Source organism: Micromonospora sp. CNZ299, from assembly GCF_002754415.1.
Window position 1 is genome coordinate 6,458,470 of sequence record NZ_PEFG01000001.1, and the last position, 57,144, is coordinate 6,515,613.

General features: G+C 71.3%; 52 protein-coding genes (2 of these 52 cut by a window edge). 16 read left to right on the plus strand and 36 right to left on the minus strand.

Features of this window, described 5'->3' with window-relative positions; translation table 11 throughout:
- Positions 1–325: the 3' portion of a KPN_02809 family neutral zinc metallopeptidase gene (gene ypfJ / locus CLT68_RS29120; protein ID WP_088949229.1), read on the plus strand. It extends 596 nt beyond the left edge of the window; the window shows 325 of its 921 coding nt (coding positions 597–921); its start codon lies beyond the left edge, outside the window; it ends in the stop codon at positions 323–325.
- A 130-nt stretch (positions 326–455) separates the two neighbouring features.
- On the opposite strand, the gene CLT68_RS29125 is transcribed toward ypfJ, so the two are convergent.
- The 11 genes from CLT68_RS29125 to CLT68_RS29180 all read right to left on the minus strand — a co-directional run bounded on the left by CLT68_RS29125 (position 456) and on the right by CLT68_RS29180 (position 9,536).
- On the minus strand, positions 456–815 hold the full coding sequence (locus tag CLT68_RS29125; protein WP_099855769.1) for an SgcJ/EcaC family oxidoreductase: 360 nt from the start codon (positions 813–815) through the stop codon (positions 456–458).
- A 114-nt stretch (positions 816–929) separates the two neighbouring features.
- On the minus strand, positions 930–1,583 hold the full coding sequence (locus CLT68_RS29130; protein WP_099857783.1) for an acVLRF1 family peptidyl-tRNA hydrolase: 654 nt from the start codon (positions 1,581–1,583) through the stop codon (positions 930–932).
- Positions 1,584–1,633: 50 nt separating this feature from the next.
- Complete coding sequence (locus CLT68_RS29135; RefSeq protein WP_099855771.1) at positions 1,634–2,266, minus strand: LysE family transporter; 633 nt, start codon at positions 2,264–2,266, stop codon at positions 1,634–1,636.
- Positions 2,267–2,759: 493 nt separating this feature from the next.
- The gene (locus CLT68_RS29145) at positions 2,760–3,215 is read right to left on the minus strand and encodes a metal-sulfur cluster assembly factor (RefSeq protein ID WP_088949232.1); all 456 of its coding nucleotides are present in this window, start codon (positions 3,213–3,215) and stop codon (positions 2,760–2,762) included.
- A 76-nt stretch (positions 3,216–3,291) separates the two neighbouring features.
- Positions 3,292–3,765 carry a Fe-S cluster assembly sulfur transfer protein SufU gene (sufU, locus tag CLT68_RS29150; protein ID WP_099855775.1) on the minus strand — a complete coding sequence of 158 codons (474 nt, stop codon included), beginning with the start codon at positions 3,763–3,765 and terminating at the stop codon, positions 3,292–3,294.
- Entirely contained in the window at positions 3,765–5,069 is a 1,305-nt protein-coding gene (locus tag CLT68_RS29155) for a cysteine desulfurase (protein WP_099855777.1), read from the minus strand. The genes sufU and CLT68_RS29155 overlap by 1 nt, the downstream gene beginning before the upstream one ends.
- Positions 5,070–5,089: 20 nt before the next feature.
- Positions 5,090–5,863, minus strand: coding sequence for a Fe-S cluster assembly ATPase SufC (gene sufC / locus CLT68_RS29160; RefSeq protein WP_088949235.1), 774 nt, complete (start codon positions 5,861–5,863; stop codon positions 5,090–5,092).
- Positions 5,863–6,189 carry a non-heme iron oxygenase ferredoxin subunit gene (locus tag CLT68_RS29165; RefSeq protein WP_099855780.1) on the minus strand — a complete coding sequence of 109 codons (327 nt, stop codon included), beginning with the start codon at positions 6,187–6,189 and terminating at the stop codon, positions 5,863–5,865. The genes sufC and CLT68_RS29165 overlap by 1 nt, the downstream gene beginning before the upstream one ends.
- Complete coding sequence (sufD, locus tag CLT68_RS29170) at positions 6,189–7,337, minus strand: Fe-S cluster assembly protein SufD (protein WP_099855782.1); 1,149 nt, start codon at positions 7,335–7,337, stop codon at positions 6,189–6,191. Before sufD ends, CLT68_RS29165 begins: the two co-directional genes overlap by 1 nt.
- A gap of 91 nt (positions 7,338–7,428) precedes the next feature.
- Positions 7,429–8,859, minus strand: coding sequence for a Fe-S cluster assembly protein SufB (gene sufB, locus CLT68_RS29175; protein ID WP_088949238.1), 1,431 nt, complete (start codon positions 8,857–8,859; stop codon positions 7,429–7,431).
- Entirely contained in the window at positions 8,856–9,536 is a 681-nt protein-coding gene (locus CLT68_RS29180; protein ID WP_406085493.1) for a helix-turn-helix transcriptional regulator, read from the minus strand. Before CLT68_RS29180 ends, sufB begins: the two co-directional genes overlap by 4 nt.
- 218 nt (positions 9,537–9,754) lie before the next feature.
- Here CLT68_RS29180 and CLT68_RS29185 point away from each other — a divergent pair, with 218 nt between their 5' ends.
- A complete protein-coding gene (locus tag CLT68_RS29185) occupies positions 9,755–10,720 on the plus strand; it encodes a COX15/CtaA family protein (protein WP_185755374.1) in 966 nt (321 codons plus the stop codon).
- 276 nt (positions 10,721–10,996) lie between these two features.
- Here the strand turns inward: CLT68_RS29185 and CLT68_RS29190 are convergent, their stop codons facing one another.
- The 3 genes from CLT68_RS29190 to CLT68_RS29200 all read right to left on the minus strand — a co-directional run bounded on the left by CLT68_RS29190 (position 10,997) and on the right by CLT68_RS29200 (position 13,533).
- Positions 10,997–11,917 (minus strand): hypothetical protein, encoded by a 921-nt coding sequence (locus CLT68_RS29190; RefSeq protein WP_099855789.1) that lies wholly within the window; start codon positions 11,915–11,917, stop codon positions 10,997–10,999.
- 13 nt (positions 11,918–11,930) lie between these two features.
- Positions 11,931–12,266, minus strand: coding sequence for a hypothetical protein (locus CLT68_RS29195; RefSeq protein WP_088949242.1), 336 nt, complete (start codon positions 12,264–12,266; stop codon positions 11,931–11,933).
- 313 nt (positions 12,267–12,579) lie between these two features.
- Positions 12,580–13,533: a heme o synthase gene (locus CLT68_RS29200; RefSeq protein ID WP_099855791.1), complete on the minus strand. Its 954-nt coding sequence runs from the start codon at positions 13,531–13,533 to the stop codon at positions 12,580–12,582.
- A gap of 266 nt (positions 13,534–13,799) precedes the next feature.
- Here CLT68_RS29200 and tkt point away from each other — a divergent pair, with 266 nt between their 5' ends.
- The 6 genes from tkt (at position 13,800) to pgl (ending at position 22,429) form a co-directional block, all read left to right on the plus strand.
- Positions 13,800–15,938, plus strand: a complete 2,139-nt coding sequence (gene tkt, locus CLT68_RS29205; protein WP_088949244.1) for a transketolase — start codon at positions 13,800–13,802, stop codon at positions 15,936–15,938.
- A 15-nt stretch (positions 15,939–15,953) separates the two neighbouring features.
- Positions 15,954–17,129, plus strand: coding sequence for a transaldolase (tal, locus tag CLT68_RS29210; protein WP_088949245.1), 1,176 nt, complete (start codon positions 15,954–15,956; stop codon positions 17,127–17,129).
- Between the two features lie 156 nt (positions 17,130–17,285).
- Positions 17,286–18,935: a hypothetical protein gene (locus CLT68_RS29215; protein ID WP_088949246.1), complete on the plus strand. Its 1,650-nt coding sequence runs from the start codon at positions 17,286–17,288 to the stop codon at positions 18,933–18,935.
- A 2-nt stretch (positions 18,936–18,937) separates the two neighbouring features.
- Positions 18,938–20,491 (plus strand): glucose-6-phosphate dehydrogenase, encoded by a 1,554-nt coding sequence (gene zwf, locus CLT68_RS29220; protein WP_099855793.1) that lies wholly within the window; start codon positions 18,938–18,940, stop codon positions 20,489–20,491.
- Positions 20,488–21,504, plus strand: a complete 1,017-nt coding sequence (locus CLT68_RS29225) for a glucose-6-phosphate dehydrogenase assembly protein OpcA (RefSeq protein WP_099855796.1) — start codon at positions 20,488–20,490, stop codon at positions 21,502–21,504. Before zwf ends, CLT68_RS29225 begins: the two co-directional genes overlap by 4 nt.
- Before the next feature lie 154 nt (positions 21,505–21,658).
- Positions 21,659–22,429 (plus strand): 6-phosphogluconolactonase, encoded by a 771-nt coding sequence (gene pgl, locus CLT68_RS29230; RefSeq protein ID WP_088949249.1) that lies wholly within the window; start codon positions 21,659–21,661, stop codon positions 22,427–22,429.
- A gap of 37 nt (positions 22,430–22,466) precedes the next feature.
- On the opposite strand, the gene CLT68_RS29235 is transcribed toward pgl, so the two are convergent.
- The 8 genes from CLT68_RS29235 to rapZ all read right to left on the minus strand — a co-directional run bounded on the left by CLT68_RS29235 (position 22,467) and on the right by rapZ (position 29,628).
- Positions 22,467–22,808, minus strand: a complete 342-nt coding sequence (locus tag CLT68_RS29235) for an RNA polymerase-binding protein RbpA (RefSeq protein ID WP_088949250.1) — start codon at positions 22,806–22,808, stop codon at positions 22,467–22,469.
- Positions 22,809–22,951: 143 nt separating this feature from the next.
- Complete coding sequence (gene secG, locus CLT68_RS29240) at positions 22,952–23,212, minus strand: preprotein translocase subunit SecG (protein WP_030337344.1); 261 nt, start codon at positions 23,210–23,212, stop codon at positions 22,952–22,954.
- A 96-nt stretch (positions 23,213–23,308) separates the two neighbouring features.
- Positions 23,309–24,100 carry a triose-phosphate isomerase gene (tpiA, locus tag CLT68_RS29245; protein WP_099855798.1) on the minus strand — a complete coding sequence of 264 codons (792 nt, stop codon included), beginning with the start codon at positions 24,098–24,100 and terminating at the stop codon, positions 23,309–23,311.
- Positions 24,101–25,300, minus strand: coding sequence for a phosphoglycerate kinase (locus tag CLT68_RS29250; RefSeq protein ID WP_099855800.1), 1,200 nt, complete (start codon positions 25,298–25,300; stop codon positions 24,101–24,103).
- Positions 25,297–26,301 (minus strand): type I glyceraldehyde-3-phosphate dehydrogenase, encoded by a 1,005-nt coding sequence (gene gap, locus CLT68_RS29255; protein ID WP_088949253.1) that lies wholly within the window; start codon positions 26,299–26,301, stop codon positions 25,297–25,299. The genes CLT68_RS29250 and gap overlap by 4 nt, the downstream gene beginning before the upstream one ends.
- A 262-nt stretch (positions 26,302–26,563) precedes the next feature.
- Positions 26,564–27,544: a DNA-binding protein WhiA gene (gene whiA, locus CLT68_RS29260; protein WP_030337350.1), complete on the minus strand. Its 981-nt coding sequence runs from the start codon at positions 27,542–27,544 to the stop codon at positions 26,564–26,566.
- Between the two features lie 54 nt (positions 27,545–27,598).
- Positions 27,599–28,699 carry a 2-phospho-L-lactate transferase CofD family protein gene (locus CLT68_RS29265; protein ID WP_099855802.1) on the minus strand — a complete coding sequence of 367 codons (1,101 nt, stop codon included), beginning with the start codon at positions 28,697–28,699 and terminating at the stop codon, positions 27,599–27,601.
- Positions 28,696–29,628, minus strand: coding sequence for an RNase adapter RapZ (gene rapZ, locus CLT68_RS29270; protein WP_371409434.1), 933 nt, complete (start codon positions 29,626–29,628; stop codon positions 28,696–28,698). The genes CLT68_RS29265 and rapZ overlap by 4 nt, the downstream gene beginning before the upstream one ends.
- A gap of 171 nt (positions 29,629–29,799) precedes the next feature.
- On the opposite strand from rapZ, the gene recQ reads away from it, so the two are divergent.
- Positions 29,800–31,641, plus strand: a complete 1,842-nt coding sequence (gene recQ, locus CLT68_RS29275) for a DNA helicase RecQ (protein WP_099855805.1) — start codon at positions 29,800–29,802, stop codon at positions 31,639–31,641.
- Positions 31,642–31,705: 64 nt separating this feature from the next.
- On the opposite strand, the gene CLT68_RS29280 is transcribed toward recQ, so the two are convergent.
- The 5 genes from CLT68_RS29280 to rsgA all read right to left on the minus strand — a co-directional run bounded on the left by CLT68_RS29280 (position 31,706) and on the right by rsgA (position 40,356).
- Positions 31,706–32,365, minus strand: coding sequence for a C39 family peptidase (locus CLT68_RS29280; RefSeq protein WP_099855807.1), 660 nt, complete (start codon positions 32,363–32,365; stop codon positions 31,706–31,708).
- Positions 32,366–33,184: 819 nt separating this feature from the next.
- Positions 33,185–35,173 carry an excinuclease ABC subunit UvrC gene (gene uvrC, locus CLT68_RS29285; RefSeq protein ID WP_099855809.1) on the minus strand — a complete coding sequence of 663 codons (1,989 nt, stop codon included), beginning with the start codon at positions 35,171–35,173 and terminating at the stop codon, positions 33,185–33,187.
- Positions 35,174–35,345: 172 nt separating this feature from the next.
- Positions 35,346–35,840 (minus strand): Rieske (2Fe-2S) protein, encoded by a 495-nt coding sequence (locus CLT68_RS29290; RefSeq protein WP_099855812.1) that lies wholly within the window; start codon positions 35,838–35,840, stop codon positions 35,346–35,348.
- A 227-nt stretch (positions 35,841–36,067) separates the two neighbouring features.
- Positions 36,068–39,013, minus strand: coding sequence for an excinuclease ABC subunit UvrA (uvrA, locus tag CLT68_RS29295; RefSeq protein ID WP_088949259.1), 2,946 nt, complete (start codon positions 39,011–39,013; stop codon positions 36,068–36,070).
- Between the two features lie 272 nt (positions 39,014–39,285).
- A complete protein-coding gene (gene rsgA / locus CLT68_RS29300) occupies positions 39,286–40,356 on the minus strand; it encodes a ribosome small subunit-dependent GTPase A (protein ID WP_099855814.1) in 1,071 nt (356 codons plus the stop codon).
- Positions 40,357–40,535: 179 nt separating this feature from the next.
- Between rsgA and CLT68_RS29305 the strand changes: the two genes are divergently transcribed.
- Complete coding sequence (locus CLT68_RS29305; protein ID WP_099855816.1) at positions 40,536–41,252, plus strand: maleylpyruvate isomerase family mycothiol-dependent enzyme; 717 nt, start codon at positions 40,536–40,538, stop codon at positions 41,250–41,252.
- Between the two features lie 7 nt (positions 41,253–41,259).
- Entirely contained in the window at positions 41,260–41,913 is a 654-nt protein-coding gene (locus tag CLT68_RS29310) for an MBL fold metallo-hydrolase (RefSeq protein WP_099855818.1), read from the plus strand.
- 190 nt (positions 41,914–42,103) lie between these two features.
- On the opposite strand, the gene CLT68_RS29315 is transcribed toward CLT68_RS29310, so the two are convergent.
- On the minus strand, positions 42,104–42,712 hold the full coding sequence (locus CLT68_RS29315) for a DedA family protein (RefSeq protein ID WP_099855820.1): 609 nt from the start codon (positions 42,710–42,712) through the stop codon (positions 42,104–42,106).
- Between the two features lie 102 nt (positions 42,713–42,814).
- Positions 42,815–43,498 carry a class I SAM-dependent methyltransferase gene (locus CLT68_RS29320; RefSeq protein ID WP_406083423.1) on the minus strand — a complete coding sequence of 228 codons (684 nt, stop codon included), beginning with the start codon at positions 43,496–43,498 and terminating at the stop codon, positions 42,815–42,817.
- A 193-nt stretch (positions 43,499–43,691) separates the two neighbouring features.
- Here CLT68_RS29320 and CLT68_RS29325 point away from each other — a divergent pair, with 193 nt between their 5' ends.
- Positions 43,692–43,895, plus strand: a complete 204-nt coding sequence (locus CLT68_RS29325) for a cold-shock protein (protein WP_007462771.1) — start codon at positions 43,692–43,694, stop codon at positions 43,893–43,895.
- A 48-nt stretch (positions 43,896–43,943) separates the two neighbouring features.
- Here CLT68_RS29325 and CLT68_RS29330 read toward each other — a convergent pair whose 3' ends face one another.
- The 5 genes from CLT68_RS29330 to CLT68_RS29350 form a co-directional block, all read right to left on the minus strand.
- Positions 43,944–45,224 (minus strand): MFS transporter, encoded by a 1,281-nt coding sequence (locus CLT68_RS29330; protein WP_099855822.1) that lies wholly within the window; start codon positions 45,222–45,224, stop codon positions 43,944–43,946.
- On the minus strand, positions 45,221–45,796 hold the full coding sequence (locus tag CLT68_RS29335) for an ArsR/SmtB family transcription factor (RefSeq protein ID WP_099855824.1): 576 nt from the start codon (positions 45,794–45,796) through the stop codon (positions 45,221–45,223). Before CLT68_RS29335 ends, CLT68_RS29330 begins: the two co-directional genes overlap by 4 nt.
- A 108-nt stretch (positions 45,797–45,904) precedes the next feature.
- Complete coding sequence (locus CLT68_RS29340; protein WP_099855827.1) at positions 45,905–46,774, minus strand: hypothetical protein; 870 nt, start codon at positions 46,772–46,774, stop codon at positions 45,905–45,907.
- A 159-nt stretch (positions 46,775–46,933) separates the two neighbouring features.
- Complete coding sequence (locus CLT68_RS29345; RefSeq protein ID WP_099855829.1) at positions 46,934–48,610, minus strand: CocE/NonD family hydrolase; 1,677 nt, start codon at positions 48,608–48,610, stop codon at positions 46,934–46,936.
- A gap of 3 nt (positions 48,611–48,613) precedes the next feature.
- Entirely contained in the window at positions 48,614–49,129 is a 516-nt protein-coding gene (locus tag CLT68_RS29350) for a MarR family transcriptional regulator (protein WP_099855832.1), read from the minus strand.
- 124 nt (positions 49,130–49,253) lie between these two features.
- On the opposite strand from CLT68_RS29350, the gene CLT68_RS29355 reads away from it, so the two are divergent.
- Positions 49,254–51,377, plus strand: coding sequence for an efflux RND transporter permease subunit (locus CLT68_RS29355; protein WP_099855834.1), 2,124 nt, complete (start codon positions 49,254–49,256; stop codon positions 51,375–51,377).
- Positions 51,378–51,420: 43 nt separating this feature from the next.
- Here CLT68_RS29355 and CLT68_RS29360 read toward each other — a convergent pair whose 3' ends face one another.
- Both CLT68_RS29360 and CLT68_RS29365 read right to left on the minus strand, forming a co-directional pair.
- Positions 51,421–52,302, minus strand: a complete 882-nt coding sequence (locus CLT68_RS29360) for a lytic transglycosylase domain-containing protein (protein ID WP_099855837.1) — start codon at positions 52,300–52,302, stop codon at positions 51,421–51,423.
- Positions 52,303–52,337: 35 nt separating this feature from the next.
- Positions 52,338–53,756, minus strand: a complete 1,419-nt coding sequence (locus CLT68_RS29365) for a DedA family protein (protein WP_099855839.1) — start codon at positions 53,754–53,756, stop codon at positions 52,338–52,340.
- A 133-nt stretch (positions 53,757–53,889) separates the two neighbouring features.
- Here CLT68_RS29365 and typA point away from each other — a divergent pair, with 133 nt between their 5' ends.
- The 3 genes from typA to CLT68_RS29380 all read left to right on the plus strand — a co-directional run.
- Positions 53,890–55,758 (plus strand): translational GTPase TypA, encoded by a 1,869-nt coding sequence (typA, locus tag CLT68_RS29370; protein ID WP_088949273.1) that lies wholly within the window; start codon positions 53,890–53,892, stop codon positions 55,756–55,758.
- A 119-nt stretch (positions 55,759–55,877) separates the two neighbouring features.
- Complete coding sequence (locus tag CLT68_RS29375; protein ID WP_099855842.1) at positions 55,878–56,735, plus strand: serine hydrolase; 858 nt, start codon at positions 55,878–55,880, stop codon at positions 56,733–56,735.
- A gap of 53 nt (positions 56,736–56,788) precedes the next feature.
- Positions 56,789–57,144, plus strand: the 5' portion of a protein-coding gene (locus CLT68_RS29380) for a lysoplasmalogenase (protein WP_099855845.1). 346 nt of this gene lie beyond the right edge of the window; the window shows 356 of its 702 coding nt (coding positions 1–356); the start codon lies at positions 56,789–56,791; the stop codon falls past the right edge of the window.

The window sequence follows — 57,144 nt, forward strand, 5'->3', positions numbered from 1 at the left end:
CCAGAGCGGCCCCCGCTCCGCCTCGGTACGGCTGGAGTTGCAGGCCGACTGCTACGCCGGTGCCTGGGCCAAGCACGCCACCGAGACCAAGGACAAGACCGGCCAGGAACCGCTGTTCAAGTCGATCACCCCGGGCGACATCACTGAGGCGCTGAAGGCCGCCGAGGCGATCGGCGACGACAGCATCCAGGAACGCTCCGGTGGGCAGGTCAACCCGGACTCGTTCACCCACGGCACCTCGCAGCAGCGGCAGCGCTGGTTCCAGCAGGGCCACGACAGCGGCGACCCGAAGACCTGCGACACCTTCGGCACCGACCAGCTCTGAGACTGACCCCGGTCGCCGTTCGCGTCGATCATGGAGTTGTGGTGCCCGATATGGGCGGACGAGCGACCTTCGTCCACCACCACAACTCCATGATCGACGCGCGGGGGGCGCGGAGCGGGGCGGGACTGGGTCAGTTCAGCCTTGAGACCTGGTAGTGAGCGATGAGCCAGTCGTTTCCGGCTCGGCTCAGCAGCACGCCCAGGTGGACCGTCAGCGCCGGACGGTCAGTGAAGCCGAACTCCACCTCCAGGTAGCCGAGGACCAGGTCGTCGGCGAGACGCCGGGTCTCCCGGATCTCATAGGCGGCGGTCAGGCCGAGCGGTTGGGCGGCGTAGTACGCGGCAACCCCGGCACGGCCAACGGTGTACGGGTGCAGCCCCTGGAAGATCGCGTCTTCGGTGAAGCACGACGCGACCCGGTCCGGTTCGTGGGCGTCGACCGCCGACTTCCACCGGTCGAGGACCGTCCGCAGGATCTGCGCGTCGGACATGATGATCTCCCTGAGGTGTTGCGGCCACGGGTTACCGGGGCGATGCGCCCATCCTCGGACCGTCAGCACATCAGCAGACCAGGAACGCCGGTTTCCCTCCGTCGAGCGCCGAGGTCAGTCGGGTGCCGGGTCGCGCAACCTGATCCGCACCGCACGAGCCGCGGCCACCGCTGCGACGAGCACCGCGTGCCGAGGCTCCGGCACGTCGAGCAACCGCTCGGCCCGCAGCGGCACGAGCGGGGCCAACCGCCGATCGGCCAGCACCGTGTCCACCGCTTTCCGGTCGCCGCCGCAGACCATCGCCGTCAGCGCCGCCGCCTCCGGCAACAGCAGGCGTACGGCCAGGTCCGCCGCATCACCCAGCGCCGCCTTGGCCTGGTTGTCGCGACGCCGGGCGAACCGGTGCTGGGACCATCCCCCAGCCGCGGTGCGCCCCTGCACGTAGCGGGTGTCCACCTTGGAGACGACAAGGTCGGCGCCCTCGGCCACGCCGACGGCCACCGCGCCCTTGCGGGCCAGCAGCAGGCCGATCCGGCGGGGCGTCACGGCGGCGGCCACGAACCCGGGAACGTCACCGCTGACCGGCGCGCCGGGTGGGGCGTACAGCTCGGCGGTGGCCCCGTCCTCGGCGGTGAGTAGCAGGCCGTACTCCCGCTCGGTCGTGGTGTGCGGGCCGTGCCGGTCGGCGAAGCCCTCGACCCAGCGCCCGACGCGGGCCGGGTCGACCTCCACCCACCGGCCTCCCCCGGCTGCGGGTCGACTGGTCACCGCCCGACCGTACGGCACGACAACGCGGATCGGGCGGTCGGGCGCGGCGCTCAGCCCGGCAGCAGCGCGACCACCGCCAGCGCGGTGATGAGCGCGCTGGAGACCAGCCCGGTGACCAGCCGCCCGCGCGGCCCGGTCAGCGCCCGCCCGACCATCGTGCCGCCGCCCGCGACGAACAGCTGCCAGCTCGCCGACGCCAGGAACACACCGGCCACGAAGAGCGCCGCCGCGCCCGGACCCGCGTCGGCGGTGTCCCGCCGACCGAGCACCAGCGCACTGAAGTAGAGCACCGTCATCGGGTTCAGCAGGGTCAACCCGAGCAGCGCCGCGTAGGCCCGCCCGGGCGTGCTCAGACCCCGCCCGACGGGTGCCGTCGGCTTCTGCCGCGACCGGTGGGTGGACCAGGTCCGCCACAGACCGTGCGCGGCGAGACCGAGCAGGACGACGGCGGCGACCACCCGCAACGGCCCGGCGATCGGCGCGATGATGCCGGCCAGGCTGGCACCCCCGAGCGTTGCGGCCGCCGCGTAGAGCCCGTCGGCCGTCGCCACGGCGAGCGCCGCGGCCGCACCGACCCGAAACGAGGTACGCGCACTCAGGCCCAGAATCAGGATCGCGATCGCGCCGACGGGGATGGCGACGCCGTAGCCGGCCACCAGACCGGCCAGGAACGCCCCGCTCACGGACGTCGGTGTCGGGTCGAGGCCCGTCCCCGGACCGGCCGCTGTCGACGCACGGCGGTGGCCGCACGGACAGGGACCTGCATCGGGTACGCCTCAATCACACGCGCATCCTGCGCGCCGAACCCACGCCTCCGCCACCAGATTTCCGCGCCCCCGCACCCTGCCGCCCCCGCCGCCCCCGCGCCCTGCGGCCCCCGCGCCCTGCCGCCCCCGCCGCACCCCGCGCCCTGCCGCCCCACGTCCCCGCGCCGTGCACCCCGCCGCCGTACGCCGTGCCGGCGCTGTCCCAGGCCCATCCCGCGGGCGACGACCAAGATTCGTGCAACTTCGGGGATGTTGCTGCCTCCGAGACGCCGGAGGCAGCACTATCGCTGATGTTGCGCGGACCTTGCCGGGTGGAACGGTGCGGCGCACGCACGGCAGGGGCGGAACGCGTCGAGCGCGACGCCCCTGGGGGCATCGCGCTCGACGGGCAGAGCCGACCGGAGTCGGCTCAGACGTTGAAGCCGAGGGAACGGAGCTGGTCCCGACCCTCGTCAGTGATCTTGTCGGGGCCCCACGGCGGGAGCCACACCCAGTTGATCCGGATGTCGTTGACCAGGCCGCCGCCCGGGCCGGTGGTCAGCGCCTGCCGGGTCTGGTCCTCGATCACGTCGGTCAACGGGCAGGCCGCCGAGGTGAGCGTCATGTCCAGGGTGGCGACGTTCTCGTCGTCGACATGCACGCCGTATACCAGACCCAGGTCGACGACGTTGATCCCGAGTTCCGGGTCGACGACGTCCTTCATGGCCTCTTCGATGTCGGCGATCATGGCCTTGCTGACGCCGGCCGTCGGTGCGTCGCCGGCCTCCGGCGTCGCGGTGGCGTCGGTCGTCACGGAGTCGACCTGCGACGCCGCGACGGCGTCACCGGCCTCCGGCGTCGCTTCGGTAGCCGTGTTCTCGCTCATGCCGTCCCTCCGCTTCGCTCCGTGACGCCGACAGGCGCCACGGTGCTGCAATAATGATTGGCTCGCTGACGCTCGATCACGCCTTCACCTCCGGGCTCGCGCCCACACCCGCGCGTGCCGCGGCGTCCTTGAACGCCATCCACGGCAGCAGTGCGCACTTGACCCGGGCGGGATAACGGGCCACACCCGCGAAGGCCACCCCGTCACCCAGCACGTCCTCGTCCGGCGTGACCTGACCACGTCCGGACATCAACTCCACGAACGCCTCGTGCACCTCGAATGCTTCCCGGGCACCCCGACCGCGCAGCAACTCGTGCAGGACGCTCGCCGAGGCCTGGCTGATCGAGCAACCCATGCCGTCGTACGAGATGTCGTGCAGCACACTGCCGTCGGTGGCCACCCGGACGGTGACCTCGTCGCCGCAGGTCGGGTTGACGTGGTGCGCCTCCTCGACCCGGTCGCCCGAGTCTTCGGCGTCGCGCAGACCACGCCCGTGTGGGCGCTTGTAGTGGTCCAGGATGATCTCCTGGTAGAGCTGGTCGAGCTGCATCAGTCGAACACCTTCCGCACCTGCTCCAGACCGGCCACCAGAGCGTCGATCTCCTCGGTGGTGGTGTAGAGGTAGAACGAGGCCCGGGTCATGGCCGGGACGCCGAACCGGCTGCACACCGGCTTGGCACAGTGGTGACCCACCCGCACCTGCACGCCGAGCGAGTCGAGCACCTGACCCACGTCGTGCGGGTGTACGTCGCCGAGCGCGAACGAGATGGTGCCGCCCCGACCGACCGGCACGGTCGGGCCGAAGATCCGGAGGTCCGGCACCGAGCCGAAGGCGTCCAGCGCGTACGCCGTCAGCTCCTTCTCGTGCCACTGGATGGCCCGCATCCCGACACCGGTCAGGTAGTCGACGGCAGCGCCGAGCGCGACCGCCTCGGCGATCGGCGGGGTGCCGGCCTCGAACCGGGCCGGCGGGGCGGCGAACGTCGATCGGGCCATGGTGACCGTCTCGATCATCGAGCCGCCGCCGAAGACCGGTGGCATGGCCGCGAGCAGCTCACCCCGGCCCCAGAGCACCCCGATGCCGGTCGGGCCGCACATCTTGTGGCCGGTGAACACGATGTAGTCGGCGTCCAGGTCGACCACGTCGATGGGCAGGTGCGGCACCGACTGCGAGCAGTCCAGCAACAGCAGCGCGCCCACCTCGCGGACCCGCGCGGTGATGCGGGAGGTCGCGTTGACAGTGCCGAGGATGTTCGACACGTGCACCAGCGAGACGATCTTCGTCCGTTCGGTGACCAGGTCCTCCAGGCCCGACTCGTCCAGTCGGCCCTGGTCGGTGACGGGGAACCAGCGCAGGGTCGCGCCGGTCCGTTCGCAGAGCAACTGCCACGGGACGATGTTCGAGTGGTGCTCCATCTCGGAGATCACCACCTCGTCGCCGGGGCCCAGGCGGAACCGCGGGTCCGCGTCCGGGCGCAGCGAGGCGTTCGAGAAGGCGTACGCCACGATGTTGATCGCCTCGGTGGAGTTCTTGGTGAACACCACCTCGTCGACGCTGGGCGCGTTGATGAACGCGGCGACCTTCGCCCGCGCCCCCTCGTACGCCTCGGTGGCCTCGGTGCCCAGGGTGTGCACCGACCGCGAGACGTTGGCGTTGTGCCGCGCGTAGTGCTCGTCGAGAACGTCGAGCACCTGGCGGGGTTTGTGCGAGGTGTTGGCGCTGTCGAGGTAGACCAGTGGGTGCCCGTTGACCTCGCGATCCAGGATCGGGAAGTCGGCGCGTACCCGGGCCACGTCGAAACGCGGCACGTCGTCGTACTGCGGCATCCCCTCGGGGATCGCGATGCTGGTCATCTCGGCAGCGCCTCTCCCGCTCAGGCCTTGGCCGTGCCGGCCCCGGCGGCGTACCGCTCGTAGCCCTCGGCCTCGAGCTTGTCGGCCAGCTCCGGGCCGCCCTGCTCGACGATCCGGCCGGCGATGAACACGTGCACGAAGTCCGGCTTGATGTAGCGCAGGATCCGCGTGTAGTGGGTGATCAGCAGCACGCCGGTGTCGCCGTCGTCGCGGACCCGGTTGACGCCCTCGCTGACCACGCGCAGCGCGTCCACGTCGAGGCCCGAGTCGGTCTCGTCGAGGATGGCGATCTTCGGCTTGAGCAGCTCCAGCTGGACGATCTCGTGCCGCTTCTTCTCACCACCGGAGAAGCCCTCGTTGACGTTGCGCTGGGCGAACGCCGGGTCCATCTGCAGGCGCTCCATCGCGCCGCGCAGCTCGCCACCCCAGGTGCGCAGCTTCGGTGCCTCGCCGTCGATGGCGGTCTTCGCGGTGCGCAGGAAGTTGGCCACCGAGACGCCGGGCACCTCGACCGGGTACTGCATGGCCAGGAAGAGGCCGGCGCGGGCCCGCTCGTCGACAGTCATGGCGAGCACGTCCTCGCCGTCGAGGGTCACCGTGCCGCCGGTGATCTCGTACTTGGGGTGACCGGCGATCGAGTACGCCAGGGTGGACTTGCCGGAGCCGTTCGGGCCCATGATCGCGTGGGTCTCGCCGGACTTCACGGTCAGGTCGACGCCGGACAGGATCGGCTTGAGCTCACCCTCGGGCAGCTTGACCGACACCTTCAGGTCGCGGATCTCCAGGGTGCTCATTATCGGGTCACTCCATTACTCGGCGTCAGGCTGAGGTAGATGTCGCCGTCGCGGACTTCGACGGGGTAGACGGGGACGGGTTCGGTGGCGGGCAGCCCGGTCGGCTCACCGGTGCGCAGGTCGAAACGCGAGCCGTGCAACCAGCACTCCAGCGTGCAGCCGTCGACCTCGCCCTCGGAGAGGGCGACCGCGGCGTGCGAGCACTCGTCGTACACGGCGTAGAAGTTGCCGTCCTCGCCGTGCACCAGGGCGATCGACGTACCGTCGACGTCCGCGCTGATGGCGGTGCCCTTCGGTACGTCCTCGGTGGAGCAGATCCGGATCATCAGGCGCCCGCCTTGGTCAGCCGGGCCTCGATCGCGTCGCCCAGGCGCTCGCGCAGGGACTCCACCGGGATCTTGTTGATCAGCTCGGCGAAGAAGCCGCGGACCACCAGGCGGCGGGCCTCGCTCTCCGGGATACCCCGGGCCATCAGGTAGAAGAGCTGCTCGTCGTCGAAGCGGCCGGTCGCGCTGGCGTGGCCGGCGCCGGCGATCTCGCCGGTCTCGATCTCCAGATTGGGTACGGAGTCCGCCCGAGCGCCTTCGGTGAGCAGCAGGTTCCGGTTGATCTCGTACGTGTCGGTGCCGGTCGCCTCGGCGCGGATCAGCACGTCGCCCACCCAGACGGTGTGCGCGTCCTCGCCCTGCAGGGCGCCCCGGTAGCCGACGTAGCTGCGGCAGTCCGGCACGGAGTGGTCGACCAGCTGCCGGTGCTCCAGGTGCTGACCGGAGTCGGCGAAGTAGACGCCGTACAGCTCGGCCTCGCCACCCCGACCGGTGTATTCCACGCTGGTGAACTGCCGGACCAGGTCACCACCGAGGGTGACCTGGATGTGCACGACCCGGGCGTCGCGGCCCAGCTTCACCTGGATGTGCTGCGCCTGGACCGCGTCGGAGGCCCAGTCGGCGATCGTGACCAGGGTCAGCTTCGCGCCGTCGGCGACGAACACCTCGACGTTGTCGGCAAGCGTGGCCGAGCCCTCCTGGGAGAACACGACAGTGGCCTCCGCGAACCGACCCACCTGGACCTGGGTCCGGGCGAAGGCCAGCTCCTCGGGGTACGCGCCCAGCAGTCGGACGATCACCGCGTCGGACACCACCGCGTCGGCGGCCACCTCGACCAGCGCGACCCGCGCGGCACCGCCGTGCGCCAGTGCGCTGATCCGGTCGGTCGGCACCGGCGCGGACGCGACGCTGGCGTCACTCGGCTCGACGAGCCGCACCGACACCCCGGCCGGCAGGTCCGGGTGCTCGATGGTGACGCCCCGGCCGGTGGCGGCGGAGGTGTCCGCCGTGGCCAGGCCGCGGAGGCGCTTGAGCGGGGTGAAACGCCACTCCTCCTCCAGGCCGGTGAGGGCCGGGAAGTCGGCGACGTCGTACGAGCGCAGCGCCTGCGACTTGGTGCTGGGTGGCGCGGAAGCCTGGGTAGTCATTTCTTCCTTGGTCTGTCTGTTCCGTGGCGACGAGGTGGGGTCCTGGTGTGGCGGGCCGAGGTTCCCGGCCCGCCACGCGGGAGCGGCGGCGTCAGCCGACCGCGCCCTCCATCTGAAGCTCGATCAGGCGGTTGAGCTCCAGGGCGTACTCCATCGGAAGCTCCTTGGCGATCGGCTCGATGAAGCCACGCACGATCATGGCCATCGCCTCGTCCTCGCTCAGGCCCCGGCTCATCAGGTAGAAGAGCTGGTCGTCGCTGATCTTGGACACGGTCGCCTCGTGACCCATCGACACGTCGTCCTCACGGATGTCGACGTACGGGTAGGTGTCCGAGCGGGAGATGGTGTCGACCAGCAGCGCGTCGCACTTGACCGTGCTCCGGCTGTGGTGCGAACCCTCCAGCACCTGCACCAGACCCCGGTACGAGGTGCGGCCGCCGCCCCGGGCGATCGACTTGGAGATGATGGTCGAGGAGGTGTGCGGCGCGGCGTGCACCATCTTGGCGCCGGCGTCCTGGTGCTGACCCTCGCCAGCCATCGCCACCGAGAGCACCTCGCCCTTGGCGTGCTCGCCGGTCATGTAGACCGCCGGGTACTTCATCGTCACCTTGGAGCCGATGTTGCCGTCGACCCACTCCATGGTCGCGCCCTCGTGGCAGACGGCGCGCTTGGTGACCAGGTTGTAGACGTTGTTCGACCAGTTCTGGATGGTCGTGTAACGGCAGCGCGCGTTCTTCTTGACGATGATCTCCACGACCGCGCTGTGCAGCGAGTCGGAGGAGTAGAGCGGCGCGGTGCAGCCCTCGACGTAGTGCACGTACGCACCCTCGTCGACGATGATCAGCGTCCGCTCGAACTGGCCCATGTTCTCCGTGTTGATCCGGAAGTAGGCCTGCAGCGGGATCTCCACCTGCACACCCTTCGGCACGTAGATGAACGAGCCACCGGACCACACGGAGGTGTTCAGGGCGGCGAACTTGTTGTCGCCGACCGGGATCACCGTGCCGAAGTACTCCTTGAAGACGTCCTCGTGCTCGCGCAGGGCCGTGTCCGTGTCCAGGAAGAGAACTCCCTGCTCCTCAAGGTCCTCACGGATCTTGTGGTAGACGACCTCGGACTCGTACTGCGCCGCGACACCCGCGACCAGCCGCTGCTTCTCCGCCTCCGGGATGCCCAGCCGGTCGTACGTGTTCTTGATGTCCTCCGGCAGGTCCTCCCAGCTGGTGGCCTGCTTCTCGGTGGACCGCACGAAGTACTTGATGTTGTCGAAGTCGATCCCGCTGAGGTCCGCGCCCCAGGCCGGCATCGGCTTGCGGCCGAACAGCCGCAGGCCCTTCAGCCGCAGGTCGAGCATCCACGCCGGCTCGCTCTTCTTGGCCGAGATGTCCCGCACCACCGCCTCGTTGATGCCGCGCTGGGCAACCGCCCCGGCGGCGTCCGGGTCGGACCAGCCGTACTCGTACCGACCCAGGGCCGCGAGCTGCTCTTCCTGGGTCAGGGGCTGGACGATCTGCTCGGTCATCTATCTGTCCTCACAGTGGTGACGGGATTACCGGATTGAACACGGCCCGGCTGGGTCGGAATGTGCGTGGTGCACACCCCGTCGCCGTGCGCGATGGTGGCCAGGCGCTGCACGTGGGTGCCGACCAGACGGGAGATCACCGCGGTCTCGGCCTCGCACAGCTGGGGAAACTCGGCGGCCACGTGCGCCACCGGGCAGTGGTGCTGGCAGAGCTGACCGCCGGAGGCGATCGTGGTCGCATTGGCAGCGTAACCCTCGGCGGTGAGCGCCGAGGCGAGTGCCTCGGCACGCGCGAGAGGGTCCTCGCCGGCGTCTTCCATGGCCGCTTGACAGCGGGATTCCAGGGCCGACACCTGCTCGGTGGCGAACGCCTCGACCGCATCCGAACCGCCGCTGCGGGCGATCCAGCGCAACGCGGCGGTGGCCATGTTGTCGTAGTGGTGTGTGCCACAGCGCACCCGGGCGGCCTCGGTCAGCATGAACACCTTGGCCGGACGCCCTCGCCCGCGGCTGCCCTGCACGGTCTGCTCGCGGGCGTAGACGTCACCGTCGGCGAGCATCGCGTCCAGGTGGCGCCGGATCGCCGCCGGGCTGAGCCCCAGGGCCGCGCCAAGCTGAGCGGCGGTGGTCGCACCCCGCTCCAGCAGCAACTGGGTGACCCGGTCCCGGGTGGAGATCTCGGTCGCCGCGCCGGCGCCGAGGGCGGTCGAGGTGGTCGTGACGAGCGCGGACGCGGACGCGCCGACGGCCGGAACAGCCGCCGACTGGTGCCCGGAGAGCGCCGCCGCGTTTTTCACAACGCCAACGTTACGTAATTACCCGGAGGGTCGCAAACCCGGGCCCCGGTGATCCGAACCACCGAGCCGACGGAGTCGGACGAACCTCGATCACTACAGTGCGTAGGATTTGCGCCGTGAACCGAATCGTCCGTCCGGTCTCCGGCATCCTGCTGCGCCGCCTCGCGCTCGCCTCGATCATCGCGAACGTGGGCATCGTCGTCACCGGCGGGGCCGTCCGGTTGACCGCCTCGGGCCTGGGCTGCCCCACCTGGCCCCGGTGCACCGACGATTCCTACGTCACCACGCCCGAGATGGGCGTGTACGGGGTGATCGAGTTCGGCAACCGCATGCTGACGTTCGCGGTGGGCCTCATCGCGCTGGCCACCGTGCTGGCCGTACTCCTGCACCGACCCCGCCGACCCGGGCTCCTCGCCCTGGCCGTGGCGGTCTTCCTGGGCATCCCCGCCCAGGCGGTGATCGGTGGCATCACCGTGCTGACCAACCTCAACCCGTGGGTGGTCGGGCTGCACTTCCTCGCCTCGATGGCGGTGATCGCCGCCGCGTACGCCCTCTGGCGGCGCATCGGCGACCCCGACGGCCCGCCCGTGGCCGTGGTGCCCGCACCGCTGCGCGCGCTGGCCCGGGTCACCACCGGCGTCACCGTCGCCGTGCTGGTCGTCGGCACCTGGGTCACCGGCAGCGGCCCGCACGCCGGCGACCACGGCGCCGCCCGCAACGGGCTCGACCCGGAGACGATCTCGCAGGTGCACGCGGACGGGGTCTTCCTGCTGATCGGGCTGTCGGTGGCGCTGATCTTCGCGTTCCGCGCCGTCGGCGCCCAGCGGGCCACCCGCGCCGCGATCGTGCTGGTCGCCGTGGAGCTGGGTCAGGGCCTGATCGGGTTCGTGCAGTACTTCACCCACGTGCCGGCGATCCTGGTCGGCGCACACATGCTCGGCTCCTGCCTGGTGCTGCTGGCCGCGCTGTCGGTGCAGTGGTCGACCCGCGAACGCCGCCCGGTCACCCCGGCAGCAGATGTCGCAGCGACCCACGCCGAGGAATCCGTCCCGGTCACCGCCTGACCCCCAGGGCGCGGCCCCGCGTCCCGCGCCGCCGGTCCGAGCCCTCCCGCGTCGGGCGTCCGGTTCTGCGCTTCCGCAAGGATCGGCCGGACGACGCCTGCCGCCCCGCGCCCCGCCCCCCGCGCACCCAGGCCAAGATCCGCGCAACTTCGGGGAAAGTGCTGTGTCCCGGCGCCCTGAGACACCAACTTCACCGAAGTTGCGCGGATCTTGGCAGTGGCGCGGTGCGCGGTGGCGCGGTGCGCGGTGGCACGGCGGGCGTCGCGCCGGGGGCGGTCAGGCGCGGCGGGTTAGGTGGGTGGCGATCGCGGCGGCGAGGCGGTCGGGGGCCCCGTCGGCGTACCCGATGAAGAGCGACGGCTCGGTCAGCTCCAGCTCGACCAGGACCGGCTCGCCGTCGGGGCCGGGGATCAGGTCGACCCGGGCGTAGAGCAGCTGCCGCGTGCCGCCGGGCACCGTGGCGAGGGTCTTCTCGGCCACCGCGAGCTGTTCGGGTCGGGCGGTACGGGAGGTGATCTCCTCGGCCTTGTAGAGCCCGTCCGGGCCGAGGTCCGGGCCGGTCAGCATCGGCCCCTTGCGGATCGCGTGGCTGAACGTGAGCCCGTCCGGCCCGGCCAGGAAGAGCAGTGCCGTCTCGCCCTCGGTGTCGACGGCGCGCAGGTAGGGCTGGACCATGGTCACCCGGCCGGCGTCGGAGAGCCGGCGGACATGTGCGGCGGCCAGGTCCCGGTGCTCCGGGTCGGCCAGGTCGTAGCGGCCGGTGTCCTGGCTGCCGGCGCTGACCGAGGGCTTGAGCACGTACTCGCCGGTCTCGGCGGGCGGTTGCCAGCTCTCCCCCGGCTCGACCCAGGACGTCGGAACGGTCGGCACCCCGGCGGCGGTCAGCTCGGCCAGGTAACGCTTGTCGGTGTTCCAGCGGACCACGTCGGCCGGGTTGACCAGTGTTGGGACGGTTGCCGCCCAGGCGACGAACTCGTCGCGGCGCAGCGCGTAGTCCCAGGGTGAGCGGAGCACGACCAGGTCGTACGAGGACCAGTCGACATCGGGGTCGTCCCACACCGCGGTGTCGACGGCGATGCCATGGGCGCTGAGCGGGGCGAGGACCAGCCGGTCGTCCGGGTCGAGGTCGGCGAGGTCGGCGCAGGTGACGAGAGCGACCCGGGGTTCCCCCCGGGTCGACTGGTGATCGGTGGTCAATTCAGGTGTCTATTCAGCGGGCCATCGTGCGCCGGGCCATCGACCGCCACAGGTCGTTGCTCGGACGCATCTGGTCCATCAGTTCACGCTCCCAGGCGTTCTCGACGGTGACTCCCGCCTTGGCGCACGCCTCCCGGGCGGTGACGGTGTCGTCGGCGAACTGGTCGCCCCACTCACCGTCGGACCCGACCAGGACGATTCGCGCGCCACGCTTGCCGACGTACTCGATGACCGCCTTCGCGCCGCCGTGCCCGGCGGCGAACGCCTTGAGGCCCGCAACCAGGCCCTGGGGCGTCTGCTCGCCGGCGGTCTGCTCGGCCGTCAGCGTCGTATCGGAACCATCTGCCATGACGCGAAGCCTAAGCAGACTCGCACCCTCTCGGGCGAGAACCATGAACCTTTTGTGATGCCAATTACCTACAGGTTTAAGGCTGACCACAGGCAAGCTGTCCGTTTATATATGGACTTTTCATCGCAAAACTTCGCGGCAAACCCTCGCTCATCCACCACAGGTTGAGCCCATCCGGCTCATGCCGAAAGTTACCCTGATGTGACGTTAAACCGGACAACTCATCCATGGGCATGATTAGTCGGACGTCGAGCGCCACCCACCGGATCGGCGGGGCGGAACCGCGAGGCGGGCGTCAGACGCGACGCGGACGTCAGATCAGCGCGTCGAGCGCGACGGCCACGAACACGATCGTCAGGTACGTGGTCGACCAGTGGAACAGCCGCATCGGCTTGACCGCCTCGCCCCGCGTCGCGCGCCGGCAGAGTCGGTGTGCCTCGACGACGAAGATGGCACCCACCACCAGGGTCGGCACGCCGTAGATCGCGCTGAGCCCCAGCGGCCAGACAGCCAGGGAGGTGAGCACGGTGAGCCACGCGAAGATCAGGATCTCGGCGTTCACCCGTCGGGTCGACGCCACCACCGGCAGCATCGGGATGCCGGCCCGCGCGTAGTCGTCCTTGTATTTCATGGCGAGCGGGTAGAAGTGCGGCATCTGCCAGAAGAAGACCACCGCGAACAGCCCCCAGGCCGCCGGGGCCAGCCCGCCGGTGACCGCTGCCCATCCGATGAGCACCGGAGCGGCCCCGCACGCGCCACCCCAGAAGGTGTTCGTCGGGGTGGAGCGCTTGAGCCACAGCGTGTAGACGACGTCGTAGTAGACGATCGCGGCAAGGGTCAGCCCGGCGGCGAGCAGGTTGGTGAACGCCGCCATCAGGACGATCGAGATCGCCGCCAGCACCAGACCGAAGACCAGCGCGCTGCGTGGCGACACGGTGTGCGCCGGCAGTGGCCGACGCTTGGTACGCCGCATCAACTGGTCGATGTCCCGGTCGATGTAGCAGTTGAGCACGCTGGCCGCGCCGGCGGCGAGCGAGCCACCGATCAGCACGATGGCCATCAACCACAGCGACGGGAGCCCGCCCTCGGCGAGCATCATCGCCGGGATGGTGGTGACCAACAGCAGCTCGACGATCCGCGGCTTGGTGAGCGCCACGTACGCCGAGAGGACCGCGCGTACGTCCCGCCGGGCCACCGGGCCCTCGGCCGCCCGCGCCGGGTGCTGCCCGGCCGGGTTGCTCGCGGGGCGCTCGGTGATCATGCTCACGGATTGCCACCTTCCGGCATCGGGCACGGGGAGATCGGATTGGTCGGGACCGCTCGGGTCCGCATACCGACCCACACACTACGCGTTGTCGTTTTGGCTGCCCGGCCGACCCGACAACGGTGCGGACGGTCACACCACCGGGTTGACCGGCGCGACGGGTTCGTCACGTAGCGCACACCATGCGGAGATCCCCGGGCGCGCGTTTAGGGACGCTCGATAGGGTCATCAGTGAGGGTTCCGCCCATCTGCCGAGGAGCACAACCATCGTGGCTGCCAAACGACCCGAGCACTCCGCACTGAACTGGTCCGACCTCGATCGCCGGGCCGTCGATACCGTCCGCGTGCTGGCCATGGATGCCGTGGAGAAATCCGGCAACGGCCACCCGGGCACCGCGATGAGCCTTGCGCCCGCGGCGTACCTCCTCTTCAACCGGGTCATGCGGCACAACCCGGCCGACCCGAACTGGCCCGGCCGGGACCGGTTCGTCCTCTCCGCCGGGCACTCCAGCCTGACTCTCTACATCCAGCTGTTCCTGTCCGGTTACCCGCTGGCCCTGGACGACCTCAAGTCGCTGCGGCAGTGGGGCTCACTCACGCCGGGTCACCCCGAGCACGGGCACACCCCGGGCGTCGAGACCACCACCGGCCCCCTCGGGCAGGGTCTGGGCAACGCGGTCGGCATGGCCATGGCGGCCCGTCGCGAGCGCGGCCTGTTCGACCCGGAGGCCGAGCCGGGCGCGTCGGTCTTCGACCACAACATCTGGTGCATCGTCTCCGACGGCGACATCGAGGAGGGCATCAGCCACGAGGCCAGTGCCCTCGCCGGGCACCAGCAGCTGGGCAACCTCACGGTGATCTACGACGACAACGAGATCTCGATCGAGGACGACACCCGCATCGCCAAGAGCGAGGACGTGGCAGCCCGCTACGAGGCGTACGGCTGGCACGTGCAGACCGTCGACTGGCGTAGCGGCGACGCCGACCAGGGCGACTACCACGAGGACGCCGAGGCCCTGCACGCCGCGCTGCTGGCCGCCAAGGCGGAGACCGGCCGTCCCTCCTTCATCGCCCTGCGCACCATCATCGGCTGGCCCGCTCCCAACAAGCAGAACACCGGCAAGATCCACGGCTCGGCGCTCGGCGCCGACGAGGTGAAGGCCACCAAGCAGATCCTCGGCTTCGACCCGGAGCAGACCTTCCAGGTCGACGAGGAGGTGCTCGCCCACGCCCGCACGGTGATGGGTCGCGGCTCCGACGCCGAGCAGGCATGGACCGGCGAGTTCGACGCCTGGAAGAAGGCCAACCCGGAGCGCACCGCGCTCTACGAGCGGATGGCCGGGCGGGTGCTCCCCGACGGCTGGGCCGACGCGCTGCCGGTCTTCCCCGCCGACGCCAAAGGCGTGGCCACCCGTGCCGCGTCCGGCAAGGTGCTGGAGGCGCTCGCGCCGGTGCTGCCGGAGCTGTGGGGCGGCTCGGCCGACCTGGCGGAGAGCAACAACACCACCATGAAGGGCGAGCCGTCGTTCATCCCGGCCTCGCACGCCACCAAGGACTTCCCCGGCCACGAGTACGGCCGCACGCTGCACTTCGGCATCCGCGAGCACGCCATGGGAGCGATCCTCAACGGCATCGCCCTGCACGGCGGCACCCGCCCGTACGGCGGCACGTTCCTGGTGTTCAGCGACTACATGCGCCCATCGGTGCGGCTGGCCGCGCTGATGAAGCTGCCGGTGACCTACGTCTGGACGCACGACTCGATCGGCCTGGGCGAGGACGGCCCGACCCACCAGCCGGTGGAGCACCTGACCGCGCTGCGCGCCATCCCCGGTCTGGACGTGGTCCGCCCGGCGGACGCCAACGAGACGGCCTGGGCCTGGCGGATGGCGCTGGAGCACACCGACCGGCCGACCGCCATGGCGCTGAGCCGCCAGCCGCTGCCAACCCTGGACCGGGACGTCCTGGGCAGCGCGGAGGGGGTCGCCAAGGGCGGCTACGTGCTGGCCGAGGCGTCCAACGGCAAGCCTCAGGTGATCATCGTCGGCACCGGTTCCGAGGTGCAGCTCTGCCTGACCGCGCGGGAGCGCCTGGAGGCCGACGGCACCCCCACCCGGGTGGTTTCGATGCCCTGCCAGGAGTGGTTCTACGAGCAGGATGAGGCGTACCGGGAGTCGGTGCTCCCACGCGGGGTAAAGGCACGGGTGAGCGTGGAAGCGGGCATCGCGATGTCCTGGCGCGGCGTCGTCGGCGACCTCGGCGAGAGCGTCAGCCTGGAGCACTACGGAGCGAGCGCCCCGCACACCGTGCTCTTCGAGCAGTTCGGCTTCACCGGCGACCGGATCGTGGCGGCGGCGCACGCCTCGCTGGCCCGGGTGGGCGACATCACCGGTTTCACGACCGGCAACTGAGGGAGCGTGGACGGCATGACGGACAAGCTGAATGAGCTCACCGCCGCAGGCGTGGCGGTGTGGCTCGACGATCTTTCCCGGGTACGACTGAGCTCCGGCGGGCTGGACCAGCTCCGCCGTGAGAAGCACGTGGCCGGCGTCACCACCAACCCGACGATCTTCGCAAAGGCGCTGAGCGACGCCGACGAGTACAACTGGCAGCTGCGCGACCTCGCCACCCGTGGCATTGAGGTCGAGGAGTCGGTGCGGATGCTCACCACGTACGACGTGCGGTGGGCCTGCGACGTGATGCGCCCGTCCTACGACGGCAGTGCGGGCGTCGACGGCCGGGTCTCCATCGAGGTGGACCCCCGGGTGGCGCACGACAGCGACCGGACGGTTGCCGAGGCCAAGGCCCTGTGGTGGCTGGTCGACCGCCCCAACCTCTTCATCAAGATCCCGGCCACCGAGGAGGGCCTGTCGGCGATCACCGACACGCTGGCCGAGGGGATCAGCGTCAACGTGACGCTGATCTTCGGCCTGGACCGCTACTCGGCGGTGATGGAGGCGTTCCTCGCCGGCCTGGAGAAGGCCAAGGCCAACGGCCACGACCTGTCCACCATCGGCTCGGTCGCGTCGTTCTTCGTCTCCCGGGTGGATGCCGAGGTGGACAAGAGGCTGGAAAAGATCGGCTCCGAGCAGGCCAAGTCGCTCCGGGGCAAGGCCGCCGTCGCGAACGCCCAGCTGGCGTACGAGCGCTACACCGAGGTGTTCTCCTCCGACCGCTGGAAGGCGCTCGCCGACGCGGGGGCGCACCCGCAGCGGCCGCTGTGGGCGTCCACCTCGACGAAGAACCCGGATTACCGCGACGTCATCTACGTCGAGGAGCTGATCGCCCCCGGCACTGTCAACACCATGCCGGAGTCGGTCATCCACGCGTACGCCGATCACGGCGAGACCCGCGGCGACACCATCACCGGCGCCTACGACGCGGCCCGCAAGGTCTTCGCGGACCTGGAGTCGGTCGGGGTGGACATGGCCGACGTGATCGCCACCCTGGAGCGCGAGGGCGTGGAGAAGTTCGAGGCCAGCTGGCAGGAGCTGCTCGACGGCGTCCGCAAGTCGCTGGAGGCGGCGGCGAAGGGTAAGGGTTCTCCGAACAAGGCCGCCAAGGGCAACGCCAAGGGCGCCGAGAAGGCCGGTGGCGCATGAGCGAGAGCATCGAGCGAATCAGCAAGCTCAGTGCGCTGGTGCCTCATGACGGCACGCAGCGAAGCGGAGTGACGGCATGAGCGAGAGCATCGAGCGAATCAGCAGGCTCAGTGCGCTGGTGCCTCATGACGGCACGCAGCGAAGCGGAGTGACGGCATGAGCGACCTGTTGGCAGGGAAGGTGGAGGCCGCCGCCGGGCTGGCCGTGTACGGCGCGGACGCGGTCGACAAGTCCGCTCCCGCCTCGACCCGGGACGCGCTGGTCAAGGCCGGCGTCCCGGGCAAGCTGGCCGGCAAGGACGCGAGCCTGTGGGGTCCGGACGCCGAGGCCGAGGCGAAGGTCCGGCTCGGCTGGGTGGACACCCACCAGCGCAGCCGGGAGCTGCTGGCGCAGCTGGCCGAGCTGACCGCGGAGCTGGCCGACCTGGACCACGTGGTGCTCGCCGGGATGGGTGGCTCGTCACTGGCCCCCGAGGTGATCACGCGGACCCTGGGCCGCCCGCTGACCGTGCTGGACACCACCGACCCGGGCCAGGTCCGTGCGGCGCTCGGTGACCGGCTGGAGCGCACCGTCGTCGTGGTGGCGAGCAAGTCCGGTTCGACGGTGGAGACCGACAGCCACCGGCGCGCCTACTGGCAGGCTTTCCTGGACGCCGGGATGACGGAGGCGGAGGCCGGCCGGCACTTCGTCATCGTCACCGACCCGGGCTCGCCGCTGGAGGCCACCGCGACCGAGATGGGCGCGTTCACCGTGCTCGCCGACCCGAACGTGGGCGGCCGGTACTCGGCGCTGACCGCGTTCGGCCTGGTGCCCTCGGCGCTGGCCGGGGTCGAGGTCGCGGAACTGCTCGACCAGGCCGACGCGCTGGCCGCGTCGCTCGGCGCCGACCGGGACAACCCGGCGCTCGCCCTGGGTGCCGCCCTGGGCGCGGCGGCGACGCTGGCCCGGGACAAGATCGCGCTGGTCTCCGACGGCACCGGCATCGACGGGCTCGGCGACTGGGCCGAGCAGCTGATCGCCGAGTCGACCGGCAAGGCCGGGGTGGGCATCCTGCCGGTGGTCGTGGAGTCTCCGCAGAGCCCCGGCGCCAGCGGTGCGGACGTGCTGACCGTCAGCTACGGCGGCGCGCTGGCACCCGGTGACATGCCGGGCGGCGGCGCGGCCCCGGACGTGGCCGTCAACGGCCCGCTGGGCGCGCAGTTCCTGGCCTGGGAGTACGCGACCGCGGTGGCCGGTGTGGTGCTCGGCATCGACCCGTTCAACCAGCCGAACGTCACCGAGTCCAAGGAGAACACCAACAAGATCCTGGCCTCGGGCCTGCCGGCGGAGACGCCGTCGTTCACCGAGGGCGCGATCGAGGTGTACGCCCCGCAGGGCGCTCCCGGCGACCTGGCCGGGGTGCTGCGCTGGCTGCTCGACGGCCTGGGCGACGACGGTTACCTCGCGGTGATGGCGTACCTCGACCGGTTCGCCGACGCCGACATGGCCAAGCTGCGGCCGCTGCTGGCCCAGGCGGGCGGCCGGCCGGTCACCTTCGGTTGGGGACCGCGGTTCCTGCACTCGACGGGTCAGTACCACAAGGGCGGCCCGCAGGTGGGCAGCTACCTCCAGGTGACCGGCGCGGTCGCGGAGGACCTGGCGGTGCCGGGCAAGCCGTACACCTTCGGTGAGTTGCAGGCGGCGCAGGCTGCCGGGGACCGGCAGGCGCTCGCCGGCCGGGAGCGCCCGGTGCTGCGGCTGCATCTGACCGACCGTGCCGCCGGTGTCGCCCAACTGCTCGACGCGGCCGGTGATCTGCGGGCGTGAGGATGGACGACGTGACTGAGGCGGAGCGAGGAGGTGGCTCGGTGAACCCGCTGCGCGACCCGCAGGACCGCCGGTTGCCCCGGATCCCGGAGCCCTGCGCTCTGGTGATCTTCGGGGTGACCGGCGACCTGGCCCGCAAGAAGCTGCTCCCTGCCGTCTACGACCTGGCCAACCGAGGGCTGTTGCCGCCGGGTTTCGTGGTGCTCGGTTTCGCGCGCCGCGACTGGGGAGACGGCGACTTCGAGACGCTGGCCTGCGAGGCTGCCCGCAAGCACGCTCGTACTCCGTGGCGGGACGAGGTGTGGGCACGGCTGGCCGGCAACATCAAGTTCGTCGGCGGGTCGTTCGACGACGACGCGGCCTTCGACCAGCTCGCCTCGACGCTGGACGACCTGCGCCAGACCCACGGCATCACCGGCAACGCGGCGTTCTACTTCTCCATCCCCCCGGCCGCGTTCCCCGTCGTGCTCAAGCAGCTGGCCCGCACCGGGATGGCCGACAACGAGAAGTCCGGCGGTTGGCGTCGGGTCGTCGTGGAGAAGCCGTTCGGCAACGACCTGCCGTCGGCGAAGTCGCTCAACGACCTCGTCGACGACGTGTTCACCCGGGAGGACGTCTTCCGGATCGACCACTACCTGGGCAAGGAGACGGTCCAGAACATCCTGGCCCTGCGGTTCGCCAACAACCTGTTCGAGCCGCTGTGGAACTCCAAGTACGTCGACTCGGTGCAGATCACCATGGCCGAGGATGTCGGGATCGGCACCCGCGCCGGCTTCTACGACACCGTCGGCACCGCCCGTGACGTGCTCCAGAACCACCTCCTGCAACTGCTCGCCCTGGTGGCGATGGAGGAGCCGACCAGCTTCGACGCCGACGAGATCCGGGCCGAGAAGCTGAAGGTGCTCAAGGCCATCACCCTGCCCAAGGACGTCGCCCGGGACACCGTTCGCGGTCAGTACCTGCCCGGCTGGGTGGGCGGCGAGCGCGCTGTCGGTTACCTGGAGGAGCAGGACGTTCCGAGCGACTCCACCACGGAGACGTACGTGGCGGTGCGGCTGGGCATCCAGAACCGCCGCTGGGCCGAGGTGCCGTTCTACATCCGGGCCGGCAAGCGGCTGCCCCGGCGGGTCACCGAGGTCGCCATCATGTTCAAGAAGGCACCGCACCTGCCGTTCAACGACGCGGACATGGAGTCGCTGGGCAACAACCAGCTCGTGATCCGGGTCCAGCCGGACGAGGGTGTGGTGCTCAAGTTCGGCTCGAAGGTGCCGGGCACCACGATGGAGGTCCGCGACATCGCGATGGACTTCCAGTACGGCGAGGCGTTCACCGAGTCCAGCCCAGAGGCGTACGAGCGGCTGGTCCTGGACGTGCTGATCGGCGACCGCACCCTGTTCCCGGACGCGTCCGAGGTCGAGCAGAGCTGGCAGGTGATCGACCCGCTGGAGCACGCCTGGGCTGGCACCACGCCGGAGCCGTACCGGGCCGGCGAGTGGGGTCCACGCGCCTCCGACGAGATGCTGGCCCGCGAGGGCCGCGCTTGGAGACGAGCATGATCGGGCTGTGGGACACCACCGGCAACGAGGTGGTCAAGGCGCTCGCCGCCGAGCGGCGCAGTGCCGGCGGGGTGGCAAGCGGCATGGCGCTCACCCTCATCGTGGTGGTGGACGAGAAGCGGGTCCGGGAGGCGGAGGCGGCGGCGACGATCGCCGCCGCCGCCCACCCGTGCCGGCTGCTGGTGGTGGTTCGCTCCGAGATCGAGCGGGACCGCAACCGGCTGGACGCGGAGATCGTCGTCGGTGGCCGGCTCGGCCCGTGCGAGGCCGTGGTCACCCGGATGTACGGGCGGCTGGCCCTGCACGCCGAGTCGGTCGTGATGCCGCTGCTCGTCCCCGACGTGCCGGTGGTCACCTGGTGGCACGGCGAGCCACCGGCGGAGATCGCCACCGACTTCCTCGGGGTGGTCGCCGACCGGCGGATCACCGACTCGGCGCAGGCCGCCGACCCGGTGGAGGCGCTGCACCAGCGTGCCCGGGACTACGCCCCGGGCGACACCGACCTGGCGTGGACCCGGATCACCCCGTGGCGGACCCTGGTCGCCGGGGCGTTCGACACCACCAGCGAGCGGGTCACCGAGGCGACAGTCGTCGCGCCGCCCAGCGACCCGACGGCGGCGCTGATGGTCGGTTGGCTGTCCAGCCGGCTCGGCATCACCCCGCGCCGGGTGGACACCAACGAGTTCCCCCGGATGCGGGAGGTGCAGTTGAGCTGCGCCAACGGCGATCAGCTCACACTGACCCGCGAGGAGAGCATGGCCGTTTTCCGGCGGACCGGCCAGGATGACCGGGCTCTGCCGTTGGTCCGCCGCCCGCTCGGTGACGAACTCGCCGAGGAGCTGCGCCGACTGGACGCCGACCAGGTGTACGCGGAGGCGCTGGGTGCGACGGTCGGTCTGCGGGGGTTGGAGCAGCGTCCCCCGCAGCGGGTGCACGTCTGGAAGGATCCGGCCACCGCTCGGCGCGCCGAGGCCGGGGTCACCGCACACGCCGGCACCAGCGGCGAGGGCTGAGCCCGACCGGGGCACGACAACGTCGGGGCAGGGCCGGGTCACCCACCGGGCCCTGCCCCGGAACCTCCGGGGCACTCGCCCCGCCACCTCGGGCCTCCAGCCCGGGTACGACGCGACAGCGACCGCACGCGGTCGGGAAACGAAGGCGCAACCCATGAGTGAGGCGAGTGTCGCGGTCCACGCCGACGCCGATCTGCTGGCGCAGGCCGTGGCCGCCCGGTTGCTGGTGAAGATGCTCGACGCCCAGGCCGACCGGGGTGAGGCGTCGGTGGTGCTCACCGGCGGTCGGATCGCCGCCGCCGTGTACCGGGCGGTGGCGACGCTGCCCGCCCGCGACGCCGTGGACTGGTCCCGGGTCGACGTGTGGTGGGGTGACGAGCGGTTCCTGCCCGCCGGCGACCCGGACCGCAACGAGACCCAGGCCCGGGCCGCCCTGTTGGACGTGGTGCCGCTCGACCCGGCCCGGGTGCACCCGATGCCGGCCTCCGACGGCCCCGCCGGCAACGACCCCGAGGCCGCCGCGGCCTGGTACGGGGAGGAGTTGGCCCGCGCCGCCGGACCCGGGCACGGCACGCTGCCGCACTTCGACGTGCTGATGCTGGGCGTCGGCGAGGACGGGCACGTGGCGTCGATCTTCCCCGAGCACCCGGTGCACTACGACACCCGCCCGTGCAGCGCCGTGCGGGGCAGCCCCAAGCCGCCGGCTGTGCGGACCACCCTCACCCTGCCGGCGATCAACACCGCCGAGGAGGTCTGGCTGGTGGCCGGCGGCGCCGACAAGGCCCGCGCGGTGGGTATGGCGCTGGCCGGGGCCGGGCCGGTGCAGTTGCCGGCCGCCGGGGTGCACGGTGTGGGTCGCACCCGCTGGCTGCTGGATCGGGCCGCCGCAGCCGACGTACCCGCCCGGCTGCGCAGCCTCCGCTGACCGACAGGAAGGGCCCCTCGACGGGGGCCCTTCCTTCTTATTCGCCGCGGCGGCGGCGAAGCGCTGCGAGCGCCTCGGCCAGCAACGCCTCGCCTTCCTCGGCGGTACGCCGCTCCTTCACGTACGCCAGATGGCTCTTGTACGGCTCGGCGCGGACCCGGCCGGGCGGGTTCTGCGCGTCCCGCCCGGCGGGCAGGCCGCAGCGGGGGCAGTCCCACAGGGCCGGCGCCTCGGCGTCCGCGGCGATCCGGATGTCGATCCGGTGGTCGTTGCGGCACCAGTAGGTGACGTCCTGTCGGGGGGCGGGTTGGTGCCGCTCGTCGGGCCGCATGGGTGCGGACCCGACTCGGGCGCCGCGGATGACGTTGCCACTTGGCACGGCTGCTCGCTCCTGTCGTCGGAGGGGACCCGCCGTCTTTTTCTCAGGATGGGCGGCGGGCGACGCGGTGCAGCGGAGAAAAGCCTGCGCGCGGCCCGTCGAGTGACGGACCGCGCGCAGATTGTACGACTTGACGAGCCTGCTCAGGCGCCGCTGTTCATCTGGAGGCGGAGCCAGAGCCCGAGCCCGACGATGGCGGCGAACCAGACGACGCTCACCAGGACGGTGTAACGGTCCAGGTTTTTCTCCGCGACCGAAGAGCCGGCGAGGCTGGAGCTGACGCCACCGCCGAACATGCTCGACAGACCGCCGCCCTTGCCGCGGTGCAGCAGGATCAGCAGGGTGAGCAGAATGCTCGTGATGACCAGCAACACGATCAACGTGTATGCGAACCAGATCGGCATGGCTGGGGTCAGTTCCTCTCGTAGCGATCCTCGCCCGGTCTGATCGGGCACGGTGGCACCGACCGGTGGACGGGCGGTGTCAAGGATACCGAGCGATCAGCGAGCGAGGTGCTCCGGGAAGCGGCAGATCTGAGCGAATTCCTCCGCGTCCAGGCTGGCACCCCCCACCAGGCCCCCGTCCACGTCCGGCTGGGCCATGATCGAGGCGACGTTTGACGCCTTGACCGAGCCGCCGTAGAGGACCCGGACCTGGTTCGCGGTGTCCTGGTCGAAGCGCTCCGCCAGTCGCTGGCGGACCGCCCCGCAGACCTCCTGGGCGTCCTCCGGCGTCGCGGTCTTGCCCGTGCCGATCGCCCAGACCGGCTCGTACGCGATCACGACCTGGCGCACCTGCTCGGGGGTGAGCCCGGCGAGGCCCCCGTCGAGCTGGTCGGAGCAGTGCGCCACGTGGATGCCCTGCTCGCGCACGTCCAGCCCCTCCCCCACGCAGAGGATCGGGGTCAGGCCGTGCGTCAGCGCCGCCTTCACCTTGGCGTTGACCAGCGCGTCGTCCTCGTGGTGGTAGGCCCGCCGCTCGGAGTGCCCGACCACCACGTACGTGCAGCCGAGCTTGGCCAGCAGCGGACCGGAGATGTCCCCGGTGTACGCGCCGGACGCGTGCGGCGACAGGTCCTGCCCGCCGTAGCCGATCAGCAGCTTGTCGCCGTCCACCGCGGTCTGCACGGTACGCAGGTCGGTGAAGGGCGGCAGCACGACCGTCTCGACGGCGGTGAGCTGCTTCTCGGTGAGGCTGGCCGCCAGCTTCTGCACCAGCAGGTTGGCCTCGAGGTGGTTGAGGTTCATCTTCCAGTTGCCGGCCATCAACGGCCGGCGGGTGGTGCTCGACATTCAGTTCTCCAGGGCCGCGATGCCGGGGAGGGTCTTGCCCTCGAGGTATTCCAGGGAGGCGCCGCCACCCGTGGAGATGTGCCCGAAGGACGACTCGTCCAGCCCCAGGGCACGGACCGCCGCCGCCGAGTCACCGCCACCGACGACGCTGAACGCGTCGGCCTTGGTGATCGCCTCGGCGATGTCCCGGGTGCCCGCCGCGAAGGCCGGCATCTCGAACACGCCCATCGGGCCGTTCCAGAAGATCGTCTTCGCCTGGGACAGTGCGGCGCTGAAACCGGCGACCGTCTCCGGGCCCACGTCCAGCCCGAGCCGGTGGCTCGGGATGCCGTCGACACGGACCGTGTCGTGCGCGGCATCCGGGGCGAACGCGTCCGCCACCACCACGTCGACCGGCAGCATGATCTTGCCGCCGGACCGCTCCAGCAGGTTGCGGCAGGTGTCGACCATGTCCTTCTCCAGCAGCGAGGTGCCCACCTCCAGGCCCTGGGCCTTGAGGAAGGTGAAGCACATCCCGCCACCGATGAGCAGCCGGTCGACGGTAGGCAGCAGCGCCTCGATCACGGCGAGCTTGTCGGACACCTTCGACCCACCGAGCACCACCACGTACGGCCGCTCGGGGTCACCGGTGAGCTTGGAGAGCACCTCGACCTCACGCAGCACCAGTCGGCCCGCGACGTGCGGCAGCCGGGCCGGCACATCGAAGACGCTGGCGTGCTTGCGGTGCACCGCGCCGAACGCGTCGTCCACGTACGCGTCGCCGAACGCGGCGAGCTGGTCGGCGAACGCGCCCCGCTCGGCCTCGTCCTTGCTGGTCTCACCCGCGTTGAACCGCAGGTTCTCCAGGAGGGCGACCTGGCCGTCGGCCAGGTCGGCGACGGTGGAGCGGGCGGAATCGCCGACGGTGTCGGTGGCGAAGTGCACCGGGGCGCCGAGCAGCTCACCGAGCCGCCCGGCGACCGGGCCCAGGCTGAACTGCGGGTCCGGCGCGCCCTTCGGGCGGCCCAGGTGCGAGCAGACGACCACCTTCGCGCCGGCCTCGACCAGCGCGCCGAGGGTCGGCAGCACCGCGCGGATCCGGCCATCATCAGTGATCGCACCGGTCTGCTTGTCGAGCGGGACGTTCAGGTCGGCGCGCACCAGCACGCGCCGACCCGAAACCCCCTCGGCGAGCAGGTCGTCGAGGGTCCGGATGCTCACAGCGAGCTACCGACCAGCTTGACCAGGTCGACCAGGCGGTTGGAGTAACCCCACTCGTTGTCGTACCAGCCGACGACCTTCACCTGGTTGCCGACGACCTTGGTCAGCGGCGCGTCGAAGATGCACGACGCCGGGTCGGTGACGATGTCGCTGGAGACGATCGGGTCCTCGTTGTAGACCAGGATGCCCTTGAGCGGGCCGTCCGCGGCGGCCTTCAGCGCGGCGTTGACCTCGTCCACGGTGGTCTCGCGACCCACGTTGACGGTGAGGTCGGTGACCGAGCCGGTCGGGATCGGCACCCGAAGGGCGTACCCGTCGAGCTTGCCCTTGAGGTCCGGCAGGACCAGACCGATCGCCTTGGCGGCGCCGGTGGAGGTCGGGACGATGTTCAGCGCGGCGGCCCGGGCACGACGCAGATCCGAGTGCGGCGCGTCCTGGAGGTTCTGGTCCTGGGTGTACGCGTGGATCGTCGTCATAAGACCGTGCTGGATGCCGAACGTGTCGTGCAGGACCTTCGCCATCGGTGCGAGGCAGTTGGTGGTGCAGGAGGCGTTGGAGATGATGGTGTGCTTCGCCGGGTCGTAGGTGTCGTGGTTGACACCCATGACGACGGTGACGTCCTCGTTCTTCGCCGGGGCGGAGATGATGACCTTCTTGGCCCCGCCGTCGACGTGCGCCTTGGCCTTGGTGGCGTCGGTGAAGAAGCCGGTCGACTCGATGACGACGTCGACGTTCAGATCGCCCCACGGCAGCTTCGACGGGTCCTTCTCGGCGTACGCCTTGATGGTCTTGCCACCGACGGTGATCTCGTCGGCGGTGGCCTTGACCTCGTAGGGCAGGCGACCCAGAATGCTGTCGTACTTGAGCAGGTGGGCAAGCGTCGCGTTGTCGGTAAGGTCGTTCACCGCCACGACCTCGATGTCGGCGTCAGACGCCAGCACTGCCCGGAAGAAGTTACGGCCGATTCGGCCAAAGCCGTTGATGCCAACCCGGATGGTCACAGGTTCCAGCTCCTCGCGTTCTGGTCCGCCGGCTTCAGACAACGGGCCGGCGGAGTGGTGTGCGCCGACCGTTGGAGCCGGCCGTTGACGGTTCTTCTCGGCCACCCCGCCGCGGTCTGAGGACCTGACCGCCCGAGGCGGTGCGCACGACGAGGAGTGCCTGTGTCGGCCCCCTTGCCGTACGCAGCGACCTTATCCGAGCGTGCGAGACCACGCTGCGCCGGGTAGTGCCCCGGGCGCACCGTGCGGCCCCACCGTCCTATCAGACCACGAGCATGTCGGGCGTGACGGCTGCTTCCGTATCCGGGATGCCGAGGTCCCGGGCCCGCTTGTCGGCCAACGCCAGGAGCCGGCGGATCCGCCCGGCGATGGCGTCCTTGGTCAGCGGAGGGTCGGCCAGCGCGCCCAACTCCTCCAGCGAGGCCTGCCGGTGCTCCAGGCGCAGCCGCCCGGCGTCGGTCAGGTGGTTGGGCGCCTCGTCGGCGAGGATCTCCAGCGCACGGGTGACCCGGGCGGCGGCGGCGACCGCCGCGCGCGCCGAGCGACGCAGGTTGGCGTCGTCGAAGTTGGCCAGCCGGTTGGCGGTGGCCCGCACCTCGCGGCGCACCCGACGCTCCTCCCAGGCCAGCACGCTGGAGTGCGCGCCGATCCGGGTGAGCAGCGCGGCGATGGCGTCGCCGTCCTTGACCACCACCCGGTCCACCCCGCGTACCTCACGGTTCTTGGCGGTGATGCCGATCCGGCGGGCCGCGCCGACCAGCGCCAGCGCCGACTCCGGCCCCGGGCAGGTGATCTCCAGGGCGCTGGAGCGGCCGGGCTCGGTGAGCGAGCCGTGCGCCATGAACGCGCCCCGCCAGGCGGAGACCGCACAGCAGACGTTCGCCGCCACCACGTGCGGGGGCAGCCCGCGCACCGGACGACCTCGCACGTCGAGCAGGCCGGTCTGCCGGGCGAGAGCCTCGCCGTCCTTGACCACGCGCACGATGAAGTGGCTGCCCTTGCGCAGCCCACCGGAGGCCAGCACGTGGATCTCGCTCGGGTACCCGTAGACCTCCGCGATCTCCCGGCGCAGCCGTCGGGCCACCGCCCCGGTGTCCAGTTCAGCCTCCACCACCACGCGGCCGGAGACGATGTGCAGCCCGCCGGCGAAGCGCAGCAGTGCGGCCATCTCCGCCCGCCGACAGCAGGGCTTGGGCACGTCGACCCGACTCAGCTCGTCCTTGACCGCGGCCGTCATCGCCATTGTGCGTCCCCTCACGGACCGGTTCCGGCGTGTCGCCGGAGATTACGTACGTGTCTAACGATCGGCACCCAGGACAGGCACCAGTGCGGCGCCCAGGGCAGCCGGATCATGGCGGGGAGTGCCACCGGTGACGGCGACAGGGGCGAGGACCAGGCGGGCACCCAGCGATTCTGCCGCACGTTCGACCGGTTCGGGGTCACCCACCGCCTTGGCGTCGGCGAGCACGAGATCCACCTTGAGCTCGGGCAGGTACCAGTGCAGCGCCGCGAGATGATCGGCGACCGAGAGCCCGAGGGTTTCCTTCTCGGCCGCGAGGTTCAGGGTGACCAACCGCCGGGCCGAGGTGGACACGATAGCGTCGGCCAACTGCGGCACCAGCAGGTGCGGGAGGACGCTGGTGTACCAGCTGCCCGGCCCGAAGATCAACCAGTCCGCCGCCCTGATCGCCTCGATCACCTCGGCGCAGGCCGGCGGGGCGGACGGGGTGAGGCGCAGCGACTCGACCCGCCCGGTGGTGACCGCCACCTGGTGCTGGCCGCGCACGGTGCGTACCTCGTCGGGGGCGGCCGGGTCGACACCTCGGACCTGCGCCTCGATGCCGACCGGCTGACGCGACATCGGCAGCACCCGGCCGACAGTGCCCAGCATCGCGCCGGCGTGCTCCAGCGCGGCCACCGGGTCGCCCAGCATCTCCATGAGGCCGCAGAGCACGAGGTTGCCCACCGCGTGCCCGGCCAGCCCGTCGGCGCGGATGCTCGCCCGCTCAGCGCCGGGGACGGTCGCACCGGGGCCCTGGCTGTTTGCGCCCTGGTCGCGCGGGTCGGGGTTGCGGCGGTCGGTCGCCGCCGGGGCCGGGTCGGCTTCGCCGAGCGGGGGTACGCCGGCCGGCACGGCGGCGAAGCGGTGCTGGAACAGCCCGGCGCTGCGCCGGGTCGCCGGGTGGTCCCCGGCCAGCGCCACCAGCGCCTGACGCAGATCACCCGGGGGCAGACCGCCCCGCTCGGCCCGCAACCGGCCGCTGGAACCCCCGTCGTCACCCACGGTGACCACAGCGGTGATGTCGAGGTCGAGTTCGGGGGCGCAGTGACGCAGCGCGCGCAGCGAGGCGGACAGCCCGTGCCCGCCGCCGAACGCCACCACCCGCCGGGCCGTCATTCCCGCCCCAGATCGCGGTGCTGGGCGTTGGCCGCCAACCCGGAGTGGCGCAACCGCCCGGCCAACTCCTCGGCGATGGCCACGCTGCGATGCTTGCCGCCGGTACAGCCCACGGCGACCGTGAGGTAGCGCTTACCCTCCCGCTCGAAGCCAGCGGTGGTGGCGTTGACCAGGTCGGCGTACGAGGCGACGAAGGCGTCCGCACCCTCCTGACCCAGCACGTACGCGCTGACCGCCTCCTCCCGACCGGTGTGCTCGCGCAGCTCCGGCACCCAGTACGGATTGGGCAGGAAGCGGGCGTCCAGCACGAAGTCGGCGTCCGGCGGCAGACCGTACTTGAAGCCGAACGACAGCACGGTTACCCGCAGCCGGCGGGCGTCCTCGCCGCCGAACAGCTCCTCGATGCGCCGACGGAGCTGGTTGACGTTCAGGTGGCTGGTGTCGACGATCACGTCGGCCTGGTCGCGTGCCTCCTCCAGCAGACCGCGCTCCACGGCGATGCCGTCGGCCAGCCGTCCGTCGCCCTGAAGCGGATGCGACCGGCGCACGCTCTCGAACCGTCGGATCAACACCTCGTCGTCGGCGTCGACGAAGACCACCCGGGGCGAGAACCCACGGTCCTTGAGCTCACGGATCGCCCCGGCCAGGTCCGTGGAGAAGGCCCGGGACCGCACGTCCAGCACCATCGCGGTGCGCCGAGCGGCCCCGCCCGCCTTGAACGCCAGCTCGGCCATGTCCAGCATCAGTGCCTGCGGGAGGTTGTCGACCACGTAGTAGCCGACGTTCTCCAACGCCCTGGCAACCGTGCTGCGGCCACCGCCGGAGAGGCCGGTGACGACCACGAGTGTGGTCTCCGACTCGGCCGCCACCTGCCCGTCAACTGCCGCCGGGTCGTCGATCCGGTCACCGGTTGTGCGCGCCTCGCTCACCCGTACCCCCAAGCCGTGGCGCCGCGGCCTCCGTTGGCCGCGATTGGTCAATCAGCGACTCTATCCCGCCACCGGCGCAAGCCCGCGCACCCGCCACGGGTCGGGGGGTGAACACCCTTCGCTCGGGTGCGCCGGGTCGGCGGTGTCGGGGTGGGCTCGTAGACTCCGCGGATGGCTTCCCCCACCGACCTGCGTACCGAGGACGCGCTGCCGGTGCTGCGCCGGGTGTTCGGCTACGACGCCTTCCGCGGTTTCCAGCAGGACGTGATCGACCACGTGGTCGCCGGCGGCGACGCGCTGGTGCTGATGCCCACCGGTGGTGGCAAGTCGCTGTGCTACCAGATCCCGGCCCTGGTCCGCGACGGCGTCGCGGTCGTCGTCTCCCCGCTGATCGCCCTCATGCAGGACCAGGTGGACGCGCTCACCGCCGTCGGCGTCCGCGCCGGGTTCCTCAATTCGACCCAGACGCTCGACGCCCGACGTCGGGTCGAGGCGGCCTTCGTCGCCGGCGAGCTGGACCTGCTCTACCTCGCCCCGGAGGCGCTCGGCGTCCGGTCCACCCTCGCCCTGCTGGACCGGGGGCGCATCTCGCTGTTCGCGATCGACGAGGCGCACTGCGTGTCCCAGTGGGGGCACGACTTCCGCCCCGATTACCTGGCGCTGTCGATGCTGCACGAGCGGTGGCCAGAGGTGCCGCGGATCGCGTTGACCGCCACCGCGACCAGCGCCACCCGCACCGAGATCGCCACCCGACTCAACCTCGACGATGCCCGGCACTTCGTGGCGAGCTTCGACCGGCCCAATATCCAGTACCGGATCGTGCCCAAACGGGAGCCGCGCAAGCAACTGCTGACGCTGCTGCGCGACGAGCACCCCGGCGACGCCGGCATCGTCTACTGCCTCTCCCGTGCCTCGGTCGACAAGACCGCCGAGTTCCTCGTCGCCAACGGGGTCGCCGCACTGCCGTACCACGCGGGTCTGGACGCGGCCACCCGCGCCGCCAACCAGCAACGCTTCCTGCGGGAGGACGGTCTGGTGATGGTGGCCACGATCGCCTTCGGCATGGGCATCGACAAGCCCGACGTGCGGTTCGTCGCCCACCTCGACCTGCCCAAGTCCGTCGAGGGCTACTACCAGGAGACCGGCCGCGCCGGGCGGGACGGCCTGCCGTCCACCGCCTGGCTCGCGTACGGGCTGCAGGACGTGGTCCAGCAACGCAAGATGATCGAGACGTCCGACGGCGACCTCGCCCACCGCCGCAACCTCGCCGCGCACCTGGACGCGATGCTCGCCCTCTGCGAGACGGTGCGCTGCCGGCGGGTCCAGCTGCTCGAATACTTCGGCGAGACGTCCACGGCCGCCTGCGGCAACTGCGACACCTGCCTCACCCCACCGGAGACCTGGGACGGCACTGTCGCCGCCCAGAAGTTGCTCTCCGCGGTCTTCCGTCTCGACCGTGAGCGCAACCAGCGGTTCGGCGCGGGGCACTGCATCGACATCCTGCTCGGCAAGCAGAACGACAAGATCAGCCAGCACGGTCACGACTCGCTGACCGTCTTCGGCATCGGCTCCGAGCTGAGCGAGGCGGAGTGGCGGGGCGTCGTTCGGCAACTCCTCGCCGAAGGGCTGCTCGCCGTCGAGGGTGACTACGGCACGCTCGCGCTGACCGAGGCCAGTGCCGACGTCCTGGGTCGCCGCCGCACGGTCACGATGCGCCGCGAGCCGGAGAAGCCGGCTTCGACCCGCTCGTCGAAGCCGCGCGGCTCGGCCACCGTCGTGGCCGAGCTGACCCCGGCCGCCGCGTCGCTCTTCGAGCGGCTGCGTGGCTGGCGGGCGACCACCGCCAAAGAGCAGGGCGTTCCGGCGTACGTCATCTTCCACGACGCCACTCTTCGACAGATCGCCAGCGACGCGCCGGGCTCGCTTGCCGAGTTGTCCGGCGTCAGTGGGGTCGGCGAGAACAAGCTCGCCAAGTACGGCGAGCAGATCCTGGCCGTCCTCGCCGAGGACTGAGGACGTGCCGAAGGGCCGGGCCCCGTGGTGGGGTCCGGCCCTTCGCTTCGTGTCTGGTGCGGGGTCAGCTGGTGGCGTAGCCGCGGGTGGCGATCCAGTCGGCGAGGTGCTCGACGGTGACCTCGTAGGAGGCGGTGTTCGGGTCGGCGGAGTCGGCGATCTTCACCGTGTTGCCGTTGTCGCGGTAGCCGACGACGCTGATGTAGTGCCCGCCCTCGAACGAGTGGATACCACCATCGGTGTCAGTCGTGGTGCCGGCGATATTCGCGACCACGGCCCGGCCGTCGTCAACGGTCTTGACGATGTCGGCGCGCAGCTTGTCGGTCTGCTTGGCGTCAGCATCCGGGGTGCTGATCTCCACGGACCGGTAGGCGTCGTTCTTGCCGGTCTCCTTGTTCAGCACCGGGGTGATGTCGTTGATGGAGTTGGTGCCGGCCTCGGTGGTGCCCATCTCCTTGGCCATCGCGTCGACGCTGATGTCCTTGCCCTGCACGCTCAGGGCGTTACGGGCGGCGGCGGGGCCGCAGTAGTAGAAGTTCGGCTGCGCCTCGTAGCGCACACCCAGCTGACGCTCACCAGACGGCTTGCGATCAGACTGCGTCTGAGTGGCGGGCTTGGCATCCGTCGCGGCGTACGCGGCGGTGATCGGTCCGACGATGGCGCCGCCGGTGAAGGCCAGGCCAGCAGCGGTCAGAGCGGTCTTACGAATCAGATCGGTACGCATGATGGCGTGCTCCTCTGCGATTGGGGGTGCACGGCACGCCCGGGGGGTGGGCGTGCCGCACGTGCAAGGGGGGAAAGTTTTGGAGGTTCTTGCCCGGTGGCCACAGGGGGCCGGCGTCGGGGAAGGGTGTAACGGTGCGGGGCGGCGGGTCATTCCACCTGGCCCCGGCTTGTGGTGCTCGGGGGTGCGGGGTGTGTAACCGGCCGGGCCGGCGAGTCATTCCGCCGGGCTTCCGGCCTGCGTGCTCCGGGGGATGTAACCGGGGCGGCCGCTCGGGTGTTCCCGGCGGCTGCCTCGCCCCACGACCCGAAAGTCGCGGTGGCATGCCAGGTATAACGACCCCGCCCGGCCCACGATTCCGCCCCCAGGGTGGCCCCGACCACGGGAAACCCACGCCGAAACCGGACGCCCGCCCCAGGGTCGGATCCGCCGAACCGGACACCACACCCCGCAACCCCGGGCGCGGGCAATCCAAGATCCGCGCACTTTCCGGGAAAGTGCTGCCTCAGACCACGCCGAGGCAGCAAGTTCCCTGATGTTGCGCGGATCTTCGCCCGGGTGGCGGGCGGCGGGCGGTTGCCCGATGTGTTTGCGCGGATCTTGACCCGGGTGCCGGGCGGGCAGCCAGCGCCCCGATGCGTTGCGCGGATCTTGATCGACCTGGCGATACCGGATACCGCCACCCGGGACGCCCCACGCGACGCATCACCCCAAGGTCGCGCTCGATCCGGGAAACCGACCCCATTCGGCGCCGACGAGGCCACTACGAGCGCGATCATGCGTGCCGCGCGACTGACCCCGAGAACGCGCGGGGCGGCGTCAGGTGTTGGGGGTCGCCTCCGCGCTGTCGTCGGTCTTCGTGTCCTTGTCGAGGGCGGCCAGGATCGCCTCGGCGGTGCGTCGACCCACCCCGGGCACCTCGGTGATCTCCTCGACCGTTGCGGCAGAGAGCCGCTTGAGTGAGCCGAAGTGCCGCAACAACGCCTTGCGCCGCACCTCGCCGAGGCCGGGTACGTGGTCGAGTGCCGACTCGGTCATCCGCTTCGAGCGGCGCTGCCGGTGGAAGGTGATGGCGAACCGGTGGGCCTCGTCGCGGATGCGTTGCAGCAGGTAGAGACCCTCCGAGGTGCGCGGCAGGATGACCGGGAACTCGTCGTCGGGGAGCCAGACCTCCTCCAGCCGCTTGGCCAGGCCGCACAACGCCACGTCGTCGATGCCCAGGTCGGCAAGGGCCTGCGCGGCCGCCGCGACCTGCGGAGCACCGCCGTCGACGACCACCAACTGCGGCGGGTACGCGAACTTCCGCGGCCGGCCGGTGGTCGGATCGATGAGCACACCGATCTGCGGCTCGGCCGCGTCTTCCGGGGTGATCGGGTCGTCGGCCGACTCGACGCCCACCTCGCCCGTCTCTGCCCGCGCGTCCAGGTAGCGGGCGAAGCGACGGCGCAGCACCTCGGACATCGCGGAGAGGTCGTCGGTGGCGCCACGGACGATGAACCGCCGGTATTCGCTCTTGCGAGGCAACCCGTCCTCGAAGACCACCATGCTGGCCACGACGTCGGTGCCCTGAATCTGGGAGATGTCGAAGCACTCGATGCGCAACGGCGAGGTGCGCATGTCCAGTGCTTCGCTGATCTCGTCCAGTGCCTTGCCCCGGGTGGTGAGGTCACCGGATCGCTTCAGCTTGTGCCGGGCCAGCGCGTCCTTGGCGTTGCGCTCGACCGTCTCCATCAGTGAGCGCTTGTCGCCGCGCTGCGGCACCCGCAGCGACACCCGGCTGCCCCGGTGGTTGGAGAGCCATTCCGCCAGCGCGTCGGCGTCCGCGGGAAGCTCGGGCACCAGCAGCTCCCGGGGCACGTCGGCCTCGCCGTGCTCGCCGCCGTACACCTGGGTGCAGAAGTGGTGCACCAGGTCGCCGGTGGTCAGGTCCTCGGTCTTCTCCACCACCCAGCCGCGCTGCCCCCGGACCCGGCCGTCGCGGACGTGGAAGACCTGCACGGCCGCCTCGAGCGGGTCGTCGGCGAACGCGACCACGTCGGCGTCGGTGCCGTCGCCCAACACCACGGTCTGCTTCTCCATGGCGCGGCGCAGCGCGGCCACGTCGTCGCGCAGTTTGGCGGCCCGCTCGAACTCAAGCTGCTCGCTCGCCTCGGTCATCTCGCGCTCGATCTTGCGGACCATGGTGTCGGTGCGCCCGGCCATGAAGTCGCAGAACCCGTCCACGATCGCGCGGTGTTCGTCGGCGGAGACGGTGCCGACGCACGGCGCCGAGCACTTGCCGATGTAGCCGAGCAGGCAGGGACGACCGACCTGGCCGGCGCGTTTGAACACGCCGGCGGAGCACGTCCGGGCGGGGAACACCCGCAGCAGCAGGTCGAGGGTCTCCCGGATGGCCCAGGCGTGCGAGTACGGACCGAAGTAGCGCACCCCCTTGCGCTTGGCACCACGCATCACCTGGAGCCGTGGGTATTCCTCGTTGAGGGTCACGGCCAGATAGGGGTACGACTTGTCGTCGCGGTAGCGGACGTTGAACCGGGGGTCGTACTGCTTGATCCAGGTGAACTCCTGCTGGAGCGCCTCGACCTCGGTGCCGACGGTGATCCAGTCCACCGACTCGGCGGTGGTGACCATCTGCCGGGTGCGCTCGTGCAGGTTCCAGACATCGCCGAAATAGGAGTTGAGCCGGCTGCGCAGGTTTCGCGCCTTGCCGACGTAGATCACCCGGCCGGTGCCGTCGCGAAAGCGGTAGACCCCCGGTAGCTCCGGGATGGTGCCGGGTGCGGGGCGGTAGGTCGAGGGGTCAGCCACGTCAGCAAGCCTAGTCCGCAGCACCGACAGCCCAACTCAAGCTCTAGATCGACTCGGCTTCCGGAAAGTCGGGGTGTCGAGGGATCGCGGACACCCCGACTTTCCGAAACGCGAGTCGATCAGGCCGGCCGGACACGCCTGGCCGGGGGGCGGTCGCCGACCCCCGGACGGGTCAGGCGAGCGAGATCTGGTCGCCGGTGACCTTGATGTTCTTCGGCGGCAGCGGCTTGGTGGCCGGGCCGGCCTTCACCGAGCCGTCCTCGATCGAGAACTTGCTGCCGTGGCAGGTGCAGTTGATGGTGCCGCCGTCGACGTTCGTGACCGGGCAGTTCTGGTGGGTGCAGATCGGGTCGAAGCCCTTGAACTGGCCGGCGCTCGGCTGGGTGATGACCACGCCCTCGGCGGCGAGGACCTTGCCGCCACCGACCGGGATGTCGGCGGTGGTGGCCAGCGACTGGGAGCCCTGCCGGTCGCCGCCGCCAGCGTCACCGGTGCTGGGGACCGCGGGGCCGCCACTGGTGGGGGTGTCGCTGCCGCTGCCGCTGCCGCTGCCGTCGTCGCTGCCGCAGGCAGCCAGGACGACGGCCGCGCCGACCGCCCCGACACCGGTGAGCAGGGTACGACGTGTCTGCGTACCCGGACCGGTCAGCGCCTGATCGTCACTCATGCCTCGCCTCTCTCTAGCCCGCCGCGCCGGTCCGAAAGCCGGTCACACTTCTCCACACGGGCAACTGTGCCGGATGGTTCACCGCAGCATCTGTCCGACCCAGGAAATGGGACGGGGCGGGCTCCGGACCGGCTCGCCCGCGCCGCGATGGACGCGCACGAACCCGATCGGACCCGCCCCGCAACCGCCACACCAAACCCAGCCGGACCTGCCTCGGGAACTCGAGGTCAGCGGGCGCTGGCCGCCACCTTGCGGCTGGTCCGCGCCTTGGTCACACCGTTGGCCTTGGCCGCCCGCGTCGTGGCGGCGGCCGCGCCCTTGGCCTTGCCGTCGAGCTTGAGCACCTGGCGCAGGAACTCGCCGGTGTGGCTCTCGGCCACCTCGGCGACCTCCTCGGGGGTGCCGGTGGCGAGCACGGTGCCGCCCCGGTGGCCGCCCTCCGGACCCATGTCGATCAGCCAGTCGGCCGTCTTGATCACGTCGAGGTTGTGCTCGATGGTGATCACCGTGTTGCCCTTGTCGACCAGACCCTCCAGCACCATCAGCAGCTTGCGGATGTCCTCGAAGTGCAGACCGGTGGTCGGCTCGTCGAGCACGTAGACCGTCCGCCCGGTGGAGCGCTTCTGCAGCTCGGACGCGAGCTTGACCCGCTGCGCCTCACCGCCGGAGAGGGTGGGCGCGGGCTGACCGAGGCGTACGTAGCCCAGGCCGACGTCGACCAGGGTCTTGAGGTGCCGGTGGATGGCCGGGATGGCGGAGAAGAACTCGGCGGCCTCCTCGATCGGCATCTCCAGCACGTCCGAGACGGTCTTGCCCTTGTAGTGCACCTCCAGGGTCTCCCGGTTGTACCGGGCGCCCTTGCAGACCTCGCAGGGCACGTACACGTCGGGCAGGAAGTTCATCTCGATCTTGATCGTGCCGTCACCGGAGCACGCCTCGCAGCGCCCACCCTTGACGTTGAAGGAGAACCGACCCGGGCCGTACCCCCGAACCTTCGCCTCGGTGGTCTCGGCGAAGAGCTTGCGGACGTGGTCCCAGACCCCGGTGTAGGTGGCCGGGTTGGAGCGCGGCGTACGGCCGATCGGCGACTGGTCCACGCCGACGACCTTGTCGACGTGCTCCAGACCGGAGACCCGGGTGTGCCTGCCGGGCACCAGTCGGGCGCCGTTGATCTGGTTGGCCAACACGGCGTACAGGATGTCGTTGACCAGCGTCGACTTGCCCGAGCCACTGACCCCGGTGACCGCGATGAGCTGGCCCAGCGGGAACGAGACGGTCAGGTTGCGCAGGTTGTGCTCGCGCGCGCCGTGCACCACCAGCTCCCGTGCCGCATCCTGCGGGCGGCGCGTGGACGGCGTCGGGATGGAGCGACGCCCGGACAGGTATGCCCCGGTGATCGACTCCTTGTTCTTCAGCAGCGCCGGCACCGAGCCGCTGTGCACGATCTTGCCGCCGTGCTCACCGGCGCCGGGCCCGATGTCGACGATCCAGTCGGCGGTGCGGATGGTGTCCTCGTCGTGCTCCACCACGATCAGCGTGTTGCCCAGCCCGCGCAGCCGGATCAGGGTCTCGATCAGGCGGTGGTTGTCACGCTGGTGCAGCCCGATCGACGGCTCGTCGAGCACGTAGAGCACGCCCACCAGGCCGGAGCCGATCTGGGTGGCCAGCCGGATGCGCTGTGCCTCGCCGCCGGAGAGCGTGCCGGCCGGCCGGTCCAGGGAGAGGTAGTCCAGACCGACGTCGAGCAGGAACCGCAGCCGGGCGTTGATCTCCTTGAGGACCCGCTCGGCGATCATCTTCTGCCGGTCGGTCAGCTCGATGCCGGCGAGCAGGTCGGCGCACTCCCCCACGGACAGGTTGCAGACCTCGGCGATGCTCTTGCCGGCCAGGGTGACCGCGAGCACCTCGGGCTTGAGCCGGGCGCCGCCGCACGCCGCACACGGCACGTCGCGCATGTAGCCCTCGTACTTGTCGCGGGACCACTCGGACTCCGTGTCGGAGTGCCGGCGCTCGATCCACTGCACCACGCCCTCGAAGCCGGTGTAGTAGGAGCGCTCGCGGCCGTACTTGTTGCGGTAGCGCACGTGCACCTGGTCGTCGGAGCCGTGCAGGATCGTCTTCTGCGCCCGCGCCGGCAACGCCCGCCACGGGGTGTCGACGTCGAAGTGCTGGGCCTCGCCGAGAGCCTCCAGCAGGCGCAGGAAGTATTCCAGGTTGTGCCCGGTGGACCAGGGCTGGATGGCGCCCTCGCGCAGGCTGCGCTCCGGGTCGGGGACCAGCAGCTCCGGGTCGACCTCCTTCTTGGTGCCCAGGCCGGTGCACTCCGGGCAGGCGCCGTACGGGGCGTTGAAGGAGAAGACCCGGGGCTCGAGATCCTCGATGGCCAGCGGGTGGTCGTTGGGGCAGGCCAGGTGCTCGGAGTAGCGGCGCTCCCGGTCCGGGTCGTCCTCGGGGAGGTCGACGAAGTCGAGCAGCACCAGGCCACTGGACAGGCCCAGGGCGGCCTCGACCGAGTCGGTCAGCCGCTGCTTGGCGCTGGGCTTGACGGTGAGCCGGTCGATCACCACCTCGATGGTGTGCTTCTCCTGCTTCTTGAGCTTCGGCGGCTCGGTCAGCGGGTGCACCACGCCGTCGACGCGGGCCCGGGCGTAGCCCTTGGCCTGCAGCTCGGCGAAGAGGTCGACGTACTCGCCCTTGCGGCCGCGGATGACCGGCGCGAGCACCATGAACTTGGTGCCCTCGGCCATCGCGAGGACCCGGTCGACGATCTGCTGAGGGCTCTGCCGGGAGATCCGCTCACCGCAGACCGGGCAGTGCGGCTCACCGATGCGGGCGTAGAGCAGCCGTAGGTAGTCGTAGACCTCGGTGATGGTGCCGACGGTCGAGCGCGGGTTGCGCGAGGTCGACTTCTGGTCGATCGAGACGGCGGGGCTGAGACCCTCGATGAAGTCGACGTCTGGCTTGTCCATCTGGCCGAGGAACTGCCGGGCGTACGACGAGAGCGACTCGACGTAGCGGCGCTGCCCCTCGGCGAAGATCGTGTCGAAGGCCAGGCTCGACTTGCCCGACCCGGACAGCCCGGTGAACACGATGAGTGCGTCCCGGGGCAGGTCGAGACTGACGTCACGCAGGTTGTGCTCGCGCGCGCCACGGATGATCAGTCGGTCGGCCACAGTGCGTGTACTCCCGGGAGAAGACGAAGCGAAGGATCTGTCCCGCTCTGGGTGATTGTGAGCGGTCGTGCGGGCGCGGAAAACACGCCTCGGCAACTCTAGCCCCGAGGTATGACACTTTCCCCCGCCCGCACATTCCCCCAGCTCAGCCCGGTCGGCCGCACCGCGTCAAGGCCCACGATCGCGCCGGGTGGAAGGTCCGCCAGCGCAGAGCCACAAGCCTCGACCGCCCGGAGCCACAAGCCTCGACCGCGCAGAACGCCGGCCGCTGGTCAGTAGCCCCCGGGCGACGGCGGCCGGGCCGTCCGACGTCGAGCCGACCGCCATCCGCCGCGCCGCTCCGCCGCCACCCGCGCCTCCCGCCGTCGGCTCTCGTGGGCGACCTCGCCCTGGAGCCTCCGCCAGCTCTCCCACCGACGGGTGGAGAGCTCCCCGGTGTGCAGCGCGTCGCGGACCGCGCAGGCGGGCTCGCCGTCGTGCCCGCAGTCGGCATACCGGCAGCCCTCGGCCAGCCCGGCGATGTCGGCGAACGCCCGGTCGAGCCCGGCCGCGCCGTCCAGCAGGCCGACCGCCCGCACACCGGGGGTGTCGATCACCGCGCCCCCGCCGGGGATCGGTACGAGGGCCCGCCAGGTGGTGGTGTGCCGACCCTTGCCGTCGACCCGGCGGATCGCCTGTGTCGGCATCACCACGGTGCCGGCGAGGGCGTTGACCAGGCTGGACTTGCCGGCACCGGAGGGCCCGAGCAGGCCGAGCGTGCGGCCGGACGTCACCTCGGCGCGCAGCGGGTCCAGCCCGGTGCCACGCTCGGCGCTGACCGGCAGCACCGGCACCCCGGGCGCGATCGCGGCCAGTTGGCGGGCCAGCGCGGCCGGGTCGGCCGCGAGGTCGGCCTTCGTCAACACCACCAGCGGTCGGGCGCCGGACTCGTGGGCCAGGGCGAGCAACCGTTCGATCCGGCCCACGTCCGGCTCGGGGTGCACCGGCTCCACCACGGCGGCCGCGTCGAGGTTGGCGGCCAGCACCTGGCCGCTGGCGTCCTTGCCGGCGGTACGCCGGATCAGCGCGCCCCGGCGGGGCAGCACGGCCTCCACTGTGACGCGGCGGTCCGGCCAGTGGTTGAGCAGGACCCAGTCCCCGGCGCAGGGCAGCGCGGACGGGTCTCGGGCGGCGGCGGCGAGCACCGCCCCGCCCAGGCTGGCCCGGACCGGGCCGGTCGCGGTGAGCACCGTGCAGACACCCCGGTCCACCCGGGCCACCCGACCCGGGTGGTGCTCGCCGCGTCGTTCGGCGTACGCCGCCCGCTCGGCGTCCCAGCCGAGGGCGGTCAGATCGATCGTCATGGCATCCTCATCGGTGTCGAAGCTGGTGATGGCGGAACACGCGTGCCACGTCCGGCATGATCAACCACCTCCGTCCGATGTCCCGGTGCCGCGTCTGCCGCTGACGGTAGGTCGCGCGCCGACGCGCCGAAAGCGATTTCCCCGGCGACGTCTTGACGGCGGACCGCTAGGGTCGACGGGTGACCACGGACCCGCTGCTGCTGATGGGCGAGGTGGACGCGGCCACCAGCCGACTTCTGCGTACCGCCGCTTCTTTCGACGCCGCGGACCTGGCGGCCCCGTCGCTGCTCCCGGGCTGGACGCGCGGCCATGTGCTGGCGCACGTGGCCCGCAACGCCGATGGTTTCGTCAACCTGCTCACCGCGGCCCGCACCGGGCAGGCGCTGCCGATGTACTCGTCGTTGGCGGCCCGCACCGCGGACATCGACGCCGGCTCGGGCCGCCCGCCCGCCGAGCACCTGGACGACCTTCGCCGCACCGCCGACCTGTTCGCCGAGGCGGTCGAGGCGATGCCCGCCGAGGCGTGGGCGGCGACGGTGCAGGCGCGTAAGGGCCCGTGGCCGGCCGCGCTGCTCGTCTGGGGCCGGCTGCGGGAGATCGAGGTGCACCACCTCGACCTGGCCGCCGACTACCGACCCGCCGACTGGTCGGAGACGTTCGCACACCGACTGCTGCGCGAGGCTGCGAGCCATCACGCCACCGGGCCGACACCGCCGTCGATGGTGCTCCGCCTGGACGGGAGCGAGCACGACGTGGTGCTCGGCGACCGGGACGGCGCCCCGATCGTCACCGGTCCTGTTTTCGACCTCGCCGCCTGGCTGATCGGCCGCGCCGACGGCGAACCGCTCTCCGTCACGCCCGACGGTCCCCTACCTACTCCACCGGAATGGATCTAGAAACGTCATGACATACAGCGGAGACGTCACGCACGGCGGAGCGCCGGCGGTACGGGAGCTGGACGGGCTCACCATCAGCAAGTTGTCCGTGGGCCCGATGGACAACAACGCCTACCTGCTGCGCTGCACGGGCACCGGTGACCAGGTGCTGATCGACGCCGCCAACGAGGCGCCCCGGCTGCTGGAGCTGATCGGCGACGGTGGCCTCACCGCCGTGGTGACGACCCACCAGCACATGGATCACTGGGTGGCGCTGGAGGAGGTGGTCGCCAAGACCGGCGCCCGGGCGCTGGTGCACGCCGACGACGCCGCCGGGCTGCCGATCGAGGCGGAGAGTCTGGCCGAGGGCGACACCGTGGCGGTGGGTGACTGCGCGCTGGAGGTCATCCACATCAAGGGGCACACCCCGGGGTCGATCGCGTTGCTCTACCGCGACCCGGCCGGCACCCCGCACCTCTTCACCGGGGACAGCCTTTTCCCAGGTGGCGTGGGCAACACCGACAAGGACCCGGAGCGCTTCGCCGCGCTGATCGACGACGTCGAGCACAAGCTGTTCGACCAACTGCCGGACGACACGTGGTTCTACCCCGGCCATGGCAGCGACAGCACCCTGGGAGCCGAACGCCCAGCCCTCCCCCAGTGGAAAGCAAGAGGCTGGTAACCCGAAAAACAGAAGACCCAACGTCGCCCAGGAACCGCCAAGATCATTCAACCCCCGGCGGGCAAGGCACGAACGCACGAGCCGAAGCCACAACGGGGGCGGGGCCTGCCGTGCCCGGCGCAGGGATCAAGCCTGACCGCCCGGAGCCGGGCACGGCAGGCCCCGCCCCCACACCGCAACCTTGGAAAGCTCAACCAGTCACAGCGAACAACCGCCGCCGCGCCCCCAGCAGCACGACGGAAGCCAACACCACCCCGACCCCCATGGTGACCAGCAGCGGGCTGGGGTCCCCCGGGAGCAGCCCGGCCAGCGACCGCGACGCGGTGCCCAGCGCGAGGTAGAGACCGGCCCAGGCGGTCGCGCCGATCGCGGCGCAACCGAGGAATCGACCGTACGACATGCGCAGCCCACCGGCGGCCAGCGGAAGCAGCGCGTTGAACACGGGCAGGAACGGCGCGACGACCATCATCCGACCGCCACCGCGACGCAGGATGCCCTCCGCTGCCGTCCAGCGCGCCTCGCCGATCCAGCCGCCGATCCGGCTGTGCCGCAGTTGCTCGGCGTAGCGGCGGCCGACGAGGAAGCTCAGCGACCAGCCGGCCAGGCAGCCGACCAGGACCGCGGCGAACGTGGCCAGCCCGGTGGTCGGGCGTCCCACCCCGACGGCGGCCAGGATCGCCACGTCGCCGGGGATCAGGACACCCAGCAGGGGTACGGCGTCGAAGAGCATGACGAGCCCGAGCGCACCCATCAGCAGCAGAACGGGCAGTTCACCGATCTGTGCCAGCCATTGCGTCATGCCTCGTACGCTATGGCCGCGGCACCACTTCGGACATCCGGTTACAGCCCCCAGGCACCCCTGGTATCGGTCTCGGGGTCGCCCCTGAGCCGGCGTCCGCACTCAGGCGGGTCGCAGCACCTGCACCCGGCGTAGCGACGAGTCGACCGACGGTTCGGTGGTGGGCACCGGATAGTCGGCCAGCACGGTCAGGCGGTCCGTCGGCAGGTGGCCCCGACCCGGGTCTCCGACCAGCACGTCGGCACCCGCGGCGGCGGCTCTCTGGAGGAACGGCAGCATCCGGTCGGCCATCTCGCGGTCGTAGAAGACGTCGCCGGCGACCACCAGGTCGGCTTCCGGGTCGGCGCTGTCGAGCAGGTCGTCCCCGACGGCGTCGACGGCGACCCGGTTGACGCGCGCGTTGAGCGTGACAGCGGCGACGGCGTACGGGTCGATGTCGTTGGCGGTCACCTGCGTTGCGCCGGCCAGCGCGGCGGCGATGGCGACCAGTCCCGACCCGGCGGCGAGGTCGAGCACCCGGCGGCCGGCGGCCAGCTCAGGGTGGTCCAGGAGGTGACGGGCCAGCGCCTGGCCTCCAGCCCAGGCGGACGCCCAGTACGGCGCGGGCAGGGCGTGGCCCGCGGCGGCTTCCATTCGGGCCCACCAGACGATCGCGTCCTCGGCCAGATGCAACCGCACCTCGGGCACGAACGGGGTGGGGACCAACCGGAGCCGGTCCAGGCCGGCGCCGGGCGCGTCGATTTCGCGTTCCAGCTCGGTCAGCGCGTCGGCTGCGGCACCTGTCATCGGCGCAAGCATGCCCCAGCGGCGGGTGTTCGGGGCGGGTTTCACATGCCGCCGCGCAGAGTTCACCCGACTTCACACAAAGACCTACGGCACTTCGGCCAGCGGATCGGGGTTTTGCCCGTTACTGTCGAACAGGTACGGGCGATCATCGGCCAGAGGCCGAGGGTCAGCCGCTTTGAACAGGGAGAGATGCATGGCAACCGGCACGGTTAAGTGGTTCAACTCGGAAAAGGGCTTTGGCTTCATCGAGCAGGATGGCGGAGGGCCGGACGTGTTCGTCCACTACTCCGCGATCGCTTCGAGCGGCTACCGGGAGCTCAACGAGGGCCAGAAGGTCGAGTTCGAGGTGACCCAGGGGCAGAAGGGTCCGCAGGCGGACAACGTCCGCCCGATGTAGCTCCGTGCCGGTGACGGCGGCCGGTCTCCGGCCGCCGTCGCAGCGCACTCAAGACGCCGCCGGGGCGGCGGGCAGGTCCCGCCGCCTCCGGATTGGCCCGATCAACAGAATCAACGGGGTGAGCGCCAACCAGGCGGTCATCACGAATATTGCTGTCGCGACGCCGTAGCGCGCGCCGATCGCACCGGCCAGCAGGGCCGCCAGCGGGATCGTTCCGTAGTTGAGCAGATGCATGCTCACCGTCACCCTGCCCAGCAGGTGGTGCGGCGTGTAGGTCTGCCGGAAGGCACCCTTGACGACGTTGCCGATGGCCACGCCGAGGCCGATCAGCAGACCTCCGAGGGCTGGCCAGGCCAGCCCGATGCCGGGTGCGGCGAGCGGGATGAGCAGAGCCGGCGGGCCGGTGAACGCCGCCCCGATCAGCAGCGCCCGCGCGGTGCCGCAGCGCCGGCCCAGCGTGGTGGCGAGCAACGCCCCGATGATCCCTCCGGCGCTCATCACGGCGATCAGGACGCCCACCAGGCCCGGTTCGAGACGCAACTCACGGACCAGGAAGACCACCAGGACGGCCTGGTAGCCGGTCAGCCCGATGTTGCTGGCCGCGCCGAAGACCGTCAGCACCCGCAGGTACGGGTCTCGGGCGACGAAGCGCAGCCCCTCGGCGATGTCGCGGCGCAGTGACCGGGACTGGTCCACTCGGCGAACGCGCGGTTCGACGGTGCGGATCCGCAGCAGGCACACCGCGGAAACCAGGAAGCTGATCGCGTCCAGCAGCAGAGCGGTGACCGCACCGATGACCTGGGCGATCAGACCGGCGACGCCGGGGCCGACGACATAGCTCGCGGTCTGGGCGGCGTGCAGCTTCGCGTTGCCCTCCGGCAGTTGCTCGGGTCGCAGCAGCACCGGCAGGTACACCTGGTCGGCTGTTTCGAAGAAGACCCGGGCGACGCCGGCGCTGAGCGCCACCAGGAGCAGGTGCCAGACGGTGAGCCGGTCGAGTGCGGCGGCGAGCGGCACGCTGAGGAAGAGCAGCGCGCGGAACAGGTCGCACGCCACCATCACGGGTCGGCGGGGCAGCCGGTCCACCCACGCGCCGGCCGGCAGGCCGATCAGCAGCCAGGGCAGCCAGGCCGCGGCGGTGAGCACCGCCACCTGGAAGGTGCCGGCGTCCAGGACGGCGACCGCGACCAGCGGAAGCGCGACAGTGGTGACGTTGCTGCCGATGCTGCTGACCGTCTGGCCGGTCCAGAGCAGCCGGAAGTCGCGGTGCCGCAGCAGCCCGCCGGCCTGGCGCACGGGGGTCGGGTCGCTGCGGGTGGCGGCGGTCACGGTCGCGCCGGCACGCCGTGGACGAACACGAAGACCGGTCGGCGCTCGGCGTCGTCGTCGGGCAGGTCCCGGTTGGCCCAGCGCGAGAGGACGCCGATCATCTCGCGGCTCAGCTCGGCCAGTTCCTCAGGCGTGAGGCGCAGCCAGTGGTCCGTGGAGAACGCGGCGTCGTGCCAGGATGCCTGCTCGGCCTCGTCGGCGGCGTGCCATGCGCGGGCCAGTGCGACGTGCCGGTCGAGGTTGAGCGAGGTGGCCGCGTCGGCGACCGCCCGGGCGGCCGGGTCGGCGTCGAAGTCGGTGTTGGACCAGCGCAGCCCGCGGGTGACCAGCCGCCACCACCGTTCGCGCCGGTCGCGGGCCAGCTCGGGGGCCTCGGTGACCAGGTCCGCGGCGGCGAGGACCTTGAGGTGGTGGCTGACGTTCGCCGGCGCCTGGTCGGTGCGTTCGGCGAGCAGTCCGACGGTCGAGGGCCCGTGCACCTTGAGCACGTCCATCAGGCGGCGTCGCAGCGGGTGGGCCATGGCGGCCAGCACCCGCGAGTCGGTGATCTGGCGTACGGCGGGTGTCTCCATACCGCCACGATGCCATCCGCAACAGCTGTTGCGCAATGCTTATTGCCCAACAGTTGTTGCGGAGTGGAACGCTGGGGGGCGGCCCGGTGGGGGCGGGCCGCCCCTCGCTCAGGCGACGAGCCGGCGGGCCAACTCGTCGGCGACCTGCTTGGCCATGGCGGGCGGGATCGCGGCGGCGATCTTCTCCGGCGTCAGCCCGGCCAGCACGCCGGCGATGATTGCCTGCTCGTCCCGATCCCCGGCCGGCCGGTCAGCCGCCGCGGCGATGACCGCGATGGGCGAGCCTGGCGCCGGGGCACCGACCACACCGGGCGAGCCGGGCGCCGACACGAGCCAGTTCCGCAGGTTCGACAGGTCGGCCAGAACGTCGTCGACGGTGCGCTGCGGGCGGCCGGTGTCGCGCTGGATCTTGTCGGTGAGTTCCATCTCAGTCTCCTCCGTCAACGGTGGTGTGGCGATTAGGCCGATGGTGGTGAGGTAGCGGCGAAACAATGGCCGCTGGTCGCGGCCCGCCTTGATGGCGTCACGAAAGAAGCTGAAGTGGGTGTGCCAGCGGTGCGAGCTGTCGCCGCTGCTGCGTTTGCCGAGGCGGTCCCACCGCTTCACCGTGCTGCCGTCGAGGCTGTAGATGATCTCGCGGATGTCCCGGGTGTCGGCGGCGTTCGCGGCGCACTGGGCCACGCACCAGGCCGAGAAGCTGGCCAGGGTGTGCGTACGGCCACCGGAGCGGACCTCGAACTGACCGACGTCCAACGCCGCCGCGTCGAGGGTCAGTCCGGCCCGGTCCCGGGATGACTCGACCACCGAGTAGTCGTTCTTGACCACCCGGTCGGATCCGCAGTGGTAACCGCCGCGGTGGGCCGGGTCGCCGACGATGCCGACCTCCGCCGGATCCAGGTCGTCCGGGCCGGGGGCGTTGTCGAGGTGAGTGAGGAGCAGGCTTCGAAGGGCCAACAGATTAGCCGGGGCCCGGGTCATGGGGTCCCCCTCTCAGATGGGGCGGGGACCGGGCACGACGTCACACCGCGTACGCGGTGCTGGGCTTTGGACGAGCCCGGTCTGCTGATGCACGGCGCCGGGCGTTGACACAACCATAGCCCGTGTTTCCGGTAAATGCCCAGCTCAGAGGGGCTCTGTTCAGATTGGAGGTTGCACCGGGGCAGAGTGGACGATCGGCAACAGCACCGCTGAGGGGTGAGTCGGGTCATGCAGAACCTGCCGCCAGCCGGCACGCAGCGTAACCGCCGTGCCGAGGGGTTCCCCGGTGCCGGGGTTGCGCGCCCAGCGCGGATGGGCTCCACCGCTGACCTGCACCCGCAGCCGGTGCCCGGCGGCGAACCGGTACGCGGTCGGCCAGAGCGGTACCGGGACCCGCAGCGCCCCGCAGGGGTCGGCCGGGAAGCGGTCGGGCGTCACCCGCACCAGACCGTCGCACACGTTCCACGAGCGGCCCCGGCGGTCCACGTCGCACAGTCGCACGAAGACGTCCAGGTAGGGCAGTTCACTGCGGACGTGGATCTCGGCGCGTACCGGGCCGATCACCTCGACCGGCCCGGTCAGCGGGGCACTGGTGTAGGTCAGCACGTCGGGGCGGGCCTCGACGGGCCGGTTGTCCACCGGGCCGGCCCGCTGGGCGACGAGCAGTGGCCCGCCCAGCGACGGGGTGGGGTCGGCCGGGTCGTAGCGGAACTCGTCGGGCGGCGAGGTCACCGGCGGGCGCACCGCCAGCTCACCATCCGGATGCAGGTGCCAGGGGGTCTCGACCGCCGGTGGTGGCCAGGCCGGCAGGTCCCGCCAGCCGCCGCCGGGACCGCTCACGTGCAGCCGTACCGGGGGTTTCCGGAGCGGGTGTTCGTCCGCCGGTGGCGTGGCCGTGAGGTGCTCGTCGAGCCAGGCCAGCCCCTCGCTCAGGGCGGCCACGAACAGGCCGGGGCTGCCGTGCGTCCAGGGGCCGATCACCAGTCGCGGCTGGGCGCCGGCGGCGCGCAGGGTGGCGTGGTCGTCGAGCTGGGCGGGCAGGAAGATGTCGTGCCAACCGGTGACCATGACCACCGGCGCGCGCACCCGGGCCACCCGGTCGGCGAAGACCCTGGTCCGCCAGTAGACGGCGTCCGGGCTGTGGTGACGCAGCCACTCCTGGAAGAAGGGGATGGTCACGCCGGTGGCGACCCGGTCGGCGTCCACGAGCGGCAGGTGCCGCAGCGCGGCAGCCAGCCGGGGCTGCCCGCGCTTGAGCTCCCACTGCCGGGCCAGCCACGGCACGGTCTGCGCGTGCAGCAGCTCCGCCCAGGTCAGCACGGTGTCCAGGGCGAAGGACTCCCCCGCGTACGTCGAGTCGCGGGTGGCCGAGGCGGTCACCACCGCGACCATCGCGCGCAGCTCCTCGCCAGCGTCGGCGGCCAGCGCCCACTGCGCGAAGCCCTGGTAGCTGACCCCGAACATGCCGAGCCGGCCGACCCACCAGGGCTGGCGGCGCAGCCAGTCAAGGGTGTCCAACCCGTCGTCGCGCTCGTGCACGAGCGGGGCGAAGGTCCCACCGGAGCCGTCGGTGCCCCGGCAGGACTGGATCACCGCGTGCCGGCCCCGCGCGGCGAGCAGCCGGCCGAGCAGCCGCAGTGGGCCGCCCCGCCCGTACGGGGTGCGGATCAGCACGGTCGGCGCATCCCGGACTGCCGGGGCGTAGTGGTCGGTGCGCAGCACCACGCCGTCGCGGGTCCGGACCGGGATGTCGCGGGTGACCCGCACCGAACCGGGCCGGATCGGTGGCAGCCGCAGCGCTGCGGCGGCGAGGCGGGCGGCGAGCCGGTCCGGCACCGGTCAGGCCGTCGGGCGGCGGGGCGACTCGGGCCGGGCGGCGCGGACCGAGTCGCGGTGGCCCCGCAGAGACTCGCTCATCTCCGCCACGAACCGCTGCACGATCTCCAGCTCGTCCTCGCTGAAGCGGGCCATCACCGCGTCGGTGCGGGCACCCAGCGGCCGGAAGAACTGCATGGCCAGGGCGGCGCCCTGGTCGGCGTAGTGCAGCAGCACCTTGCGCCGGTCGACGGTGTCGCGGTCGCGGCGGATGTGGCCGGCCCGCTCAAGTCGGTCGATCAGGGCGGTGACCGAGCCGGAGGAGAGGTTGAGTCGCTCACCGAGACGGCCGGGGGTGATCGGGTCCCCGAGCAGCTCGGCGTCCATCACAGCGATCAAGGCCTGTAGGTCGGTCGGGTTGAGGCCGTGCAGGTTGGCGAAGGCGTGGCCGACCTGTTGGGCGTCGGCCGCGTACCGCCGGAGGTTGTTGGTGATCTCCGCGGCCAGCTGCTCGCGGCGCGTGTCGCGCCGTCGGTACATGCCGTGAGTCGCCACCTCGCGCCGCTTCTCCCTGTCGTCGGTCTCTCGGGTTGCAGCATAGAACAGCGGTCGATAATCTCGAAAGTCAAGATACTCGGCTTTCGAAGGACCCTGAGGTCACCTGATGTCTGTGTTCACCAGAGTCGCCCGCGGCCGGCTGGCCGCCTGGCTCACCGTGGCCGCGGCGATCGTCGTCGCCGCGGCCGTCTTCGGAACACCCCAGCCGGACAACCCGGCACCGGTCTCCGCCACCGGCCTGTCGGTGGAGTGGCAGTCGACCCAGGTGCAGCGCCTACAGGACCAGCTGCCGTCCAGCGAGGTGCAACCGGCGATCGTGGTGGTCAGCCGAGGCGACCGGGGCGCGCTGAGCGACGCCGACCGGGCCAGCGTCGACGCCCGCGCCGGCGATCTGCGCCGCTTCGCGGTGGGCGGGCAGATCAGCCCCGCACAGGTCTCCCCGGACGGCACGGTGGCCCTCATCGCCATCCCGATCGACACCGCCGGCGGGCAGGAGGCCGTCACCGAGACGGTGACCCAGCTGCGCACCGCCCTGGCGGACCTGCCCGGGCTGACCGCCGAGGTGACCGGCTCCCCCGCCTTCACCGCCGACCTCTCCTCGGTGTTCGACGGCGCCGACATCACCCTGCTCGCGGTAACCGCGGCCGTCGTGGCGCTGCTGCTGCTGATCACCTATCGCAGCCCGTTCCTGTGGATCGTGCCGCTGGCCGTGGTCGCGGCGACCGAGCAGCTCACCCTGCGCGCGGTGGACACCATCGTCCCGGCCGTCGGCATCAACCTCCAGCAGGGCCAGGTCACCGGCATCGCCAGTGTGCTGGTCTTCGGCGCCGCCACCGACTACGCCCTGCTGCTCATCGCCCGCTACCGGGAGGAGCTGCGGCGCGAGGAGGACCGGTTCGCGGCGATGCGCGCCGCGCTGCGCCGCACCGCCGAGCCCATCCTCGCCAGCGGCGGCACCGTGATCCTCGGTGTCCTCACCCTGCTGCTCAGCGAGCAGGAGACCAACCGGGCGCTGGCGGTGGCCTGCGCCACCGGTGTGGTCTTCGCCATGCTCTCGGCCCTGTTCGTGCTCCCCGCCGTCCTGGTGCTCTTCGGTCGGGGTCTGTTCTGGCCGTTCGTGCCCCGTGTCGGTGGCCCGGTCCGTGAGGGACGGCTCTGGGGCCGGCTCGGCGCCGCCGTGGAACGCCGCCCGGTGGTGGTCGCGGTGCTGGCCACCCTGCTGCTCGGCGGTCTGGCGCTGGGTGGGCTCGGGATCCGCACCGGCCTGTCCGAGACCGAGCAGTTCCGGGCCGAGCCCGAGGCGGTGACCGGGGCGCAGACCCTCGCGAGGGCCTTCCCCGCCGGCAGCACCCAGCCGGTGGCCGTGCTCACCACCCCGGCGGCGGTGCGGGCCGTCACCGACGCCGCCACCGCCGTGCCCGGTGTGGCCTCGGCGCGCCCCGGTGACGCCGGTGACGCCGTGGCCCAGGTCGACGTGGTCCTGGAAGCCGAGCCCGGCACGACCGCCTCGGACCGCGCGATCGAGGCGCTGCGCGAGGCCGTCGCCGCCGTTCCCGACTCCGCTCCCCCGGCCGCCGCCGGCGCCGACGCGCCGTCCGGGGCGATCGTCGGTGGCTCCGTGGCCGCCACGTACGACTCCGACGAGGCCAACGACCGCGACCTGCGACTGATCCTGCCGATCATCCTGTTGCTGGTCGGCGCCGTGCTCGTGCTGCTGCTGCGCGGCCTGCTCGCACCGCTGCTGCTGGTGCTCACCGTGATCGCGTCGTTCTTCGCGAGCCTCGGCGCGGCGTGGCTGCTCTTCGACCACGTGCTGGGTTTCCCCGCCCTGGACAGCGGCGTGCTGCTGCTCGCCTTCGTGTTCCTGGTGGCGCTGGGGGTGGACTACAACATCTTCCTGGTCACCCGGGCCCGGGAGGACGCCCGCAGCGCGGGCACCCGCGACGGCATGCTCTCCGCCCTGCGGGTCACCGGCGGAGTGATCACCAGCGCCGGGGTGCTGCTCGCCGCGGTCTTCGCGGTGCTCGGCGTGCTGCCGCTGATCACACTGACCCAGATCGGCATCATCGTCTGCATCGGCGTCCTGCTGGACACCCTGCTGGTGCGCACGGTCCTGGTGCCGGCGCTGGCGTTCATGCTGGGTGAGCGCTTCTGGTGGCCCGGGCGGATCACCCGCGACCGCCCGGAGGACATCCCGGCGTCGCCGGAGCCGGTCGCCGCCCGCGACTGACCGATAGGGGGCCGTGGCGACACCGTCACGGCCCCCGTCGAGGTCAGTAGTCCAGGCAGACGCACTCGGTCATCAGCGCCCGCACGTTGCGCACGTACGACGGGTTGGGGATGGCCAGGGGCTTGCCCTCCTGCGCCACCGCACCGTGCCCGTAGTTGTACGAGGCGATGACCGCGTTGAGCAGGCAGGAGTTCAGCTCGGCGGTGCACAGGGCCGGATCGAGGCGGTAGTCGGCTTCGAAGTACATGTCGCCGATGTACTTCGTCGCCCAGGCCAGGTAGGTGGCGCCGAGGTAGGCGTTGTCCCGGTAGTCGTGGATCTCGTAGCTCTTCTCGAACCGCTGGTTCATCCAGGTCGCGGTGCCCGGCATCACCTGCATCAGCCCGACACCGCCGTCGCAGGCGTAGATGTTGGACTGCCAGCCGCTCTCCTGCCAGGCGGTGGCCTTGAGCAGGGTGAGCGGGACCTTGATTTTCGGCGCGGAGGTCGGCCAGTAGGTGCGCGCGGCCGCGTCGGTCAGCGCCGCCTTCGCCTCGGCCCGGGTCGCCTGGGTGCCCTTGTACGTCGGCTTGCACGAACTCGGTGCGGGCTTCGGCGGGGCCGGCGGGACCTGCGTCTCGGTGGGCGGCTTCGCCACGGCGAGTGGCTTCGGCGCCGTGCGGGTCGGCTTCTTCGTCGGCTTCTTCGTCGGCGTCGGCGTCGCGCTGAGGCTCGGCGCGGCACCCATCGACTCCAGGGCGCTCACCGACGGGCTCGGCTCCCCGGTGGGCTCGTCGGCGGGGGCGTCCGTCGGCGCGTCGGTGACCGCCACCGGGGCGGCCAGGTCCTGCGGGCTCTCCCCCTTGGTGGCGCAGCCGACCAGCGTGCTCGCCAACAGGAACCCGGCGAGCACCGCGGTGCCCAACCGTCTCGTCCGTCGAACCATGCCCTTGCCTCCCCCGATGTGATCCTCGCCGCACCCTAGCAAGGTTCAACTGGGCGGCGATGCCCCTGCGACGGCGGCCGGGCAGGTTCCACCGGCTGCTCCAGATCCCCCACCGCCCGGTCCCGGGTGGCCCACGCCACCACGAAGACCACCGTCCAGAGCACCCCGAGCAGCACCGCCGCGGCGGTGCTGCTCGCCGTGTCCAGACCGAGGTAGAGCCGTGCGCCGCTGATCCCGAGCACCCCCGCGGCGGCGGCTGTCCAGGCAGCCACCGCCACCGGCCAACGGGAACTGCGGGACACCAGCCAGGCCAGGGTGCACAGGCTCGCCGCGACCACGGCGTTCTGGGTCGGCAGCGGGGCCGAGTCGCCGCCACCCGGCGCGCTGCCGTGCGACCCGGTCAGCTCGGCGACCACGGCCAGCACCACCAGCGGCACGAACGCGCCCACCGTGCCGACGACGCTGAGCAGGTCCGCCCGCCAAGGTCGGTTACGCCACGCCAGCACCGCGGCCACCAACGCCACCAGCACGATCAGCACCGACCCTCGTACCACCGACACCACGACCATCGTGGCGTCGGCCGCGCCGGGGGTGCGCCGGGAGGCGAACCAGCCCGCGATGGCGCCGTCCAGGGCGGCCAACCCGCTGTTGCGGACCGCCACGCCGAGCAGACCCGCGATGGCGAGCCCGGCGACGAAGAGCAGCAGGAGCCCGGCGGCCAGATTGAGCAGCAGCGTCCACCCCCGCCCGATCCGCATGGCCACCAGGAAGAACAGCACCCCGTAGCGGGCCGTGAGCCAGCGCACCGGGGGCAGCGCGCCCGCCCGGGACAGCAGCGCGCGGACCGGGTCGGGATTGCGACCCAGCCACCGGCCGGCGAGCACCACACCCAACAGGCCGGCCAGCAGCACCAGCGCCGCGCCGGTGGCCCGGCCGAGCAGTCGGGAGACCGTGTCGTACGACTCACCGGCGAGGTGACCGAGCAGGATCGAGCCGCCCACCCAGGTCACCACCCCGGCCAGGTTCCACAGGGCGAAACGCCGGTACGGCATGCCGGCCGCACCGGCCAACCGGGGCACCAACGTGCGGGCGAAGGCCACCCATCGGGCCGCGAACACGCCCCGACCACCCAGCCGGGCGAGCATGGCGTCGGCCCGACCCCACCGCTGCGGCCCGACCCGGTGGCCCAGCCCGGCGCGCAGGCGGGGGCCGTAGCGCCGTCCGGCGCGGAAGGCCAGCCCGTCACCGAGGACCGCCGCGGCGATCATCGCGAGCAACGCCGGCGCGAGCCGCAAGGTACCGTTGTAGGTGAGGAAGCCGACGAGCAGCAGGGTAGCCTCACCCGGCACGAGCAGGCCGAAGATCACCGCGGTCTCGCCCGCCACGATCAGCGCGGCGACCAGGTAGATCCACAGGGTGGGCAGACCCTGCACCCAGGTCAGCAGGTCGTGCACTCAGGCCCCCGGGACACGGGAGCCAGCATGCCAGCCGGGGGAACCACCGGCACAGCAGTTTCACCATAGATCAGGGGCACCTGGGGGTGACCCCGACGCAGCCTGCGCGAGCGCAGGCGGAAGGATAGAGGGTATGCAGCTTCGCACCGACCTCCGCAACGTCGCCATCATCGCTCACGTCGACCACGGCAAGACCACCCTGGTCGACGCCATGTTGCGGCAGGCCGGGGCGTACGGCGCCCGGGGCGAGAACACCGAGCGGGTGATGGACTCGGGTGACCTGGAGCGCGAAAAGGGCATCACGATCCTGGCCAAGAACACCGGTGTGCGCTACCTGCCCGCGGACGGCTCCGACCCGGTCACCATCAACATCATCGACACCCCCGGCCACGCCGACTTCGGTGGCGAGGTGGAGCGCGGCCTCACCATGGTCGACGGTGTGGTGCTGCTCGTCGACGCCAGCGAGGGCCCGCTGCCGCAGACCCGCTTCGTGCTGCGCAAGGCGCTGCGGGCCCGGATGCCGATCATCCTGGTGATCAACAAGGTGGACCGGCCGGACGCCCGGATCAAGGAGGTCGTGGACGACACCTACGAGCTCTTCCTCGACCTGGACGCCGACGAGGAGCAGATCGACTTCCCGATCGTCTACGCGTGCGCCCGCGACGGCATCGCCTCGCTGACCCAGCCCGCCGACGGTTCGGTGCCCGACGACAGCACCTCCCTGGAGCCGCTGTTCCGCACCCTGCTCGACACCATCCCGCCGCCCTCGTACGACGAGGGCGCGCCGCTGCAGGCGCACGTCACCAACCTCGACGCCTCGCCGTTCCTCGGCCGGCTGGCGCTGTGCCGGGTCCGCCAGGGCACCATCAACAAGGGTCAGACGGTGACCTGGTGCCGCACCGACGGCAGCACCCAGCGGGTTCGCATCTCCGAGATGCTGATGACCGAGGGCCTGGAGCGCACGTCGGCCGAGACCGCCGGCCCGGGCGACATCATCGCCGTCGCCGGCATCCCGGAGATCATGATCGGTGAGACCCTCGCCGACCTCGAGAACCCGGTCGCGCTGCCGCTGATCACCGTCGACGAGCCGGCCATCTCGATGACCATCGGCACCAACACCTCGCCGCTGGTCGGCCGGGTCAAGGGCGCCAAGGTCACCGCCCGGATGGTCAAGGACCGGCTCGACAAGGAGCTGATCGGCAACGTGTCGCTGCGGGTGCTGCCCACCGAGCGGCCGGACGCCTGGGAGGTGCAGGGCCGCGGTGAGCTGGCGCTGGCCATCCTGGTCGAGCAGATGCGCCGGGAGAACTACGAGCTGACCGTCGGCAAGCCGCAGGTGGTCACCAAGGAGATCGACGGCAAGACCTGCGAGCCGGTCGAGCGGCTGACCATCGACGCCCCGGAGGAATACCTGGGCGCGATCACCCAGCTCCTCGCCACCCGTAAGGGCCGGATGGAGCAGCTGGTCAACCACGGCACCGGCTGGATCCGGATGGAGTGGCTGGTTCCGGCGCGCGGCCTGATCGGCTTCCGCACCGAGTTCCTCACCGACACGCGGGGCACCGGCATCCTGCACCACGTCTTCGAGTCCTACGAGCCGTGGTTCGGCGAGCTGCGCACCCGCAACAACGGCTCCCTGGTCGCCGACCGGGCCGGCGCGGTCACCGCCTTCGCGATGACCAACCTGCAGGAGCGCGGTCAGCTCTTCGTCGACCCGACCACCGAGGTGTACGAGGGCATGATCGTCGGGGAGAACTCCCGCTCCGACGACATGGACGTCAACATCACCAAGGAGAAGAAGCTCACCAACATGCGGCAGTCGACCTCCGACGAGACCGAGAAGCTGGTCCCGCCGCGCAAGCTCTCGCTGGAGCAGGCACTGGAGTTCTGCCGCGAGGACGAGTGCGTCGAGGTCACCCCGGCCACGGTCCGGATCCGCAAGGTGGTGCTCGACCAGCAGCTGCGGGGCCGGGCCACCGCCCGCCGCAAGCACGCCGGCTGACCCCACCAGCACCCGACACCGGGCGCGTCGGCCGCTTGCGGCCGGCGCGCCCGTCGGTTTTCCCCAGGGGTACGCGGGCCAGCCCGACCGGCTGCCGTCGATCGGCTACGGTCACCGGCATGACCTGGGATGATCTCGACGCCCACCTGGACAAGGTGCCCGGCACCGTCTCGGCGTACGTGGGCCGACCCGACGCGCCGCCAACCTGGACCCGTCACCCGGACGCCGCCCACTACGCGGCGAGCACCATGAAGGTGGCGGTGCTCGCCGCCCTGCACCGCGCCGCCGAGGCCGGCACGCTGGACCTGGACGCCCCGGTCCCCGTTCTCAACGAGTTCGACTCCGCCCAGCCTGGCGCGCCCCGGTTCTCCTGCGCCCAGCACTACGACAACGACGACGCGGTCTGGGACCGGCTGGGTGGCACGGCGTCGCTGCGCTGGCTGGCCGACCGGATGATCGTGCGATCCAGCAACCTGGCCACCAACCTGGTCATCGGGCACGTCGGGCTGCCCGCGGTGGCCGAGGTGTGGGCGGGCACCGGCGCCCGCACCAGCGTCACGGGCCGCGGCATCGAGGACTTCGCCGCCCGCGAGGCCGGCATCACCAACACGGTCACCGCCGCCGACCTGGCCGCCCTGCTCGGCGCACTGGCCACCGGGGCCGACACCCCGGGCCCGCTCGCCTCGCCCGCCGGCTGCACGGCCATGCTGGACGTCCTTCTCGCCCAGGAGCACCGCGAGGACCTGGCCGCCGGCCTGCCCGAGGGCACCCGCATCGCGCACAAGAGCGGTTGGGTACGCGGGGTCCGACACGGTGCCGGCCTGGTCCTGCCCGACGACGCCCCGCCCTACCTGATCACCGTCTGCACCACCACCACCACCGACCTGGCCGGCGGCGACGACGAGGTCGAGGACGACGCCTGCCGGCTGCTCGCACACATCTCCGCGCAGGTCTGGGCCGCCCGTCACCAGCTCTGACCACGACCCGCCGTTGCGGCTAGGCTGCTCGCACCCCCACCCCGGAGCCGCCGATGCCCCGCAGTCGCACCATCCTCATCGCCTTCCTCGTCGTGACGGCGGCGAACCTGCTGGCCAACGCCACCGATGGCCGCGTGGCCGAGGCACTCACCAAGCCGCTGCTGATGCCGCTGCTGGCCGCGTACCTCTGGCGGGCCGCCGCCGAGCGCGGCGCCCGCCCGGACCGGCTGGTGCTCGTCGGGCTGGCCTTCTCCACCGGCGGCGACGTGTTCCTGCTCGGCGACGACACCGGTTGGTTCATCGCCGGCATGGCCTGCTTCCTCGGCACGCACCTCTGCTACATCGCGGCGTTCACCCGACACGGCGCCGCGACCGCGCTGCGGCGTGCGCCGCTGCTCGCGGTCCCTCT

What these genes read in the sequence shown, in the direction of transcription:
- CLT68_RS29125 (WP_099855769.1), bottom strand. Translation starts at nt 815, where the DNA reads ATGTCCGACGCGCAGATCCTGCGGACGGTCCTCGACCGGTGGAAGTCG.
- CLT68_RS29145 (WP_088949232.1), bottom strand. Translation starts at nt 3,215, where the DNA reads ATGAGCGAGAACACGGCTACCGAAGCGACGCCGGAGGCCGGTGACGCC.
- sufU (WP_099855775.1), bottom strand. Translation starts at nt 3,765, where the DNA reads ATGCAGCTCGACCAGCTCTACCAGGAGATCATCCTGGACCACTACAAG.
- CLT68_RS29155 (WP_099855777.1), bottom strand. Translation starts at nt 5,069, where the DNA reads ATGACCAGCATCGCGATCCCCGAGGGGATGCCGCAGTACGACGACGTG.
- sufC (WP_088949235.1), bottom strand. Translation starts at nt 5,863, where the DNA reads ATGAGCACCCTGGAGATCCGCGACCTGAAGGTGTCGGTCAAGCTGCCC.
- CLT68_RS29165 (WP_099855780.1), bottom strand. Translation starts at nt 6,189, where the DNA reads ATGATCCGGATCTGCTCCACCGAGGACGTACCGAAGGGCACCGCCATC.
- sufD (WP_099855782.1), bottom strand. Translation starts at nt 7,337, where the DNA reads ATGACTACCCAGGCTTCCGCGCCACCCAGCACCAAGTCGCAGGCGCTG.
- sufB (WP_088949238.1), bottom strand. Translation starts at nt 8,859, where the DNA reads ATGACCGAGCAGATCGTCCAGCCCCTGACCCAGGAAGAGCAGCTCGCG.
- CLT68_RS29195 (WP_088949242.1), bottom strand. Translation starts at nt 12,266, where the DNA reads ATGGCAGATGGTTCCGATACGACGCTGACGGCCGAGCAGACCGCCGGC.
- tal (WP_088949245.1), top strand. Translation starts at nt 15,954, where the DNA reads ATGACGGACAAGCTGAATGAGCTCACCGCCGCAGGCGTGGCGGTGTGG.
- CLT68_RS29215 (WP_088949246.1), top strand. Translation starts at nt 17,286, where the DNA reads ATGAGCGACCTGTTGGCAGGGAAGGTGGAGGCCGCCGCCGGGCTGGCC.
- zwf (WP_099855793.1), top strand. Translation starts at nt 18,938, where the DNA reads ATGGACGACGTGACTGAGGCGGAGCGAGGAGGTGGCTCGGTGAACCCG.
- CLT68_RS29225 (WP_099855796.1), top strand. Translation starts at nt 20,488, where the DNA reads ATGATCGGGCTGTGGGACACCACCGGCAACGAGGTGGTCAAGGCGCTC.
- pgl (WP_088949249.1), top strand. Translation starts at nt 21,659, where the DNA reads ATGAGTGAGGCGAGTGTCGCGGTCCACGCCGACGCCGATCTGCTGGCG.
- secG (WP_030337344.1), bottom strand. Translation starts at nt 23,212, where the DNA reads ATGCCGATCTGGTTCGCATACACGTTGATCGTGTTGCTGGTCATCACG.
- tpiA (WP_099855798.1), bottom strand. Translation starts at nt 24,100, where the DNA reads ATGTCGAGCACCACCCGCCGGCCGTTGATGGCCGGCAACTGGAAGATG.
- whiA (WP_030337350.1), bottom strand. Translation starts at nt 27,544, where the DNA reads ATGGCGATGACGGCCGCGGTCAAGGACGAGCTGAGTCGGGTCGACGTG.
- CLT68_RS29265 (WP_099855802.1), bottom strand. Translation starts at nt 28,699, where the DNA reads ATGACGGCCCGGCGGGTGGTGGCGTTCGGCGGCGGGCACGGGCTGTCC.
- recQ (WP_099855805.1), top strand. Translation starts at nt 29,800, where the DNA reads ATGGCTTCCCCCACCGACCTGCGTACCGAGGACGCGCTGCCGGTGCTG.
- CLT68_RS29280 (WP_099855807.1), bottom strand. Translation starts at nt 32,365, where the DNA reads ATGCGTACCGATCTGATTCGTAAGACCGCTCTGACCGCTGCTGGCCTG.
- CLT68_RS29290 (WP_099855812.1), bottom strand. Translation starts at nt 35,840, where the DNA reads ATGAGTGACGATCAGGCGCTGACCGGTCCGGGTACGCAGACACGTCGT.
- rsgA (WP_099855814.1), bottom strand. Translation starts at nt 40,356, where the DNA reads ATGACGATCGATCTGACCGCCCTCGGCTGGGACGCCGAGCGGGCGGCG.
- CLT68_RS29310 (WP_099855818.1), top strand. Translation starts at nt 41,260, where the DNA reads ATGACATACAGCGGAGACGTCACGCACGGCGGAGCGCCGGCGGTACGG.
- CLT68_RS29315 (WP_099855820.1), bottom strand. Translation starts at nt 42,712, where the DNA reads ATGACGCAATGGCTGGCACAGATCGGTGAACTGCCCGTTCTGCTGCTG.
- CLT68_RS29320 (WP_406083423.1), bottom strand. Translation starts at nt 43,498, where the DNA reads ATGACAGGTGCCGCAGCCGACGCGCTGACCGAGCTGGAACGCGAAATC.
- CLT68_RS29325 (WP_007462771.1), top strand. Translation starts at nt 43,692, where the DNA reads ATGGCAACCGGCACGGTTAAGTGGTTCAACTCGGAAAAGGGCTTTGGC.
- CLT68_RS29335 (WP_099855824.1), bottom strand. Translation starts at nt 45,796, where the DNA reads ATGGAGACACCCGCCGTACGCCAGATCACCGACTCGCGGGTGCTGGCC.
- CLT68_RS29340 (WP_099855827.1), bottom strand. Translation starts at nt 46,774, where the DNA reads ATGACCCGGGCCCCGGCTAATCTGTTGGCCCTTCGAAGCCTGCTCCTC.
- CLT68_RS29350 (WP_099855832.1), bottom strand. Translation starts at nt 49,129, where the DNA reads ATGTACCGACGGCGCGACACGCGCCGCGAGCAGCTGGCCGCGGAGATC.
- CLT68_RS29355 (WP_099855834.1), top strand. Translation starts at nt 49,254, where the DNA reads ATGTCTGTGTTCACCAGAGTCGCCCGCGGCCGGCTGGCCGCCTGGCTC.
- CLT68_RS29360 (WP_099855837.1), bottom strand. Translation starts at nt 52,302, where the DNA reads ATGGTTCGACGGACGAGACGGTTGGGCACCGCGGTGCTCGCCGGGTTC.
- typA (WP_088949273.1), top strand. Translation starts at nt 53,890, where the DNA reads ATGCAGCTTCGCACCGACCTCCGCAACGTCGCCATCATCGCTCACGTC.
- CLT68_RS29375 (WP_099855842.1), top strand. Translation starts at nt 55,878, where the DNA reads ATGACCTGGGATGATCTCGACGCCCACCTGGACAAGGTGCCCGGCACC.